Annotated in this window: 54 protein-coding genes, 3 tRNA genes and 1 riboswitch; of the genes, 33 read left to right on the top strand and 24 right to left on the bottom strand. The window is 70.8% G+C overall.

Translation table 11 applies throughout. The features are described 5' to 3' along the window. Nucleotides 1–509: 509 nt before the first annotated feature. Nucleotides 510–1,079, bottom strand: coding sequence for a C40 family peptidase (locus AB0J58_RS08735; protein WP_364212185.1), 570 nt, complete (start codon nt 1,077–1,079; stop codon nt 510–512). A gap of 14 nt (nt 1,080–1,093) precedes the next feature. Continuing rightward, nucleotides 1,094–1,324: riboswitch (cyclic di-AMP (ydaO/yuaA leader) on the bottom strand. Between the two features lie 141 nt (nt 1,325–1,465). Here AB0J58_RS08735 and AB0J58_RS08740 point away from each other — a divergent pair. After that, a complete protein-coding gene (locus tag AB0J58_RS08740; protein WP_364212188.1) occupies nt 1,466–2,512 on the top strand; it encodes a 3-isopropylmalate dehydrogenase in 1,047 nt (348 codons plus the stop codon). A 171-nt stretch (nt 2,513–2,683) separates the two neighbouring features. Continuing rightward, nucleotides 2,684–3,778 (top strand): branched-chain amino acid aminotransferase, encoded by a 1,095-nt coding sequence (locus tag AB0J58_RS08745; RefSeq protein ID WP_343969920.1) that lies wholly within the window; start codon nt 2,684–2,686, stop codon nt 3,776–3,778. 216 nt (nt 3,779–3,994) lie between these two features. On the opposite strand, the gene AB0J58_RS08750 is transcribed toward AB0J58_RS08745, so the two are convergent. Together AB0J58_RS08750 and AB0J58_RS08755 are read right to left on the bottom strand one after the other, a co-directional pair. Continuing rightward, nucleotides 3,995–4,588, bottom strand: coding sequence for a Uma2 family endonuclease (locus AB0J58_RS08750; protein WP_364212190.1), 594 nt, complete (start codon nt 4,586–4,588; stop codon nt 3,995–3,997). Nucleotides 4,589–4,690: 102 nt separating this feature from the next. Then, on the bottom strand, nt 4,691–5,344 hold the full coding sequence (locus AB0J58_RS08755; RefSeq protein WP_364212193.1) for an O-methyltransferase: 654 nt from the start codon (nt 5,342–5,344) through the stop codon (nt 4,691–4,693). A 276-nt stretch (nt 5,345–5,620) separates the two neighbouring features. Here AB0J58_RS08755 and cimA point away from each other — a divergent pair, with 276 nt between their 5' ends. After that, nucleotides 5,621–7,195: a citramalate synthase gene (gene cimA / locus AB0J58_RS08760; protein WP_364212196.1), complete on the top strand. Its 1,575-nt coding sequence runs from the start codon at nt 5,621–5,623 to the stop codon at nt 7,193–7,195. Nucleotides 7,196–7,329: 134 nt separating this feature from the next. On the opposite strand, the gene AB0J58_RS08765 is transcribed toward cimA, so the two are convergent. After that, the gene (locus AB0J58_RS08765; RefSeq protein ID WP_364212199.1) at nt 7,330–8,922 is read right to left on the bottom strand and encodes a heparinase II/III family protein; all 1,593 of its coding nucleotides are present in this window, start codon (nt 8,920–8,922) and stop codon (nt 7,330–7,332) included. A 302-nt stretch (nt 8,923–9,224) separates the two neighbouring features. On the opposite strand from AB0J58_RS08765, the gene AB0J58_RS08770 reads away from it, so the two are divergent. Next, entirely contained in the window at nt 9,225–9,821 is a 597-nt protein-coding gene (locus tag AB0J58_RS08770; RefSeq protein WP_364212202.1) for an HD domain-containing protein, read from the top strand. Between the two features lie 64 nt (nt 9,822–9,885). Here AB0J58_RS08770 and AB0J58_RS08775 read toward each other — a convergent pair whose 3' ends face one another. Genes AB0J58_RS08775 through AB0J58_RS08805 form a run of 7 tightly spaced genes read right to left on the bottom strand, consistent with a single transcriptional unit; the run spans nt 9,886 to nt 13,530 of the window. After that, nucleotides 9,886–10,287 carry an antibiotic biosynthesis monooxygenase gene (locus tag AB0J58_RS08775; protein WP_355569973.1) on the bottom strand — a complete coding sequence of 134 codons (402 nt, stop codon included), beginning with the start codon at nt 10,285–10,287 and terminating at the stop codon, nt 9,886–9,888. Nucleotides 10,288–10,337: 50 nt separating this feature from the next. Beyond that, complete coding sequence (locus AB0J58_RS08780) at nt 10,338–10,925, bottom strand: alkaline shock response membrane anchor protein AmaP (RefSeq protein ID WP_364212205.1); 588 nt, start codon at nt 10,923–10,925, stop codon at nt 10,338–10,340. Nucleotides 10,926–10,930: 5 nt separating this feature from the next. Further along, entirely contained in the window at nt 10,931–11,623 is a 693-nt protein-coding gene (locus tag AB0J58_RS08785) for a DUF6286 domain-containing protein (RefSeq protein WP_364212208.1), read from the bottom strand. Continuing rightward, nucleotides 11,620–12,264: an Asp23/Gls24 family envelope stress response protein gene (locus tag AB0J58_RS08790; protein ID WP_364212211.1), complete on the bottom strand. Its 645-nt coding sequence runs from the start codon at nt 12,262–12,264 to the stop codon at nt 11,620–11,622. Before AB0J58_RS08790 ends, AB0J58_RS08785 begins: the two co-directional genes overlap by 4 nt. Beyond that, complete coding sequence (locus AB0J58_RS08795) at nt 12,261–12,449, bottom strand: hypothetical protein (RefSeq protein ID WP_364212214.1); 189 nt, start codon at nt 12,447–12,449, stop codon at nt 12,261–12,263. Before AB0J58_RS08795 ends, AB0J58_RS08790 begins: the two co-directional genes overlap by 4 nt. Continuing rightward, a complete protein-coding gene (locus tag AB0J58_RS08800; protein ID WP_364212217.1) occupies nt 12,446–13,024 on the bottom strand; it encodes a hypothetical protein in 579 nt (192 codons plus the stop codon). The genes AB0J58_RS08795 and AB0J58_RS08800 overlap by 4 nt, the downstream gene beginning before the upstream one ends. 53 nt (nt 13,025–13,077) lie before the next feature. Continuing rightward, nucleotides 13,078–13,530 carry an Asp23/Gls24 family envelope stress response protein gene (locus AB0J58_RS08805; RefSeq protein WP_364212485.1) on the bottom strand — a complete coding sequence of 151 codons (453 nt, stop codon included), beginning with the start codon at nt 13,528–13,530 and terminating at the stop codon, nt 13,078–13,080. Between the two features lie 312 nt (nt 13,531–13,842). Between AB0J58_RS08805 and AB0J58_RS08810 the strand changes: the two genes are divergently transcribed. Together AB0J58_RS08810 and gltX are read left to right on the top strand one after the other, a co-directional pair. Then, complete coding sequence (locus tag AB0J58_RS08810; protein WP_343978017.1) at nt 13,843–14,619, top strand: fumarylacetoacetate hydrolase family protein; 777 nt, start codon at nt 13,843–13,845, stop codon at nt 14,617–14,619. A 28-nt stretch (nt 14,620–14,647) separates the two neighbouring features. Further along, nucleotides 14,648–15,979, top strand: coding sequence for a glutamate--tRNA ligase (gene gltX / locus AB0J58_RS08815; protein ID WP_364212487.1), 1,332 nt, complete (start codon nt 14,648–14,650; stop codon nt 15,977–15,979). 174 nt (nt 15,980–16,153) lie between these two features. Here gltX and AB0J58_RS08820 read toward each other — a convergent pair whose 3' ends face one another. Beyond that, nucleotides 16,154–17,815: a carboxylesterase family protein gene (locus AB0J58_RS08820; protein ID WP_364212220.1), complete on the bottom strand. Its 1,662-nt coding sequence runs from the start codon at nt 17,813–17,815 to the stop codon at nt 16,154–16,156. A gap of 116 nt (nt 17,816–17,931) precedes the next feature. Further along, nucleotides 17,932–19,911, bottom strand: coding sequence for a M3 family metallopeptidase (locus AB0J58_RS08825; protein WP_364212223.1), 1,980 nt, complete (start codon nt 19,909–19,911; stop codon nt 17,932–17,934). Nucleotides 19,912–20,085: 174 nt separating this feature from the next. On the opposite strand from AB0J58_RS08825, the gene AB0J58_RS08830 reads away from it, so the two are divergent. From AB0J58_RS08830 to AB0J58_RS08840, 3 genes are all read left to right on the top strand, one after another. After that, nucleotides 20,086–20,157 (top strand) — tRNA-Gln (locus AB0J58_RS08830). A 62-nt stretch (nt 20,158–20,219) separates the two neighbouring features. Next, a tRNA-Glu gene (locus AB0J58_RS08835) sits at nt 20,220–20,295 on the top strand. A gap of 13 nt (nt 20,296–20,308) precedes the next feature. After that, nucleotides 20,309–20,381, top strand: a tRNA-Glu gene (locus tag AB0J58_RS08840). Nucleotides 20,382–20,591: 210 nt separating this feature from the next. On the opposite strand, the gene AB0J58_RS08845 is transcribed toward AB0J58_RS08840, so the two are convergent. Both AB0J58_RS08845 and AB0J58_RS08850 read right to left on the bottom strand, forming a co-directional pair. Next, nucleotides 20,592–22,331, bottom strand: coding sequence for a hypothetical protein (locus AB0J58_RS08845; RefSeq protein ID WP_364212226.1), 1,740 nt, complete (start codon nt 22,329–22,331; stop codon nt 20,592–20,594). Nucleotides 22,332–22,410: 79 nt separating this feature from the next. Then, complete coding sequence (locus AB0J58_RS08850; protein ID WP_030913609.1) at nt 22,411–23,127, bottom strand: IclR family transcriptional regulator; 717 nt, start codon at nt 23,125–23,127, stop codon at nt 22,411–22,413. Between the two features lie 70 nt (nt 23,128–23,197). Between AB0J58_RS08850 and leuC the strand changes: the two genes are divergently transcribed. From leuC to AB0J58_RS08870, 4 genes are all read left to right on the top strand, one after another. Continuing rightward, complete coding sequence (gene leuC, locus AB0J58_RS08855) at nt 23,198–24,574, top strand: 3-isopropylmalate dehydratase large subunit (protein ID WP_343982259.1); 1,377 nt, start codon at nt 23,198–23,200, stop codon at nt 24,572–24,574. A 12-nt stretch (nt 24,575–24,586) separates the two neighbouring features. Beyond that, nucleotides 24,587–25,174 (top strand): 3-isopropylmalate dehydratase small subunit, encoded by a 588-nt coding sequence (gene leuD, locus AB0J58_RS08860; protein WP_364212229.1) that lies wholly within the window; start codon nt 24,587–24,589, stop codon nt 25,172–25,174. Beyond that, entirely contained in the window at nt 25,153–25,407 is a 255-nt protein-coding gene (locus tag AB0J58_RS08865; RefSeq protein WP_343982264.1) for a hypothetical protein, read from the top strand. Before leuD ends, AB0J58_RS08865 begins: the two co-directional genes overlap by 22 nt. Before the next feature lie 163 nt (nt 25,408–25,570). Continuing rightward, on the top strand, nt 25,571–25,870 hold the full coding sequence (locus AB0J58_RS08870) for an HU family DNA-binding protein (RefSeq protein WP_030913604.1): 300 nt from the start codon (nt 25,571–25,573) through the stop codon (nt 25,868–25,870). A gap of 192 nt (nt 25,871–26,062) precedes the next feature. Here the strand turns inward: AB0J58_RS08870 and AB0J58_RS08875 are convergent, their stop codons facing one another. Both AB0J58_RS08875 and cofC read right to left on the bottom strand, forming a co-directional pair. Continuing rightward, nucleotides 26,063–26,269, bottom strand: coding sequence for a hypothetical protein (locus AB0J58_RS08875; protein WP_343982269.1), 207 nt, complete (start codon nt 26,267–26,269; stop codon nt 26,063–26,065). Nucleotides 26,270–26,313: 44 nt separating this feature from the next. Further along, a complete protein-coding gene (cofC, locus tag AB0J58_RS08880; protein WP_364212232.1) occupies nt 26,314–27,009 on the bottom strand; it encodes a 2-phospho-L-lactate guanylyltransferase in 696 nt (231 codons plus the stop codon). Nucleotides 27,010–27,076: 67 nt separating this feature from the next. Between cofC and AB0J58_RS08885 the strand changes: the two genes are divergently transcribed. From AB0J58_RS08885 to AB0J58_RS08900, 4 genes are all read left to right on the top strand, one after another. After that, a complete protein-coding gene (locus AB0J58_RS08885) occupies nt 27,077–27,790 on the top strand; it encodes a lysophospholipid acyltransferase family protein (protein WP_364212235.1) in 714 nt (237 codons plus the stop codon). Between the two features lie 292 nt (nt 27,791–28,082). Continuing rightward, nucleotides 28,083–29,093 carry an NAD(P)H-dependent glycerol-3-phosphate dehydrogenase gene (locus tag AB0J58_RS08890; protein ID WP_364212238.1) on the top strand — a complete coding sequence of 337 codons (1,011 nt, stop codon included), beginning with the start codon at nt 28,083–28,085 and terminating at the stop codon, nt 29,091–29,093. A gap of 16 nt (nt 29,094–29,109) precedes the next feature. Continuing rightward, nucleotides 29,110–30,336 carry an aminotransferase class I/II-fold pyridoxal phosphate-dependent enzyme gene (locus tag AB0J58_RS08895; protein ID WP_364212241.1) on the top strand — a complete coding sequence of 409 codons (1,227 nt, stop codon included), beginning with the start codon at nt 29,110–29,112 and terminating at the stop codon, nt 30,334–30,336. A 50-nt stretch (nt 30,337–30,386) separates the two neighbouring features. Then, nucleotides 30,387–31,496 carry a D-alanine--D-alanine ligase family protein gene (locus tag AB0J58_RS08900; RefSeq protein ID WP_364148463.1) on the top strand — a complete coding sequence of 370 codons (1,110 nt, stop codon included), beginning with the start codon at nt 30,387–30,389 and terminating at the stop codon, nt 31,494–31,496. Here the strand turns inward: AB0J58_RS08900 and AB0J58_RS08905 are convergent. Further along, nucleotides 31,479–31,925 (bottom strand): DUF3515 family protein, encoded by a 447-nt coding sequence (locus tag AB0J58_RS08905; protein ID WP_364212244.1) that lies wholly within the window; start codon nt 31,923–31,925, stop codon nt 31,479–31,481. The genes AB0J58_RS08900 and AB0J58_RS08905 overlap by 18 nt on opposite strands. Before the next feature lie 28 nt (nt 31,926–31,953). After that, entirely contained in the window at nt 31,954–32,187 is a 234-nt protein-coding gene (locus tag AB0J58_RS08910; RefSeq protein WP_030913587.1) for an Lrp/AsnC ligand binding domain-containing protein, read from the bottom strand. Nucleotides 32,188–32,238: 51 nt separating this feature from the next. On the opposite strand from AB0J58_RS08910, the gene AB0J58_RS08915 reads away from it, so the two are divergent. The 3 genes from AB0J58_RS08915 (at nt 32,239) to thiD (ending at nt 35,321) form a co-directional block, all read left to right on the top strand. Next, nucleotides 32,239–33,195 (top strand): thiamine-phosphate kinase, encoded by a 957-nt coding sequence (locus tag AB0J58_RS08915; protein WP_364212247.1) that lies wholly within the window; start codon nt 32,239–32,241, stop codon nt 33,193–33,195. Between the two features lie 225 nt (nt 33,196–33,420). Next, nucleotides 33,421–34,320, top strand: a complete 900-nt coding sequence (locus AB0J58_RS08920) for a hypothetical protein (protein ID WP_364212250.1) — start codon at nt 33,421–33,423, stop codon at nt 34,318–34,320. A 200-nt stretch (nt 34,321–34,520) separates the two neighbouring features. Further along, a complete protein-coding gene (thiD, locus tag AB0J58_RS08925) occupies nt 34,521–35,321 on the top strand; it encodes a bifunctional hydroxymethylpyrimidine kinase/phosphomethylpyrimidine kinase (protein WP_364212253.1) in 801 nt (266 codons plus the stop codon). A 131-nt stretch (nt 35,322–35,452) separates the two neighbouring features. On the opposite strand, the gene rpmB is transcribed toward thiD, so the two are convergent. Next, complete coding sequence (rpmB, locus tag AB0J58_RS08930) at nt 35,453–35,638, bottom strand: 50S ribosomal protein L28 (protein WP_012894387.1); 186 nt, start codon at nt 35,636–35,638, stop codon at nt 35,453–35,455. A 365-nt stretch (nt 35,639–36,003) separates the two neighbouring features. On the opposite strand from rpmB, the gene AB0J58_RS08935 reads away from it, so the two are divergent. The 10 genes from AB0J58_RS08935 to AB0J58_RS08980 all read left to right on the top strand — a co-directional run bounded on the left by AB0J58_RS08935 (nt 36,004) and on the right by AB0J58_RS08980 (nt 44,666). Then, complete coding sequence (locus tag AB0J58_RS08935; RefSeq protein WP_364212256.1) at nt 36,004–37,581, top strand: DAK2 domain-containing protein; 1,578 nt, start codon at nt 36,004–36,006, stop codon at nt 37,579–37,581. A 102-nt stretch (nt 37,582–37,683) separates the two neighbouring features. After that, entirely contained in the window at nt 37,684–39,855 is a 2,172-nt protein-coding gene (gene recG, locus AB0J58_RS08940) for an ATP-dependent DNA helicase RecG (RefSeq protein WP_364212259.1), read from the top strand. Between the two features lie 448 nt (nt 39,856–40,303). Then, a complete protein-coding gene (gene rsmD, locus AB0J58_RS08945; protein ID WP_343982328.1) occupies nt 40,304–40,882 on the top strand; it encodes a 16S rRNA (guanine(966)-N(2))-methyltransferase RsmD in 579 nt (192 codons plus the stop codon). Nucleotides 40,883–40,898: 16 nt separating this feature from the next. Next, nucleotides 40,899–41,375 carry a pantetheine-phosphate adenylyltransferase gene (coaD, locus tag AB0J58_RS08950; RefSeq protein ID WP_030913570.1) on the top strand — a complete coding sequence of 159 codons (477 nt, stop codon included), beginning with the start codon at nt 40,899–40,901 and terminating at the stop codon, nt 41,373–41,375. A gap of 66 nt (nt 41,376–41,441) precedes the next feature. Beyond that, nucleotides 41,442–41,996, top strand: a complete 555-nt coding sequence (locus tag AB0J58_RS08955) for a YceD family protein (RefSeq protein ID WP_343982332.1) — start codon at nt 41,442–41,444, stop codon at nt 41,994–41,996. Nucleotide 41,997: 1 nt separating this feature from the next. Beyond that, on the top strand, nt 41,998–42,177 hold the full coding sequence (gene rpmF / locus AB0J58_RS08960) for a 50S ribosomal protein L32 (RefSeq protein ID WP_012894381.1): 180 nt from the start codon (nt 41,998–42,000) through the stop codon (nt 42,175–42,177). A gap of 267 nt (nt 42,178–42,444) precedes the next feature. Then, nucleotides 42,445–43,119 (top strand): ribonuclease III, encoded by a 675-nt coding sequence (gene rnc, locus AB0J58_RS08965; RefSeq protein WP_051752506.1) that lies wholly within the window; start codon nt 42,445–42,447, stop codon nt 43,117–43,119. 22 nt (nt 43,120–43,141) lie between these two features. After that, a complete protein-coding gene (mutM, locus tag AB0J58_RS08970) occupies nt 43,142–44,008 on the top strand; it encodes a bifunctional DNA-formamidopyrimidine glycosylase/DNA-(apurinic or apyrimidinic site) lyase (RefSeq protein ID WP_364212262.1) in 867 nt (288 codons plus the stop codon). Then, nucleotides 44,005–44,280 (top strand): acylphosphatase, encoded by a 276-nt coding sequence (locus AB0J58_RS08975; RefSeq protein ID WP_343982339.1) that lies wholly within the window; start codon nt 44,005–44,007, stop codon nt 44,278–44,280. The genes mutM and AB0J58_RS08975 overlap by 4 nt, the downstream gene beginning before the upstream one ends. Nucleotides 44,281–44,471: 191 nt before the next feature. Beyond that, nucleotides 44,472–44,666 carry a hypothetical protein gene (locus tag AB0J58_RS08980; RefSeq protein WP_084195478.1) on the top strand — a complete coding sequence of 65 codons (195 nt, stop codon included), beginning with the start codon at nt 44,472–44,474 and terminating at the stop codon, nt 44,664–44,666. A gap of 88 nt (nt 44,667–44,754) precedes the next feature. Here the strand turns inward: AB0J58_RS08980 and AB0J58_RS08985 are convergent, their stop codons facing one another. Further along, a complete protein-coding gene (locus tag AB0J58_RS08985) occupies nt 44,755–45,549 on the bottom strand; it encodes a dienelactone hydrolase family protein (RefSeq protein ID WP_343982344.1) in 795 nt (264 codons plus the stop codon). A 163-nt stretch (nt 45,550–45,712) separates the two neighbouring features. On the opposite strand from AB0J58_RS08985, the gene smc reads away from it, so the two are divergent. Then, a complete protein-coding gene (gene smc / locus AB0J58_RS08990; protein WP_364212265.1) occupies nt 45,713–49,399 on the top strand; it encodes a chromosome segregation protein SMC in 3,687 nt (1,228 codons plus the stop codon). A gap of 280 nt (nt 49,400–49,679) precedes the next feature. Continuing rightward, a complete protein-coding gene (ftsY, locus tag AB0J58_RS08995) occupies nt 49,680–50,861 on the top strand; it encodes a signal recognition particle-docking protein FtsY (RefSeq protein ID WP_343978762.1) in 1,182 nt (393 codons plus the stop codon). Nucleotides 50,862–50,944: 83 nt separating this feature from the next. Here ftsY and AB0J58_RS09000 read toward each other — a convergent pair whose 3' ends face one another. The 3 genes from AB0J58_RS09000 to AB0J58_RS09010 are packed head-to-tail and all read right to left on the bottom strand — an operon-like array spanning nt 50,945 to nt 53,861. Then, nucleotides 50,945–51,739, bottom strand: coding sequence for an ABC transporter ATP-binding protein (locus AB0J58_RS09000; RefSeq protein WP_343978759.1), 795 nt, complete (start codon nt 51,737–51,739; stop codon nt 50,945–50,947). Next, on the bottom strand, nt 51,736–52,824 hold the full coding sequence (locus AB0J58_RS09005; RefSeq protein WP_364212268.1) for an iron chelate uptake ABC transporter family permease subunit: 1,089 nt from the start codon (nt 52,822–52,824) through the stop codon (nt 51,736–51,738). Before AB0J58_RS09005 ends, AB0J58_RS09000 begins: the two co-directional genes overlap by 4 nt. Beyond that, nucleotides 52,821–53,861 (bottom strand): iron ABC transporter permease, encoded by a 1,041-nt coding sequence (locus AB0J58_RS09010; protein ID WP_364212271.1) that lies wholly within the window; start codon nt 53,859–53,861, stop codon nt 52,821–52,823. The genes AB0J58_RS09005 and AB0J58_RS09010 overlap by 4 nt, the downstream gene beginning before the upstream one ends. 113 nt (nt 53,862–53,974) lie before the next feature. Between AB0J58_RS09010 and AB0J58_RS09015 the strand changes: the two genes are divergently transcribed. Continuing rightward, nucleotides 53,975–54,991 carry an iron-siderophore ABC transporter substrate-binding protein gene (locus tag AB0J58_RS09015; protein ID WP_364212274.1) on the top strand — a complete coding sequence of 339 codons (1,017 nt, stop codon included), beginning with the start codon at nt 53,975–53,977 and terminating at the stop codon, nt 54,989–54,991. Nucleotides 54,992–55,213: the final 222 nt, after the last annotated feature.

The following is a 55,213-nucleotide window of genomic DNA, read 5'->3' on the forward strand; positions in this document are numbered from 1 at the left end:
GGCGGCTTCGCGCCGCCGCCCGCGCCGTCGCCGCCCCCCTGCCCGACTACTTCCCCCCCGGGGGGGCCGCCCCCCCCGCACCGCGGGGCGACGGCCACCTTTCGTCTCGATATGTGAGAAGTGTGTACGCCGGGCGAGACGGCGTTCCGGCCGCCAGGTAGCCTGAGATGAAATGCGCCAGGTCCCAACCTGCCGCGACGGGGTCTGACAGGGGTGGGCCGGCGACTCTCCGGCGCCACGCCCAGATCACCGGTCCGTGATCCGGACCCGTGACATCAGGCCTGGTCGGAGCCCTGATCGGAGTCTCGACCATTGCCCTGCTCGCATCCGACCGAGACGAGATTCGCCATGTACGACATGTATCCCTGGAACCACGCCGAAGAGGTCAAGGACGAGGCCGCCGAGGCGCTCCAGACCGCCCTGGACCGCCGGGACAACGGTGGTTCTCCAATTCGCTGAACCGGTTCCCGGCGCCGACGGGGTTCCCTCGGCCGATCAGCCGGCGTGTCTCATCCGTCGGTCGCGAGTTTGATCTGCTCGGTCAACCTGACCCCCTGCGGATCGGGGCGCACCGCGCCGACGAAGGAGGACCGGCGCCAGGCGCTGAGCTTCTCCTCCTTGACCACGTCGCCGCTCCGCGGGGCGTGGACCATGTAGCCGGGCCTGGTGATCATGCCGACATGGCCGAGACCGCTGAAGAAGGCCAGGTCACCGGGCTTGAGGTCCTTCCAGGCGATCTTCTTGGAGAAGGCGGCGTACTGGTCGTTGGTGACGCGGGGCAGCTTGATCCCGGCGGCGCCGTAGGCGCGGAGCATCAGGCCCGAGCAGTCGAAGCCGCCGTTGCCGGTGCCACCCCAGACGTAGGGCGTGCCGCGCTTGGACATGGCCCACTTCACGGCCGTCTGCCAGGCGGGCTTGGGGGTCGCGCTCTTCAGTGCCGCCTTCAACCTGACGGTGCCGAGCGCGGGGGTCTCGGGGGAGGGGAGAGGGGAGGCGGCCAGTGCCGCCGTCGGCGCCATGGCCGAGGCCGCGAACACCGCGGCGCCTGAGACGAGGATGGACAGGACGCGAGAGTACATCTTGCCGGACAGGATGATTCCTTCCATAAGGCCGGCCGGGTGAGCTGTCGGGCTCGGGCGTGGAGGCCGCCCTACGGCGCGAAAACGCACCGATTCGCCCCAAGGAATCCCGTGATGGCGGCCGGGAACGCGCTCCGGGGCGGAGCGAGGTTCCCGGGGGCCCGGTGGATCCCGAAAAAAGTGGTTCCCCGGCTCCGTACGGGCCGGTAGGGGGATGGTCCGTACGGATTAGGCGTCAATGTGAATGGGGAGGACGATAACGAAACCTCACGAAACGGTCAATAGGGAGCAAAAAAGGACAAAGTGATCACGCGGGCGGATGCGTGGACACGTCCGAAGAGTGAGATCGGTGTTCGATCACCGAGACGGACAGGTAAGGTGCCTGCATGGATTCGCGTAACATTCGCCTGGCGGTCATCCCCGGGGACGGGATCGGAGTCGAGGTCGTCACCGAGGGCCTGAAGGTCCTCGAAGCGGTCGGCACCAAGGTGGAGACCACCACGTACGACCTCGGGGCCAAGCGCTACCACGAGACCGGTGAGACCCTGCCCGACCCGCTGCTCGACGAGCTACGCGGATACGACGCGATCCTGCTCGGCGCGGTCGGCGACCCCAGCGTGCCCCCGGGCATCCTGGAGCGCGACCTGCTGCTCAAGCTCCGCTTCCAGCTCGACCACTATGTGAACCTCCGCCCGGTCAAGCTCTTCCCCGGCGTCGAGACGCCGCTGGGCAAGGCCCGCCCCGAGGACATCGACATGATCGTCATCCGGGAGGGCACCGAGGGCCCCTACGCCGGTGCCGGAGGCGCCATGCGCCGTGGCACGCCGCACGAGATCGCCACCCAGGAGTCGCTGAACACCGCCTACGGTGTCGAGCGCGTGGTGCGCTACGCCTTCGAGAAGGCGGTGGCCCGCCCCCGCAAGAAGCTGACGCTGGTCCACAAGACCAACGTGCTCACCTACGCCGGTGACCTCTGGGCCCGCACGTTCGACCGGATCAGCGTGGAGTACCCCGAGGTCCAGACCGACTACTGCCACGTCGACGCGGCCTCGATGTTCTTCGTCAGCCAGCCGGAGCGCTTCGACGTGATCGTCACCGACAACCTCTTCGGTGACATCCTCACCGACATCGGCGCGGCGATCGCCGGCGGCATCGGCCTGGCGGCCAGCGGCAACGTCAACCCCGACCGCACCGCGCCGAGCATGTTCGAGCCGGTGCACGGCAGCGCCCCGGACATCGCGGGCCAGGGCAAGGCCGACCCGACCGCCACGATCCTGTCGGTCGCCATGCTCCTGGACCACCTGGGCCTGGCCGACGAGGCGGCCCGGGTGGAGCAGGCCGTCGCCGACGACCTGCTCGAGCGGCTGGCCGGCTGGGCCGGCCGGACCACCCAGGAGATCGGTGACGACATCACCGCGCGAGTAGCCGGCTGAGGAAGCCGCCCCCTCGACCCCGACGCGCCTGGCGGCTCCTCCGAGCCGCCGGGCGCGTTTTTGTTTCCCCGCACTGCCGGTTTTCGGCATGGATGCAGTAGTTTCCCGTTACCCGGTCCAACGCAGAATGGACCCAAGGGTAAGCCAGACCTCAAGATAAGGATCCGCGTCATGACCACCGCTCAGAAGCTCAGCTTCGACGTGCAGCTCTCCGACCACGCGCGCACCGCGGCCGAGCGCGAGCAGGTAATGGCGGCTCCGGGGTTCGGCCAGGTCTTCACCGACCACATGATCTCGATCGACTACACCGAGGGCGAGGGCTGGCACGACGCCCGGCTCATGCCGTACGGCCCGCTCAGCCTCGACCCCGCGACCGCGGTCTTCCACTACGCGCAGGAGCTCTTCGAGGGCATGAAGGCGTACCGCCAGCAGAACGGTGCGATCGTGACGTTCCGCCCCGAGGCCAACGCCGCCCGCTTCAACACCTCCGCACTGCGGATGGCCATGCCCGAGCTGCCCGAGGAGACGTTCGTCGAGTCGCTGGAACTGCTCGTCCAGACCGACCGCGAGTGGGTGCCGACCACGCCCGGACACAGCCTCTACCTGCGCCCCTTCATGATCGCCACACAGCCGGCGCTCGGGGTCAACTACCCTTCCAGGACCTACAAGTACATGGTGATCGCCTCTCCGGCGGCGGCCTACTTCGGCGGCGGGCAGGCGGTCAGCGTCTGGCTCTCCACCGAGTACACCCGCGCGGCCCCCGGCGGCACCGGCTTCGCCAAGTGCGGCGGCAACTACGCCGCGGCCTTCGTGGCCCAGCGCCAGGCCGTCGAGCAGGGCTGTGACCAGGTGGTCTGGCTGGACGCGAGCGAGCACCGCTACGTCGAGGAGATGGGCGGGATGAACCTGTTCTTCGTCTACGGCGACCGCCTGCTGACCCCGGCGCTCACCGGCACGCTGCTGCCGGGCATCACCCGCGACTCGATCCTCGCCCTGGCCGCCGACCTCGGCCTGCGGGCGGAGGAGGGGCGGCTGTCGATCGAGGAGTGGCAGCGGGGCTGCGAGTCGGGCGAGCTCACCGAGGTCTTCGCCTGCGGCACCGCCGCGGTGGTCACCCCGGTCGGCTCGGTCAAGGGCGCCGACCGTGCCTGGACGATCGGCGACGGCACCCAGGGGCCGGTCACCGGGAGGATCCGCGAGGAGCTGGTGGGCATCCAGTACGGTTCCCGCCCGGACCCGCACAACTGGGTCCACAAGATCTGCTAGTCCCGCGTTCTGCGTGTGGCCTCGGTTGGCTTGGGGTGCTGGATCTCGCATGGGATCTGAACCGTGACGTGACGATGTCCTACATGTGCAAAGTGGGGGCAGCGTGGCGGCAGGTGCGTGGAGAACTGGCCAATGCGTATATACCGGTCACCGCAGCGATCCCCAATCGGAGGGGGCCCGGTCTCCAATCCGGCCGGACCTCCTCCGTGAACAGGGCTATCCTTCGGGCAGCTCGTCGGTGTCGATCGTGAGGTTCCACGGCTCGGGAAGTTTCAGGGAGCCGCCGAACTTGACGATGTTCTCCTGTTGGTACCCCTTGGGGCTGGGGCTGCTGAGGAGCCGGATCTGCTCGTCGAAAGCATCGATGACGAGATAGAGCGGGACACCTGCCAACGCGCAGTTTTGCGGCTTGACGACGTGATCGTCGTTGACGCTGCTTGGGGAGACCACTTCCACCACGAGCAGCGTGACGTCACCGTAGACCTCGTTCTTATCCCACATTCTGGGATTACGTGGCACGACAGTGAGGTCGGGGCGGTAGCGTTCGGCTTGAGGGTCGAGATGGATCTTGATGTCGTTCCAGATCTTCCAACCATGCTCGGTCACTGTGCCGAGAAGCTGGGTGAGAATCCAGAAGACGATGTCGTTGTGGCTGTTGGTAGGCAACTCTCTCACCACGATCCGGCCGTTGATGAGCTCGACGCGCCGGTCAGGCCATTGCTCGCACATCTCTGGGAGTCGCCTGACGAGTTCGTCGCGGAGATCTTCTTGCGGTGGTCTCTCGGTTGGTCGATCCAGAACCTTGGCCATGTGGTCATCCTTCCCTCCGTACAGGTGGGCGCAACGTGTTTGCCGCATCGCTTAAAGTAATCGGAAAGATTCCCGCCCGCCCCGGATTCGGAAAAGTTCTCGTCAGTGCTTTCGAATCATGGTGAGGCCGTCGGCGATGGGGAGCATGATCGAGGTGACCCGCACGTCGGCGCTGACCATGTCGTTGAACTCGCGGATGTGCCTGACCGTCTCGTCGTCCCTGCCGGGATCGGCGACGTGGCCGCTCCACAGCGTGTTGTCGACGAGGATCACCCCGCCGGGGGCCAGCCGCGACATCAGGATCTCGTAGTAGAGGGGATAGTTGACCTTGTCGGCGTCGATGAACGCCAGATCCACCGCGGGGTGCTCGGGGAGCTCGTGCAGCCGCTCGGCCGCCGGGCCGATCCTCAGCTCGATGCGGTCCGAGACCTGTGTCTTCTCCCAGTATCTCCGGGCGACCGCTGTCCACTCCTCGCTCACGTCGAAGCAGGTGAGCCCGCCGCCGGGGGCGAGCCCGCGGGCGAGGCAGATGGAGGAGTAGCCGGTGAAGGTGCCCACCTCCACCGCGTTCCTGGCGCCGCTGATCTGGGCGATCATGGTGAGGAACCGCCCCTGGTCGGGGGAGATCTGCATTCCCGCGCTGTCGCCGGTCAGCTCGCGGGTCTCGACGGCGAGCGCGTCGAGGACGTCGTCGGGCAGGGTGGTGTGCGCGAGCAGGTACTGTCCCACGGCGGGGTCGAGATAGGTCGCCTTCATGGGCCTCATTCTGGTCGGTGGGAGATGGTCGCGGGGGTGAAGCCGAGCCGTGTCGGCAGGCCGCGCGTCTCGAATCCTAAGATCGATGTGTCAGATGCTGTCGGCGTGTGGCAGACTCCAGAGCATCATGTTCTACGGTCTGCTCATTATCGGCAGGCGCGCTGGCTGAAAAGGGACACCGCCAGCGCGCAGACCTCTCACGTCCGTGAGGGGTTTTTTTGTTTCTCGGAGCCGAGTGAGCGCGCGGCGAATCATCGAACCGCGAAGGAGAACGACATGGCCGACGACCGCTTCCACGTGTACGACACGACCCTCCGTGACGGGGCCCAGCAGGAGGGGCTCAACCTCACGGTGGCCGACAAGCTGGCCATCGCGCGTCACCTGGACGGCCTGGGCGTCGGTTTCATCGAGGGTGGCTGGCCGGGGGCCAATCCCAAGGACACAGAGTTCTTCAGGCGAGCTCAAACAGAGCTCGACCTGAAGCACGCGCAGCTCGCCGCGTTCGGCGCGACCCGCCGGGCAGGTGTGAAGGCAGCCGACGACCCGTTGGTGGCCGCGCTGCGCGAATCCGGCGCGCCGGTCGTGACCCTTGTCGCCAAGAGTCACGACCGGCACGTGGAGCTGGCCCTCCGCACGACCCTGGAGGAGAACCTCGCGATGATCCGCGACACGGTCTCCCACCTGCACGCGGAGGGACAGCGGGTCTTCCTCGACGCCGAGCACTTCTTCGACGGCTACAAGTCCAACCCGGCGTACGCGCTGGAGGTGCTGCGCACCGCCGCCGAGGCGGGGGCCTCGGTCGTCGCGCTCTGCGACACCAACGGGGGCATGCTCCCCGACGAGCTGGCCGAGGTCGTGCAGGCCGCCGTCGGCACGTCCGCCAGGATCGGCATCCACTGCCACGACGACACCGGCTGCGCGGTCGCCAACTCCCTGGCCGCGGTGCGGGCGGGCGCGACGCACGTGCAGGGCTGCGCCAACGGATACGGGGAGCGCTCGGGCAACGCCAACCTGTTCACGGTCGTGGCCAACCTGCAGCTCAAGCGGGGGTTCGAGCTGGTGCCGAGGGAGTCGCTGGCCGACATGACCAGGATCGCCCACGCGATCACCGAGGTCACCAACGTCACCCCCAACTCCCACGCCCCCTACGTCGGGGTCTCCGCCTTCGCGCACAAGGCCGGGCTGCACGCCAGCGCGATCAAGGTCGATCCCAACCTCTACCAGCACATCGACCCCGCCGAGGTCGGCAACGACATGCGGATGCTCGTCTCCGACATGGCCGGACGCGCCTCGGTCGAGCTCAAGGGCCGCGAGCTGGGCTACGAGCTGGCTGCCGACACCTCGCGGGAGCTGGTGACGCGGGTCAAGGAGATGGAGTCGAAGGGCTACACCTTCGAGGCCGCCGACGCCTCCTTCGAACTGCTGCTCCGCGACACCGTCGCGGGCGAGCGCAGGCGCCACTTCCAGGTCGAGTCCTGGCGGGTGATCGTCGAGCGGACCCGCGGCGGCGAGGTGGTCAGCGAGGCCACCGTGAAGCTGCACGCCAAGGGCGAGCGGATCGTCGCCACCGGCGAGGGCAACGGCCCGGTCAACGCCCTCGACCGGGCCGTACGGCAGGGACTCGAGCGGCTCTACCCCGAGCTGGCGGGGGTCGAGCTGATCGACTTCAAGGTGCGCATCCTGGAGGGCACGCACGGCACCGACGCCGTCACGCGCGTGCTGATCACCTCCAGCGACGCGGCCGGGGAGTGGTCCACCGTCGGTGTCGACGAGAACATCATCGAGGCGTCCTGGCAGGCGCTGGAGCAGGCCGTCACCTACGGTCTGCTGCGCGCCGGCCACACCGGCTGAGGCGGCACCGGAAAGAGAGCCGGAGGGCGGGTCCAGGGGTGTTCACCCGGACCCGCCCTCCTGACCCGGCGGACCCGGGCGGCACAGGGCGGCCCAGGGCCCTGGCCGGGTCGGTCCCGCCGGGGGCGAGGTCGTCAGGAGAGGTCGGCGCCGCCGACGCGGAAACTCACCGGGCCCTCGGAGGTCTCCACGCTGACCTTGCCGCCGGAGCAGGAGAGCGACGGCTTGCCGGTGCCGGGCACCAGCACGGTCAGCACGGAGTCGCCCGAGGCGGGTGCGACGACCGCGGGCGCGGGGTGCCGCCGCAGGTAGGCGGAGGAGACCCAGCCCTGGTAGGGGTTCTTCTGGCCGCGGACCACCTTGAGCCCGCCGACCGGCTTGCAGGAGGGCATCGAGACCTGCACGAGCGTCGCCTTCCAGCCGGCCTTGTCCTTCACCACGACCTGGCCGCCGCTGTTCGAGACGGTGGACAGGTCACGGGAGAAGTGCCAGATGTTGCGGACCGAGGAGCCCTTGGGGACCGTGTCCAGCACGGCCATCAGGTCCCGTTCGTGGTTGACGAGCACCGAGCGGGTCCTGGGCACGCCGTAGGCCCGGTCGGTCAGCCGGTAGCTCTGCCGCTCGGACCCGATCGAGGATCTGCTCAGGGTGGTGGCGGTCTTGCCGCGGAACCTGGCCCCGGACACGACCGAGGTGTTGTGCGCCTCGGCCGACATCGTCCAGTGCCGGTAGCCGCTGTTCTCGTACGAGTCGAAACCGACGTCGACCAGGACGTCGCGGCCCTGCGCGTAGTAGGTCACGCCCAGGTGGTCCTCGTGGCCGTGGTACTTCATGCCGGGCCCGAAGCGGATGGAGTAGAACGCCGACTCGGGCCTGTCCCAGGCGGTGCGCCCGTAGACGTAGCCGTTGCCGAACACCCGCACCGTCTTCTTCGGGTGGGAGTAGCCGACGGGCCGCACGTCCGCGCCGCCGTCACCGATCGGGACCATGAACCCGTCGGGCTGGGTGGAGTGGGAGATGAAGTCCTCCAGCGACTCCCAGCGGCGTGAGATGTCGGCGGGCACCTTCCGCCCGCACGACTTGATGTTGTCCATCGCGACCTTCAGCCGCTCGTAGACGTAGATCGCGTAGCGGGGGGCCTGCTCGCGCAGCGCGCCCTGGGAGTCGACGTCGAGCTTCACGGTCTCGGTGAGCCGTCTGATCGCGAGGCTGGACCACTGGTCCCGGCCGTAGCGGCAGCCGATGCCGAGCAGCGCGATGTCCTGGTCGATGCCGTGGTTGTGACCCTTCTCGTACAGCTTCGGGTCCGACAGCATCTTGGCGTGCTCGGCCAGGCTGCGGGAGAGCCACGACTCGTTGACGTGCTTGCTGAGGCAGACCAGCGCGGGGGCGCGCAGCGCGATCGGGTGCTCCTGCCAGGCGTACGGGCTGGCCCCCGCGCCGCCGCGCGGGTTGTCGGCGACCCAGTCCTTGGCGATCTCGACGGCCCGTGTCAGGTACGCCTCGTTGCCGTTCGTCTCGTAGTCGGCGACGAGGCGGCCCATCCAGCGCAGCGAGTGGAAGACCATGCTCCAGGAGCGGTTCCGGTAGGGGTCGGCGCGCCAGTCGACGTTCTTGCCGATCTTCACCGGGGCCAGGTCGAGGAAGGCGACCTCGCCGTTCATGATGTCCGCCGCCGTCGGCGTGGCCGGCAGCCAGTCCCCCTGACACTCGGCGGTGCGTTTCACCTCCCGTGCCTCCGCGGTGCCGACTGTGGCGCCGCAGGTCGTCAGGAGGACAAGGGAGAGAGCGAGTGCTTGTGTGCGGCGGCGCACGCCAGTTCCTTCCGGGCCAAACGAAGAGGGCGGATCATGCTGTCCGAATCCCACCAAACCGGTCAAGTCGGGATGGGTGCTTCCGGGACATCGTTAGCAACTAGATGCGGGTTTCCCAGGTTTCCCAGGTTTCCCGGCACGCGTGGCCTGATCCTGCCGGCAGATGTCCCGGCCGCCTCTCGCGGGCGCCGCCGCGTTTCGGCAGGCTGGGCGGCATGAGACTCGCCGACATCGTGATCCCTGACACCCCGGCCGCCCGCGGCTCGCTGGAGGTGGCGACCGCCTACTGCTCGCCCGCCCTGCTCAACCACTCCGTGCGCGCCTACCTGTGGGCGGCGGCCTACGGTGCGATGAACGACATCGCCTTCGACGCCGAGCTGCTGTACGTCGCGTCGATGATGCACGACATCGGCCTGGTCAAGGAGTTCGACAGCCACACCGTGCCGTTCGAGGAGGCGGGAGGCCATGTCGCCTGGGTCTTCGCCGCCGGGGCCGGATGGCCCGTCGAACGTCGCGTGCGCGCGTTGGAGATCGTGGTACGCCACATGTGGGACAGCGTGGACCCCGGGGCGGATCCCGAGGGGCACCTGCTCGAACTGTCCACCGGGCTGGACATCTCCGGGCGGCGGTCGGAGGACTTCCCCGCCGGGCTCCGGGCCGAGGTGCTTGAGCGTTACCCCAGGCTGGGGATCGGCCCGGAGTTCGCCGGATGCTTCGCGGACCAGGCCGCGCGCAAGCCGGACAGCCCGGCCGGGCGGTTCGTCCGCTCGGGGATCGCCGAGCGGATCGCCGCCAACCCCCTGGACCGCTGAGCGCACCGGCCCCGCTCCCGGAAACGAGGGGAGCGGGGCCGGTCGGGCGCCCTTCGGCGAGCGATCAGGCTCCGGGCGCGGGCCCGGTGCTCTGCACGACTTCGAACGACCACAGCTCGGCCCCGGAGGCCGCCGGGCCCTGCCCGTGGCCGTGCCCCTGAGCTGGGCCGGCCGCCTCCTGCCCGTGCCCGTGCCCGTGACCCTGGCCCTGGCCGGCCTCGGCGGCGGCCTGGGCGTGGCCCCGCTGGAAGGCCTGGCTCTCGGTCCAGCGCTTGAAGTCCTCATCGGAACGCCAGCGGGTGTAGACCAGGTAGCGGTCGGTGCCGTCCACCGGGCGGAGCAGTTCGAACCACTCGAACCCGTCCGCGGACTCGACCACTCCCGCCCGTCCGGAGAAGCGGCGCTCCAGTTCCTCGCGCATCTCCGCGGACACCGTCAGCACGTTTATCTTCACGACCGAAGGCACATCGTCTCCTCGAAGCGTTGGTTTCCCCGATCACCCTATGCGGCGCTCCGTCAGGTGACGGCCCTGCGGGGGTGCGGCGCGTCCCCCAGGGTCACCCGGGCGACGGCGGGTATGCGCTCGGTCTCCAGGGCCTGGCGCATGTGCGGGATGACCACCCCGCTCAGCTGCTCGCGGACCGCGCTCATCGGCGCGTCCTCGACGACCGCCACCCGCATTCGTACGGCGGGGTGTTCGCTCGTGCCGGTCATCGCGGCGGTGGCGCCGATGATCGAGGGATGCGAGCCCGCCTCGGCGGCCGCCGCGTCGGTCACGCTGTGCGCGTCCACCTCGGTGATCCCGGCGGGACCGCCGTCCAGGCGGATGCCGCTCAGCCTCCGGCTGCGCCCCTGGACCAGCAGCCAGCGCAGGCCGAACAGCGCGAGCACTATCGCCGCCGCGGCGACCACCCACCACAGCCACGGGTCGTAGCGGGCGAACGCCGCGCGCGTCTGGGCGTCCACGAGCGGTCCGCGGGCGGAGGCCACGGCCGGAGGGAACGCCCCCGCGCCGCGCGCCATCACCAGGGCGCTCAGGGCCATCAGCGCCAGTCCCACGAGCAGCAGCCCCAGCCGGTTGCCCCGGGCGGTCTTGTCGTGCATGGCGCTCACTTCCCTCGCAGGTGCACGTGGACGGGATGGTGCCAGACGGGGGAGAGCGCGGCGATCCGCGCGGTCACCGCCTCCCGTACGGCGTCGGCCAGGCCGGTGGTGTCCCGGACGGCGCTGTGGGCGTCCACTCGGACGGTCTTTCCCACCAGCCGTACCTTGGCCTGGTCCACCCCCCGCACCCGCTCGGCCGCGTGGGCCAGTGACCGGGCGAAGCCCCGGCGCTGCATGCCGATGACCAGGTCCTTGTCGCCCGTCCGCACCGGGATCAGCGTGGGCCGCCCCGGGATGAGCGCGAACAGCACCAGCAGCAGGCCCAGCAGGCCGACCAGGCCCGCGCCCGCCATCACCTGCCGGTCGCTCCACGGCGTCGACGACGCCCAGGTGAGCATCCGGTCGTAGGGCAGCAGGCGCAGCGGGTGGCCCGCCAGGGCGGAGATGACCTCCAGCGCCACCAGGACGCCGATCGCCGTCATCACCACGGCGGTGATGACGGCGGGGATCACCCGGCGCGGGCGGAAGGCCCTGACCGCCGCCCGGTCGGCGGAGGCGTTCCTCACCACCTCGTCGGGTGCCCGCGGCGCGGACGGCGCCACGGACGCCGTACCGGGCGCGGCCGGAATCTCCTCGGTCGGCCCTGTATCGGAGACATGCCCGGAGACATGCTCTGAGAAGGGCTCGTGGGAGGTCATCGCTCTTCCTCCCGCGGCGGGACGTCGGTCCCGTGGGCCGCCGCGTCCGGTGTCCGGAAGTCGGGCCGGCTCCCGCCTTCGGCCCCCGGGGTCTCGGGCGAGGTCTCGGGCGGGGTCTCGGGCGAGGTCTCAGGTGAGGTCTCACGCGAGACCTCGTACGAGGTCTCGGGCGGGCTCTCCGGAGCGCGGATCACGTTGGTGACGTCGATGTCGATGTGGCCGACGTCCATGCCGGTCAGCGTCGTGACCCGTTCGGCGACGTGACGCCGGACCTCGTCGGCCACCTCACGGATCGGGGCCGGGTACTCCATGGTCACGTCCAGCCGGAGCGTCGCGAGCGTGCCGTCGACGGCGGCGCGGGTGCCTCCGCGAAGGGACAGCGGTCCCCGCTCGCCGACCTTCCGCACCCGTGCCACCTCCCTGGCCGCACTGGCCGCGATACGCGACACCACCCGGTCGGATATGTTGGTTCTGCCACGCAGTTCGGCCGGTACGGCCCGCTGTGACGGCTGGGCGGGTACGGCGGGTGGCGCGGACCGCCCGGTCCCGGCGGGGGCGGAGCCCGCCCGCTCGGCGGGCAGGCCGCCTGAGTCCGCGGCCGTTTCCGAGGAGGGGGCGCGGTGTTCGACGGGGGTGTTCATCGCCGTCTCGCCGAGATCCTGGACAGGTTGACCTCGCCGACCTCGGCGAAGTGGCCGAGCAGGAATCCGACGGCACCGAGCACCAGCACCAGCAGGAACGCCCAGAAGCCGCCGAAGGCTCCGGCGAAGCCCAGCAGAACGCCGACGATCGTGCCGAGTACGGACCACACTGGGAAATTGTTCATGTCAAACCTCCGATATGGACATTCACCGGCAGGTCATCCGCCAGCGGGGCGACCGCCGCACGTACCTCGTCGGCGATCTCCGGCAGCGGGCGCCCCAGCCTGACGACCACCGAGATCTCGATCCCGTCCTCGTGCAGCGCGACGCCGGACACCCTCTCGCCGGGCAGGTAGGTCGCCACCGTCCCGAACGGGCCGCCCGAGAGGTCGACGACATCGGGGCAGCGCCGTACGGCGTCGGCTATCCCGTGCGCGAGACCCGCCCCCCGGCGGGCCGGTTCCCGCTCGGCGGCCGTGGCCGGTTCCTCGCGGGGCGGGCCCGTCTCGCCCGGTGCGGCGGCCGTCGTGCGGGCCGGGGCCCGTGGTCTCTGGGCGGGTACGGCCCCGGCCGGGGTCTGGGTGGCGGGCGGGTGGACCGGGTGCTCCGGCCTGTGCGCGGGCATGGCGGTCGCCGGGGTCGGATGCTCCGGTCCGTGCGCGGGCGCGGCGGTCGCCGGGGCCGAGGCGGGCGGCCGACGGGCCGGATCGCCGGGGTCGTTCGCGGGCGCGGCCATCCGGTGGCCGGACCCCGCCGCCACCGGACGCGTCGTCTCCTCGCGGGCCGGGTCCCCGGGCCCGCGCGCCGGATCTCTCACTGGACGCGCGGCCCCGGCTCGGACGACTCCTCCGCGGAGTCCTTGTCCTGGCCGGGCATGTGGACGTCGGAGACCTTGATGTTGACCTCGGTGACCTCGAGCCCGCACATGCGCTCGATCGCCGTGATCACGTTGCGGCGTACGGCGGCGGCCAGGTCGGGAATGGCCATGCCGTACTCGACGACCACTTCGAGGTCGGCGGCGGCCTGACGCTCGCCCACCTCGACGGAGACCCCCTGGGTGATGTTCTGGTCGGCGCCGACCATGCCGCGTACCGCGCCTATGGCTCGCGCGGTGCTCGCGCCCATGTTGTGCACGCCGGGAATCTCCCTGGCCGCCAGGCCCGCGATCTTCGCTACGACGCCGCTCTCGATGGTGGTGGTTCCCTTGGGAGTGACCAGGCCACCCTGGGACCCGGGGCTGTCGGTGCGTGCCCGGGGCACAGGCATCTCTTCGCCCTTGAGCCTGTTCGCCGTGCTGGCTTCAGTCACGTCCGTTCCTTCCCCCGAGGGAAGACCTTCTTCTGGCCCCCCCGATACTGACAGAAACGGTCATACCCCTCACAATGCCACTAACCATGACATACTTATTTTTAACTCAATCATGGTCGTATCGGGAAAATAGCCTTTATAGGTATTTTTGGCTGTATATAGCCCAAAGGGCTCGGCGGTGTGCTGGAGGGACCGGTTGGGCGGGGGCGCGAACCTCCCGGAGACACGGGCGCGGTCAGCCGAGACCCCGAGCCCTACTAGCCTTGTCGTGTGCGTATAGCGAGGTTCTCCACAGGAGACGGTGTCGGGTTCGGGGTGGTCGAGGGTGGCCCAGGGGAGGAGTTCGTCTCCGCGATCTCCGGTCATCCGTTCGGGCCGATCCAGTTCACCGGTGAGCGTCACTCGCTCTCCCAGGTCAAGCTGGTCGCGCCCATGCTGCCCAGCAAGGTCGTCGCGATCGGCAAGAACTACGCCGACCACGCCCACGAGATGGGCGGCGAGGTCCCCGACGAGCCACTGGTCTTCCTCAAGCCGTCGACCTCGGTGATCGGCTCGGGTGAGGCCATCGCCTACCCGACGACCCTGTCCCGGCGGGTCGACTACGAGGGAGAGCTGGCGGTGGTGATCGGCAGGCTCTGCCGGGAGGTGCCCCGGGAACGGGCCCACGAGGTCATCTTCGGCTACACCTGCGCCAACGACGTCACGGCGCGGGATCTGCAGAAGAAGGACGTCCAGTTCACCCGGGCCAAGGGCTTCGACACGTTCTGCCCGCTCGGCCCGTGGATCCAGACCGAGCTCGACCCGAGCGACGTCGGCATCGTCACGTCCGTGAACGGCGAGGTCAAGCAGAGCTCGCGTACCTCCAAGCTCATGTACGACATCCCCGCGCTGATCGCCCACGTGAGCGCGGTCATGACCCTGATCCCCGGCGACGTCATCCTCACCGGGACGCCGGAAGGGGTCGGCCCGCTCAGCGTCGGCGACGAGGTCAGCGTCTTCATCGAAGGAATCGGCACTCTCAGCAACCGGGTGGTCTCCCGTGATTAGGGTTCGTTTCGCCCCCTCGCCGACCGGCATGTTCCATGTCGGCGGCGCCCGCTCCGCGCTGTTCAACTGGGCCCTGGCCGAGAGGGCCGGCGGCAGGTTCGTGCTCCGCATCGAGGACACCGACGCCGCCCGCAACCGGCCGGAATGGACCGAGGGCATCATCTCGGCGCTGGCCTGGATCGGGATCAACGACGGCGCCCCGGCCTTCGAGGGACCCTACTTCCAGTCCTCGTACGAGAAGCAGCACCGCGAGGCCGCGGCCAGGCTGCTGGCCGAGGGCCGGGCCTACTACTGCACGTGCACCCGCGACGAGGTCAAGGCCCGCACCGGGTCCGAGCACCAGGGCTACGACGGCTTCTGCCGCGACCGGGGCCTGTCCGAGGGCGCGGTCCGCTTCCGCACGCCCGACGAGGGCGTCACCGTGATCTCCGACCTGGTCCGCGGCACCGTCGAGTTCCCCAACAACGCGATGGAGGACTTCGTCATCGCGCGCGGCGACGGCTCCCCGCTCTTCGTGCTGGCCAACGTCGTCGACGACGTCGAGATGCGGATCAGCCACGTGGTCCGCGCCGAGGAGCACCTGTCCAACACCCCCAAGCAGCAGCTGCTCTGGGAGGCGCTCGGCGTCGCACCGCCCACCTGGGCGCATGTGCCGGTCATCGTCAACGAGAAGCGCCAGAAGCTGTCCAAGCGCCGCGACAAGGTCGCCCTGGAGTCCTACCGCGAGGAGGGCTACCTGGCCGAGGCGATGGTCAACTACCTGATGCTGCTCGGCTGGGGCCCCGGCGACGACCGGGAGATCATGCCCTGGTCGGAGATGGTGCCGCTGTTCAGGCTGGAGGACGTCAACCCCTCCCCGGCCTTCTTCGACGAGAAGAAGCTCCGCGCGTTCAACGGCGAGTACATCAGGGCGCTGCCCCTGGCGGAGTTCATCACCCGCTGCGAGCCGTGGCTGGACCCGAGCTGGGACCGCGAGACCTTCGCCAAGGTCGCCGAACTCGCCCAGACCCGCATCGCGGTCCTGTCCGAGATCACCGCGAACGTGGACTTCCTCTTCCTGGACGAGCCCGTCTTCGACCAGGCGTCGTGGGACAAGGCCATGAAGAACTCCGCCGTGGAGATCCTCACCGGCTACCTCGACCGGCTCGAGAAGGTCGAGATGGACCCCGAGTCGCTCAAGACGGCGCTGGAGGAGGTCGGCGCCTCCTACGGTCTCAAGCTCGGCAAGGCCCAGGCGCCGGTCCGGGTGGCCGTCACCGGCAGGACCGTCGGCCTGCCGCTGTTCGAGTCGATCGAGGTCCTCGGCCGGACGCGGTCGATGGACCGCGTCCGCGCCGCCCTCGCCAGACTCCAGGCCTGAGGAACGCGGACCGGACGAGGCCCGGGTGCGCGGCGGAGCCGCCGGCGCGCCGGAGGTCATCGGAGGTCATCGGAGGTCATCGTGGAGCCGGGGGGCCTGCCCCGGCCTGGGAGGGTCGCCCACCCGGGCCGGGACAGGACCGTCGATGCGGGAAGGATCAGGCCGGCAGGACCCCTAGGAGGGACGTGCCGGCTCCGTCCCCCGTCCGGCGAGCCTGTCCCAGAAGGACAGACGGTGAGCCGCGGCCCGGTCGAAGGGGGCGATACCGCCTCGCCCCGGGGCCAGCCCCTGCACGTACGGCGTGCCGCCGGTGGGGCGCACGCGCCGCCAGGCGGGCAGGCCCGGCCGGTTCGGGTCGCCGGCGGCGGCGAACCTAGACCAGTAGTCGATCATCGTGTCGCCGAGCCGCCGCTGCTCGGGGGTGAGCGGGGCGGACTCCCAGCCGACGTCGAACAGGAACGACAGCTCGGACCCGTGCGAGGCGAGCGGCCTGACCCCGTTGGGCAGCGGGAAGAGCCGGGGCGCCGTCCGGTCGGTGAACTCGTAGGAGAAGGTCGGCACATACCGGGCGAGCAGCAGGTCCGTGTCGCGCGCCGGCCAGGCCCAGTCCAGGTCGCTCATGACGGCCGCCACCGCCTGGAGGGGTGAGCCGCCGTGGGCGTCCGGCGGATACTCGGCCAGCACGTCCGGTCCCGCGGCGCCGAACTTCCCGTTGACCGCGGCCTCGTACTCCCCGGCCGTCATCGGCGGGAACAGCAGCGACGTGAACAGCGTGCCCTCGTCCCTGGTGATGCCGGTCAGCATGGGCACGCGGTGGAAGCGGCCCTCCTCGAACACCTTCGAGGGATCCTCGGGCAGCACCGCGTTACCGTACCCCGGCAACGGGAGCGGCTGCTGGGCCAGCAGGTCGGCCACCGGCCTGCCCCGCAGGCAGACGAGCGCGGTCTGGGGGTCCGCGCACCCCAGCGCGGCGGCCAGAGCCTGTCCGTGGCCGTCGTGGGCGGCCCGGGGCACCCAGAGCGGGATGTCCAGGACCGGCCGCAGCGGCGTGCCCTCGAAGTTCCCGGTCCCGCACGGGGTGCTCTGGGTGATCGCCCGGTGGAACAGACCCGCCGCGGCGGGGGAGGCGAGCTGCGCGCACACCGAGTGCGACCCCGCCGACTCGCCGAACAGGGTGACGTTGCGCGGGTCGCCGCCGAACGCCGCCGCGTTGCGCCGCACCCAGCGCAGCGCCGCCTGCTGGTCCTCGATCCCGAACGCTCCCGCGTTCTCCAGCCCGGGATACCCGAAGAACCCGAAGACGCCCAGTCGGTAGTTGACCGTCACCACCACGACATCGCCCCGCACGGCCAGCCTGCGGGCGTCGTAGTCGCTGCCGGCCCCCTTGGTGAAGCTCCCGCCGTGCAGCCACACCATGACCGGCCTGGGCCGCTTCCCGCCCGCGGGGGCGGTCACATCGAGGTAGAGGCAGTCCTCCGCCTCGCTTCCCGGTAGGCCCCAGATGTCGGCGGTCTGCGCGCACCGGTCGCCCGGCGCGGTGGCGTCGCGCACTCCCTGCCACGGGGTGACGGCCTGCGGCGACCGCCAGCGCAGCTCACCGACAGGTGGCGCGGCGTACGGGATGCCCTGGAAGGACAGGTGATCCTTACCGGCCCTGCCCCGCACCCATCCTGAGTCGGTACGTACCGTCGTCGGGTTCGCGCCGCCTGCGGTGGCCGGCGCCGTGCCCCCCGGCGGCGCGGTGCCGGCGGGTGCCGTCGCGGCCCCGGCTCCCGCGGCCCCCGGTACCAGCAGCAGGGCGCAGGCCAGGCCGGATACGAGCGCGGCGCCCGTCATGTTCCATTTCCTTGGTCGTTTCACGATGTCCAGTGTGCGTACCGCCCGTGCGAAGCGCATTGAGGGCACGTACCCGTGGGGGGTGCGGTTTCCCGCACCCCCAGCGGGAGGAAGGGCTAAACCAGCAGGCCGCGGCGCTTCAGCAGGGGCTCGATACGCGGGTCGCGGCCGCGGAAGTCGCGGAAGGCGTCCATCACGTCCCGCGAGCCGCCGACCGACAGCAGGGTGGAGCGGAAGTGGTCGCCGTTGCCGCGGGTCAGGCCGCCGTTCTCGGTGAACCAGTCGACGCTCTCGGCGTCCAGCACCTCGCTCCAGATGTAGGAGTAGTAGCCGGCGCTGTAGCCGCCCACCCCGCTGACGAAGATGTGCGCGAAGTAGTTGGTCCGATAGCGGGTGCGGACCAGGTCGTAGGCGATCCCGGCGCGTTCCAGGGCCGCGTTCTCGAACGCCTCGGCGTCCTCGACGGTCTCGCCCGCGGCCAGCTTGTGCCAGGCCCAGTCCAGCAGCGCCGCCGCGAGATACTCGACGGTGGCGAAGCCCTGGTTGAACTTCTCCGCGGCCCTCATCTTCTCCAGGAGCTCCACGGGCACCGGCTCACCGGTCTCGTGGTGCCTGGCGAAGTTGGCGAGGACCGAGGGCCAGGTGGCCCACATCTCGTTGACCTGCGAGGGGTACTCCACGAAGTCGCGCGGCACGTCGGTGCCGGAGACCCGGGGGAAGCGCACGTCGGAGAAGAGACCGTGCAGGGCGTGGCCGAACTCGTGGAAGGCGGTGTTGACCTCCTCGAACGTCAGGAGCGTCGGCCCCTCGGAGGGCTTGGTGATGTTGAGGTTGTTCATCACCACGGGCAGCTCGCCGAACAGGTGCGACTGGGTGACCAGGTTGTTCATCCAGGCGCCGCCGCGCTTGGTCGGCCGGGCGTACGGGTCGAACACGAACAGGCCGAGCGGCGAGCCGTCCGCGTCGGACACCTCGAAGACCCGGACGTCCGGGTGGTACCCGGCCAGGTCGTCCCGGTCGGCGAAGGTGATCCCGTACAGCTCGCCGGCGGCGTGGAAGACACCGTCCCGCAGCACCCGGTCCAGCTCGAAGTAGGGGCGAAGGTCGGCGGCGTCGAAGTCGTAGCGGGCCTTGCGCACCCGCTCGGCGTAGAAGGACCAGTCCCACGGCTCCAGGGGGAAGCCGGCCTGCTCGCTCAGCGCCTCGGCCTCCCGGCGGGCGTTGGCCACCGCGGGGCCCACCAGCTTGCCGAGCATCTCCTCGACGGCGTCGGTGGTCTTGGCGGTCTGGTCGGCGACGGAGTAGGCGGCGTGGTCGGGAAAGCCGAGCAGGGCCGCCCGCTCGGCGCGGAGCGCCGCCATCCTGGCCGCCAGCTCGAAGTTCTCCGGCGCCCGGCCGACGGACAGTTCGTACAGCCTCCTGCGGGTCTCCCGGTCGGTCAGCTCGGCCAGCGCGGGCTGGTTGGTGTAGTTGAACAGCGGCAGGACGTACCTGCCGTCCTTCTCGATCGCCTTGATCGTGCTCTCGGCGAGCCCGTCCAGCAGCTTGACGTCCTCGACGACCAGCGCGGAGGCCGTGGAGGCCGTGAGCAGGTTCTGGGAGAAGGTCGTGGCGAGCCTGGTCAGTTCCTCGTTGAGCGCCCTGAGGCGATCCTGGTCGTCCTCGGACAGGTCCGCGCCGGCCCTGACGAAGTCGACGCGGTACTTCTGCAGCAGCCACGCCTCCTCGGGGTCGTCGGTGGCCACCTGTCTGATCCGGGCGTACAGGGCGCGGTCCAGGCGGATGGAGTCGGCGTGCTGGGTCAGCCGGGGGGAGACCCGGGTCTCGATCTCCCGGATGCCGTCGGTCGTGTCGGAGGCGGAGACGCTGCTGAAGACGGTCACGGTCCGCTTGAGAATCCGGCCCGAGCGCTCCAGGGCCTCGATCGTGTTGCCGAACGTCGCGGGCTCCGGGTTGTCGGCGATCTCCCGCACCTCGCGCAGCTGGTCGGCCATGCCACGTTCGAAGGCGGGAAGGTAGTGCTCCTCCCTGATCAGGGCGAACGGCGGCAGCCCGTACGGCAGCGTGCTGGGTTCGAAGAACGGGTTCTCGGCCAAGGCTGGGACTCCTCTCGGGTGGACGGATCTCTCAGCAGGGTTACACAACCGACCTTCGTTGCGGCAGCCCGGTGATACCGCGATTCGGCCGCCGGCAATCGTTTTGGTCTTGACCCCCAACCTGGGCTATTCTTTCGGAGGCGCCAGCGAGTCCCGCAAGGGAGTCCAGCGCGGTGGGGTATGGTGTAATTGGCAACACGGCTGATTCTGGTTCAGTTGTTCTAGGTTCGAGTCCTGGTACCCCAGCTGCATCTTCTCAGGAAGATGCCGCAGATTCGGCTCCCTCCGAATCTGATGACAGTGTGTAGGGTCCCGTCGTCTAGTGGCCCAGGACGCCGCCCTCTCAAGGCGGTAGCGCCGGTTCGAATCCGGTCGGGACTACCACTGTCTCTCGCAAGGCTCCGTCGTCTAGTGGCCTAGGACGCCGCCCTCTCAAGGCGGTAGCGCCGGTTCGAATCCGGTCGGGGCTACAGGTGCGAAACCCCCGGGAGCAACGGTTCCCGGGGGTTCTTGTCGTTTCAGGGGCACGTGAAGCCCGCCTGACATGTGAATCTCTCAGATCGCCTTCCCGCCCCGGGGGTCGGGTACGCCGGACGCATGCCTGGTCGAGACCGTACGCTCCCGCCACGGTGGAACCGGAAAGGGACGGGGCGCCGCCCCGTCCCTTTCCGGTTCCGTTCCTAGTTCTGCCCCGAGCGGGCCTTGAACAGGGCGCGCTTGGCGGCCTTGCCCACCTGCTTGTCCGGATGCGCCTTGCCGATCGCCTCCAGCAGCTCCTCCAGGTGCGGGTGCGGCACCTTCCAGATCACTTCGAGCAGGCTGACCAGGTTCGGCACGTTGCCGATGTCGTCCAGGCTGCTGACGAACTCGGGACGGCCCAGGCCGGCGGAGATGGTCAGCATGTCGAGGATCAGCCAGTGGGTGTCGGCCTGGGTGGGCGTGGGGGCGTCCTCGACGCCCAGCTGGGCCAGGTGGGTGGCCGCGTACGGGCGCAGGGACGGCTCGTCGAGGGCCTCCCGCCAGGCGGGGACGGCCACCTCGCCGAGCGAGCCGACCATGCTGGCCGCCTGGACCCGGATCAGCGCGTTCGCGTCGTCCTCGGCCGCGGCCTCCAGCAGGTCCCTGGCGGCCTGCTCGGGGGCGCGCAGCTCCATCCAGGCCTCGAACTCGGCGTCCGCCTCCTCCTCGGGCAGCTCGGAGCCGAAGGAGAGCAGGTCCAGGGCCGTCATCGCGTCGATGGCGGGCCGGGCGTCCAGCTCGATGTCGGCCTCGTCCACGAGGTGGACCACGCCCTCCATGCCGAGCGGGGTCAGGCGCACCTGGTCGTGCTCGACCTCGACCATGCCGTACCCGGCCAGCCAGTCGAGCACCGGGTTGAGCGGGTCGCCGTACTGCGCGGTGGCGGCGGCCCAGGCCTCCGCGCCCAGGTCGTCGTACTCGGCGGCGGCCTCGGCCAGCTCGGTGCGGAGCTCGGCCAGCGGCTTGGAGCCGGTCGCCAGCAGCACCCGGACCAGCAGCGCCCTGGTCAGCCCGGACAGGGCGATCGTGGCCTCCTCGTCCGCCAGCTCCGGGTCGCCGTAGTCGATGGAGTGCAGACCGGCCATCCACGCGTCCAGGGCGTCGTCGTCCTCCTCGAAGGGCCACTCCGCGGTGTCGGCGTCGATGCTGACCGTGTCCTCCCCCTCGGGTTGGAGGAAGTCGAGGTCGATCGCGAGGTTCCAGATGTTCCAGAGCGCGGGGACGGAGTCGGCCAGCGACTTGTCGCCCTTCTCGGGAACCGGGATGCCGAGGACGGCCAGGGCCTCGGTGATCTCGGTGTCGTCGAGCAGGCTCGTCTCGCCCACCCGGCGCTCCGAGCCGACCCAGATCGCGAGGTCGCGGGCCTTGGAGATCAGGGGTGTCCTGCGGGTGGCCTCGGCCAGCTCGGAGTCCGGGCGGAGCCTGATCGTCGGCAGCTCGGAGAGCTCGTCGGCGAACGGTTCGAAGTCGCCGAGCCCCTCGGACTCCTCCTCGTCGTACTCGTCGTCCTCGTCCTCCTCGACGACGAGATCCTCCATGGCGTCGACGAAGTCGTCCTCGAGACGGTCGAGCTCGGCGAGCAGGTCCCCCAGCGGCGCGGAGCCCTTGGCCAGGCGGTCGGACTCCGACAGGAAGGTCAGATAGGCGCGGACCGCGGGCACCATGCCGTCGGCGGCGGCGTCCGGGTCCTCGACGACCTGGGGCATCCGATCGAGGAGAACCGTGCGCAGGTCGGACTGCCTCCACCTGCCGACGTCGTCGGAGGCGATCAGCCGGTGCCACAGCGCGACAGAGCCGACCAGGTTGGAATCGCTGCCGGGCGCGTTCTCACGCGCCCACAGGATGAAGTTCTGGAGCAGGGGACGCAGTTCAGCCGCGGCTGCCTCGATGCGATCTGTCACCTGCCCAGCCTAGGGGGCCGCAGGGGTGCTCGCCTCCTCATATCGCCCACAGATCGCTCGGTGTCAGCCGCCGCGGAGGTCAGTTGGCGCGGCGCATCGACTCGGTGATCCGCTCGGCGGCGGTGACCACGGGGGCGGCGTGCAGCCTGCCGGGGGTGCGGGTCAGGCGCTCGATCGGGCCGGAGACCGACACCGCGGCGACCACCTTGCCGCCCGCGCCCCTGATCGGCGCCGAGACGCTGGCCACGCCCTGCTCGCGCTCGCCGACGCTGTGCGCCCAGCCCCTGCGCCGCACGCTCGCGAGCGTGGCCGCGGTGAACTTGGCCCCGCGCAGGCCCCGGTGCAGGCGGTCGGGCTCCTCCCAGGCGAGCAGGATCTGCGCCGCGGACCCCGCGAGCATCGGCAGGGCCGAGCCGACCGGTACGGTGTCGCGCAGCCCGCTGGCACGCTCGGCGGCGGCCACGCAGACCCGCTCGTCACCCTGCCGCCGGTAGAGTTGCGCGCTCTCCCCGGTCAGGTCCCTCAGCTGGGTGAGAACCGGTGAGGCGACGGCCAGCAGCCTGTCCTCGCCGGCGGCGGTGGACAGCTCGGACAGGCGGGGGCCCAGGACGAAACGACCCTGGGTGTCGCGGGAGACGATGCGGTGGTGCTCCAGGGCGACGGCCAGCCGGTGGGCGGTGGGACGGGCCAGGCCGGTGGCGTGGACGAGCTGTGCGAGGGACGCCGGGCCGGCTTCAAGGGCGTTGAGCACGAGGACGGCCTTGTCCAGTACGCCGACTCCGCTAGAGTTGTCCATACACCGATACTGCCGTCTCGACATATGAGAAAGCAAGTGGGTGCGGGATAGCCGATCGCAAGGAGGCGACATGGGCCGCACGCTCGCGGAGAAGGTCTGGGAGCAGCACGTCGTGCGACGTGCGGAGGGAGAACCCGACCTGCTCTACATCGACCTTCACCTCATTCACGAGGTCACGAGCCCGCAGGCGTTCGACGGCCTGCGCATGGCGGGTCGCCCCGTCAGGCGGCCCGACCTCACCATCGCCACCGAGGACCACAACGTCCCGACCGTACGCGGTCCGATCAACGACCTGGTGTCGCGGACGCAGGTGGAGACGCTGCGCAAGAACTGCGCGGAGTTCGGCGTCCGGCTGCACCCGATGGGCGACGCGGGGCAGGGCGTGGTCCACATCATCGGCCCGCAGTTCGGCCTGACCCAGCCCGGCATGACGATCGTGTGTGGTGATTCTCACACCTCCACCCACGGTGCCTTCGGCGGCATCGCGTTCGGCATCGGCACCTCCGAGGTGGAGCACGTGCTGGCCACCCAGACACTGCCCGCCTACCGGCCGAAGACCATGGCCATCGAGGTCTCCGGCGAGCTGCCCCCCGGCGTCACCGCCAAGGACCTGATCCTGGCGATCATCTCCAAGATCGGCACCGGCGGCGGTCAGGGCCACATCGTCGAGTACCGGGGCGAGGCCATCCGCAAGCTCTCCATGGAGGGCCGGATGACGGTCTGCAACATGTCCATCGAGGCGGGCGCCCGCGCGGGCATGATCGCCCCGGACGAGACCACCTTCGAATATCTCAAGGGCCGTCCGCACGCGCCGTCCGGCGCCGACTGGGACGCCGCGGTCGAGTACTGGAGGTCGCTGGTCAGCGACGAGGACGCGGTCTTCGACACCGTCGTGGAGATCGACGCCGCGACGCTGACCCCGTTCGTCACCTGGGGCACCAACCCGGGCCAGGGCGCCCCGCTGGGCACGTCCGTGCCCCGTCCCGAGGACACCGAGGACCCGGCCGCCGCCGCGCGTGCCCTGGAGTACATGGGCCTGACCGCGGGCACCCCGCTCCGCGAGGTCAAGGTCGACACGGTCTTCGTGGGCTCCTGCACCAACGGCAGGCTGGAGGACCTGCGCGCCGCGGCCGAGGTGCTGCGCGGGCGCCAGGTCGTGACGCGCACGCTGATCGTGCCCGGTTCGATGCTGGTCAAGCTCCAGGCCGAACAGGAGGGGCTGCACGAGGTCTTCAAGGCCGCGGGCGCCGAATGGCGCGAGGCGGGCTGTTCCATGTGCCTGGGGATGAACCCCGACACCCTCGCCCCCGGCGAGCGCAGCGCCTCGACCTCCAACCGCAACTTCGAGGGGCGGCAGGGCAAGGGTGGCCGTACCCACCTCGTGTCCCCGCAGGTCGCCGCCGCGACCGCCGTCACCGGCAAACTCACCGCGCCCGCCGACCTGTAAGGAGCCCTCGCGATGGAAGCGTTCACCACCCACACCGGCCGGGCCGTGCCGCTGCGCCGCAGCAACGTGGACACCGACCAGATCATCCCCGCCGTCTGGCTCAAGCAGGTCAGCAGGACCGGGTTCGAGAACGGCCTGTTCTCCGTCTGGCGCGAGGACCCCGGCTTCGTCCTGAACAACCCCGTTCACGAGGGCGCCACGATCCTGCTGGCCGGCCCCGACTTCGGCACCGGATCCTCCCGGGAGCACGCGGTCTGGGCCCTGCAGCAGTACGGCTTCCGCGTCGTGATCGCGGCTCGTTTCGGAGACATCTTCCGTAATAATTCCACCAAGATGGGCCTGCTCCCGGTCGTCCTGCCGGGCGAGATCGTCGAGGCGCTGCAGGCCGCGGTCGAGGCGGACCCGACCCTTGAGATAACCGTTGACCTGGCAGGACGCCAGGTCCGCTGGGGCGCGGAGGCCGCCGCCTTCGAGATCGACGACTACACGCGCTGGCGGCTGATGGAGGGCCTGGACGACATCGGGCTGACCCTGCGCAACGCCGACGCCATCGGGACATACGAGAATGGTCGGCAGCCATGGCTGCCGACGACCGTCTGACGAGTTCAGAAGACGAGCTGGCGTGGCGGCTGCGCGAGGCGCACCGCCGCGTCCGGTCCCTGCCTGTCTCCGTCGAGGAGAGAAAACGTCTCACCAGGCGCCTGCTGGCCATCTGCGATATGGCCAAGCGCGACCTCGATCACGCCACAGGGCGTCTTGATTTGTTCCTTCTCAGTATTGATGTCGTGGTTTCAGATACGCCGAGCACTGGAAACATTGCGGAAGGTGATTGAGTCATACGGCTCCGTCCCCTAATTTCAAGCGAGCAGGGGGTTTCTCATCGTGATCGTTGATGAGAGATCTGTGATGAGACCCCTCGCCGTGACAAATCGGGTGAGACGGGTTTTCTGCCCCGTGACCCACTCCCGGACATCGGTAAGCAGGGGGAGCAACCTTATGAACAAAAAGGAACTCGTCGACGCCATCGCGGATCGGGTGGGCGACAAGAAGACGGCCACCGAAGCCGTGAACGCGGTGCTCGACACGATCCAGACCACCGTCGCGAGTGGTGACAAGGTCTCGATCACGGGGTTCGGTGCCTTTGAGATGGTGCACAAGCCGGCCCGCACCGCCCGCAACCCCTCGACGGGTGCCGAGATCCACGTCGCCGAGAGTTGGGGGCCGAAATTCCGGCCCGGTTCCGACTTCAAGGAACTCGTCAACAACGGCGGCAAGAAGGCATCGAAGAAGAAATAGGTCTCGGCGTAGGCGCCCGGACTCCCGAAGCGGGAGCCCGGGCGTCCGGCTTTCCGACCGGCGCCGCCGGATCGGGATGCCCGGGGCCGGAGCCGTCTAAAAGTGTTCGGCCACGTGCGACGGACTCGTCGGCGGGGCGCAGCGGAGATGATTGCGGCTCGGACCGCCGGGGAAGCCGGTTCCCCGGCCGCCTCACCGGCCGGGTACGGGGAAGGTCGAGAGGGTGATGTAGGAGACGTCGTCGCCGTTCATGACGATGTTGACCCGCTGACCCGCCCTGAGCAGCCGGAGCGGCCCCGCGTCGAAGGCCGCCGCGCCGAACGGGATCTCGGTCCCGTCGTCCAGGAAGACCGACCCCGACCGGGTCGCCTCCTCGAAGCTCCGCACCGTCGCCTGCACACGCCCAGGGTAGCCCCCGGACGGGAATCCCGCCCCAACCGGGGCTATCGGTCCCTGTCGCGTTCCCCCGGCCGCGAAGGGCCGCCGGACACCGAGATCCTTTCCGCCATGGCCAGCGTGCGGGGGCCGACGCCCAGGACCAGCGCCTGGCGGAGGTCGTCCGGGGTGTCCACGTCATGGCGGACCGACTCCACGCCCGCCACACAGAGCTCCTTGGCGCCGCGCCGCAGGTGCCGGTCCCGCGACTCGCCGCCGAACCCCGGCGTGAACGGCGTGCCTGGCCGTACGCCGTAGAAGGTCGTGCCGATCTCGGAGGCGTCCGGCAGGAACATCTGGTCGAACTCCGCGGCGGCGGTCAGCACGCGGGCCAGCTCCGCGGGGCGGAGGGCGGGGAGGTCGGCCTGGAGGGCGCCGACGGCGTCGCCGGGTGCCAGCCGGGCCGCCTCCAGGGCACCGTGCCGCAGGGCGGCGTTCAGCCCCGCCTCCGGGTCGCCGACCACGTGCGCGCCGACCCCGCCGAGCGCCTCGGCGGCCACGGGGTCACCCGTCACCACGACCACCCGCGTGACGAGCGCGCACCTCAGCGCCGCCTCGACGGTGTCGCAGGCGATCGCCACGGCCAGCGCGGCCCGGTGCGGGCCCGCCGCCGCAGACAGGCGGGTCTTGGCGGCGACCAGCGTCTTGACCGGGACGACAAGGGTCCAGGCGGAACTTTCCTGAGCAGGCATAGCGTTAAGCATCCCGTCTCGACATCTCGGGGAGCCAACCGGGAGACTTGGTGCGCAAACCGCTCATACGGAGGAGCCCATGAGACGCCCCGGCTGGCCCTCGCGATTCTGGGTCGCCTTCGCCGTCGCGATCGTCAAGCCGATCTCGTGGCTCCTGGTCAAGAAGGACTGGCGTCGTAGCGACCGGTTGCCCAGGACGGGCGGAATCATCGTGGCGACCAACCACCTGTCGTGGCTGGATCCGATCCTCATCTCGCACTTCCTCTACAACAACGGTCGCTGGCCGGTGATCCTGGCCAAGTCGGGTCTCTTCTCGGTGCCGCTGCTCGGCCCCCTGCTGAGGGCGCTCCAGGTCATTCCCGTCTACCGGGGGAGCTCCGACGCGGGACGCTCGCTGGAGGAGTCGCGGCGCCGGTTCGCCGCGGGGGCGTGCGTGATGTTCTATCCGGAGGGTACCTGCACCCGCGACCCGGACTTCTGGCCGATGGAGGGCAAGACCGGCGCGGCCAGGCTGGCGCTGGAGACCGGCGCGCCGGTGATCCCCGTCGCGCACTGGGGCGCCCAGGAGATCCTGCCGTACGGTGCCAAAAGGCCCAGCCTGCTGCCGCGCAAGACCTTCCGCGTGCTGACCGGGCCACCGGTCGACCTGTCGAAGTACCGGGGACAGCCGCTCCAGGCCGACCTGCTGCGCGCCGCGACGACCGAGATCATGTCGGCGATCACGGCCCAGCTGGCCGAACTCCGCGGGGAGAAGGCGCCCAAGGCGCCGTTCAAGCGACCTTCCGACAACTGACTTCGGCGTACGGTGTTGACATCCTCCCCTCCCCGAAGGGAGGGGGTTCCCACGGTCGCCCGTGAGAGTTCCTGAATCACCGCCGGTCGCCCGCCAGGAGAAATCCCTTGAGGTCCTACACCAGCTCCACAGGCGTTTCACCTCTCCGCCAGCCCGGCGGTGAGGACCCAGCCGGTCACACTCGTAGTGGCCCGGCTGTCGCCACCGCCGGACACGGTACCGAACCGTACGGCGTCGCGCCGTGTCCTCTCCCCCGCCCGGAGGCGGAGGTTTCCACGCCCAAGGAGAACCGATGACCAAGGCGGCTGTATTCGGCACGGGATCGTGGGGGACGACCTTCAGCATGATCCTCGCGGGGGCGGGCACCCGGACGGTCCTGTGGGGCCGCAGCGCGGAGGTCGTCGAGGCGATCGACCGGCGGCACGAGAACCCCGTCTACCTGCCGGGCGCGGCGCTGCCCGAGACGCTGCGCGCCACGACCGACCCGGCCGAGGCTCTCGACGGCGCCGACTTCGTGGTGCTCGCGGTGCCCTCCCAGACCCTGAGGGAGAACCTGACCCGCTGGAAGCCGCACCTGCCGCCGGAGGCGGTGCTGGTCAGCCTGATGAAGGGCATCGAACTGGGCACCACCAAGCGGATGAGCGAGGTGATCTGCGAGGTCGCCGGGGTGCCCCAGGAGCGGGTCGCGGTGGTGTCGGGGCCCAACCTGGCCGGAGAGATCGTCCGGGGCCAGCCCGCCGCCACCGTGGTCGCCTGCACCGACGAGCGGGCGATGGAGCGCCTTCAGGAGGCCTGCTACCTGCCGCCCTGGTTCCGCCCCTACACCAACCCCGACGTCGTGGGGGTCGAGCTCGGCGGGGCCGTCAAGAACGTGATCGCCCTCGCGGTCGGCATCTCGGCGGGGATGGGGCTGGGCGACAACGTCGGGGCGATGCTGATGACGCGCGGGCTGGCCGAGATCTCCAGGCTGGGCACGGTGCTCGGCGCGGACCCGCACACCTTCGCGGGGCTGGCGGGCATGGGCGATCTGGTGGCGACCTGTACCTCCCCATTGTCGCGGAACCGTACTTTCGGGGAGAATCTGGGGCGGGGTATGACCTTGGCCGAGGTCATCGCCGCCACGAAACAGACCGCCGAGGGGGTCAAATCCTGCGAGTCGGTGCTCGAACTGGCCAGAAAGCACGACGTGGAGATGCCGATCACCGAAGTGGTGGTGGCCGTCGTCCATGACGCAATGCCTCCCAGCGAGGCCGCGGTGCTCCTGATGTCGCGGACTCCCAAGCCGGAACGGTACGGCCTGTGAAGACACGGTGTGGCCCATGAACAGACGGATGCGCAGGCGCAGGGGGGAGAACACCCGGTCGGTGCACCTGCCGGCTCCCGAGCCGCCCCCGCAGAGACCCCTCGGTCTTCCCGTGTGGCGCAGTTCCGCCTGGGGCTTCGGCGACTCCGCCGAGTACGCCGAGGTGTTGGACGAGAAGGGTTCCGGCCATGTCCACGGCCGGATCGACAACCCCACCACCGCCGCGTTCGCCTCGGCGGTGGCCTCCCTGGAGGGGGCCGCGGCGCCCGAGGACGTGGCCGGGCAGGCGTTCGCCTCGGGGATGGCCGCCGTCAACGCCGTCCTGATGACGTTCCTGCGCGCGGGCGCGCACCTGGTGGCGCCCACCCCGCTGTACGGCGGGACCCACTCGCTGATCACCAATGTGCTGTCCAGGTTCGGGGTCAGCGCGGACTTCGTCGGCTACGGCGACCTGACCGGGGTGCAGGCGGCGATCAGGCCCAACACGAAGATCATCTATGCGGAGACGCTCTCCAACCCGACCATGGCGGTCTCCGACATCCGCGGCCTCTACCGGATCGCCCGCGCCGCGGGGGCGCTGCTGGTGGTCGACTCCACCTTCGCCACCCCGATCGTGTGCCGTCCCCTGGAACACGGCGCCGATCTGGTGATCCACTCCGCGACCACGTACCTCGGCGGTCATGACGACTGCGCCGGGGGCGTCGCGGTGGGCCGTCCCGACCTGATCGCCCAGCTGCGCGAGGTCAGGATCGACACCGGGGGCACGCTCTCCCCCGACGACGCCTTCCTGCTCCGCCGGGGGCTCGCGACCCTGCCGCTGCGGGTCCGCCGGATGTGCTCCACCGCGATGGTCTTCGCCGCGGCCGTGGCCAAGCACCCCGCCGTGCGCCGGGTCGACTACCCGGGGTTGCCGGGACACCCCGGACACCAGCTCGCCAGGCACCTGTTCGACTCGGGACCCGAGGGCACCAGGTACGGCGCCTGCGTGACGATCACTCCGCGCGGTGGCTACGACGCCGGCGTGGCCCTGGCCGACGCCCTCAGGCTCGCCTCGATCGCCCCCTCAGCCGGAGGAATCCATACCAAGGCCGCGCACGTGGCCTCGACCACCCACCGGCGGCTCGGCGGGGTGGCGGGGATCGACGAGGCGGCCGTCCGGTTCTCCATCGGGCTCGAGGACGCGGAAGATCTCATCATGGACGTGACCAAGGCACTCGACTCACTACCCGCATCGAGTAGATAGGCGCGTCTAACAGCCGGATTGCCCCCTAACAGGGGGTAGATTCGAGCATCATGAGTGAGCAGCACGAACCTCTACCGAGGGTCGCCGTCGTCTTCGGCGGTCGCAATTCCGAGCACGCCGTCTCCATTCTCGGAGCGGGAAGCGTGTTGGAGGCCATCGACAGGTCCAAGTACGAGGTGGTCCCGATCGGGATCGCCCAGGACGGCCGGTGGGTGCTCGCCTCCGGGGAGCAGCGATACGGGATCGAGAGCGGCGAGTTGCCCGCCGTCGACGCGGCGAGCGCGACGCTGGCGCTGACATCCGGTGATGGCTCGCTGGTGGCGTACGACCCCGGCAGCATTCCCGTCGAGCTCGGCCACGTCGACGTCGTCTTTCCGGTGATGCACGGCCCCTTCGCGGAGGACGGCACCATCCAGGGGCTGCTGGAGATGGCCGGGGTCCGCTATGTCGGCTCCGGGGTGCTGGCCAGCTCCGTCGGCATGGACAAGGCGTACATGAAGATGGTCCTCGCCGCCTCGGGCCTGCCCGTCGGGCCGTATGTCGCGATCCGCGACCGCGACTGGCGGACCGACCGCGGCCGGGTGCTCAAGGAGGTCCAGGAACTCGGCTGGCCGGTCTTCGTCAAGCCCGCCCGCGCCGGGTCCAGCCAGGGCATCTCCAAGGCCGCCGACCTGGAGGAGCTTGAGCGGGCCATCGAGTTCGCCCGCGAGCACGATCCCAAGGTGCTGGTCGAGGCCGCGATCACCGGCCGCGAGATCGAGTGCGCCGTGCTGGAGTCGCCGGGCGACGAGGCGCCCCGGGCCAGCATGCCCGGTGAGGTGCTGGTTCACGGAGACCACGAGTTCTTCGACTTCGAGGCCAAGTACCTCGGGGACGACATGTCCCTGTCGGTGCCCGCGGACATCCCCGAGGAGACGGCCGAGCAGCTGCGGGCGATGGCCGTGCGCGCCTTCGAGGCGCTGGGCTGCGAGGGCCTGTCGCGGGTCGACTTCTTCTACACCACCGACGGGCGACTGATCGTCAACGAGATCAACACCATGCCCGGCTTCACCGCGATGTCGGTCGCACCGCAGCTCTGGGCCGCCACCGGGGTGCCCTACGCGGAGCTGGTCGACCGGCTGATCCAGCTCGCGCTGCGCCGCTCACCCGGTCTGCGGTAGCGCTTCCTTGATCGGTGCCGCGAGATCGACCAGCACGCTCTGCGGGGTGTGCTCCCGCGCGACCGTCACCTCGACGTAGGCCGCCCTGCCGACCGACGTGAACAGCGTCGGTCGGGCCGGGTCGGCGTACCACGCCACTTCGTTGATCTCGGGCACCTGGTCGGTGGGCGACATCGTCACCGGCCGCGGCACCCCGCAGCGCAGCGCGATGCGCCCCTCACCCCACACGGCGACGTAGGGGGAGGCGGGGGTGGACTCGACCCGGTCCGCGCCGTCGAGTCTCCGCGGGAGCCGCTCGGCGAGCGCCTGGCACGCGGCGGCGGCGGGCCCCTCGGGGGCGGGCGGCTCGACCCGGACGGCGCCGCCGCATCCCGCCAGGATCAGCAGGGCGCAGGCACACCCCGCCAGGCGGATGGACCGCAGTGGCATGTCACGTTCCCGACGGTCAGATACGGACTCAGATATGGACGATGGGACACGTCAGTGTACGCGTGATCCCCTCCACACCCTGAATCTGCGCCACCACGAGCTTTCCCAGCTCATCGACGTTGCGGGCCTCCGCCCGCACTATCACGTCGTAGGGTCCGGTGACGTCCTCGGCCTGGGTGACACCAGGAATGCCGGAGATCTCCGAAGCCACGTTCGCGGCCTTGCCGACCTCGGTCTGAATAAGGATGTAGGCCTGCACCACAACGACCTCCGGGGCGATTGGATCAGTGCCGAAGGGCCACCGTACCCTGTGATGAACGGGAGGTGTGTCATCACAGTCGGAGATCTCGGCGAATTCGGAGTTGTTGCACGTATTGCCGGACGCTTGCCGCAGGGAGGGACCGTATTGCTCGGTCCCGGGGACGACGCCGCGGTGGTGAGCGCTCCCGACGGGCGGGTCGTCGTGACGACTGACCTGTTACTCGAGGGTAGGCACTTCCGCCGTGATTGGTCCAGTGGCTACGACATCGGGCGCAAGGCCGCGGCGCAGAATCTCTCGGACGTCGTGGCGATGGGAGCGGACCCCACCGGCCTCGTGGTCGGCCTCGGGCTGCCCGCCGACGCCGCCACCGGCTGGCTGGACGACCTCACGGACGGCTTTCGCGACGAGTGTCACCTGGTCGGCGCGAGCGTGGTGGGCGGCGACATCACCCGCTGCGACCTCGTCGTGATCGCCGTCACCGCCCTCGGCGACCTCGGCGGCCGGGCGCCGGTCACCAGGTCCGGGGCCAGGCCCGGTGACGTGGTCGCGGTCGCGGGCCGCCTCGGGTACGCCGCCGCGGGCCTCGCGCTGCTCCGTGCGGGCCTGGCCGGGCCGGTGGAGCTGATCGACGCCCACCGCCGCCCGTGCCCTCCCTACCCGCGCGGCCCCGAGGCCGCCGCACTGGGGGCCACCGCCATGCTCGACGTGAGCGACGGCCTGCTCCAGGATCTCGGCCACGTGGCGGCCGCGGCCGGAACCGCGCTCGTGCTCGACCCGGAGGCGTTCGACGTCCCGCCGGTGATGCGGGAGGCCGCCCGGCTGCTCGGCACGGACCCGCTGGAGTGGGTGCTCTCCGGCGGCGACGACCACGCCCTCGCCGCGACCTTCCCGGACCGGGTACGGCTCCCGGAGGGCTGGAGTGTGGTGGGCCATGTCATCGAGGGTGAGGGAGTGCAGGTCAAAGGCATCTTGCTGGACCGTGGCGGCTGGGATCACTTCCGGGAGTGACCTTTGCCACTCGTTGTTACATCTGCGAAAATTGCCACAAACGGTTATTGAACTGGTATGAAGTTGGGCGGTCGAGATTCCCTCCGAGAAAGGGGCGATATGGGCCGCCATGGTGGAAACGGGGAAGCGGCTTCCCCGGACCGGGGGAAACGCGGGCCGGAGCCCGATCCGGCACCCGGTCACCGGGACGAGCCGATCGGGCGCCGGCTCCGTCCCGAGGAGTCGATGGTCACCGAGCCCCAGACGGGTTTCCTGGGTTCGGGATGGACGTCGGAGTCCGAGCCGTCCGTCACATGGCCGGAGGACGAGGAGAGGCCCGGCGGACGGACCAGGACGACCTTGCTGATCGTCGCCGCGGTGGCGGTGGTGCTCGGCGGGACCGTCTTCGGGATCCGGGCGCTGACCGGCTCCGAGAGCTCCGCCGCCGACTGCCCGCCCGCCGGTTGCGCCACGGCGGTGTCGAACCAGCCGGAACCACTGCCCGACCCCGTCGGTGAGACCGAGCCCACCGAGGACCCCGTACCGGCCGACGAGCCCGAGGAGGCGGGCGACGAGACGACGGAGGCCACGCCCGTCCCGACTCCCGCCTCCACCCGCGGGGAAGGCGGGGGCACCTCCACCCCCAGGCCCACCGCGACGAGGAAGGCCACCCGCGCGCCCCTCGCCTCCGACGAGCCGTCGCCCACCGGCGAACCGGAGCCCACGCCCACCTCCGAGCCCCTCATCGTCGGCAACCACCGAACGCCCGCTCCCGAGCAGTCCCCGAGCACCACGGCGCCCGTCCCGGTGCCCACCGACACCTTCGAGGCGCCCGCGCCCGCCGCGGGAGGCGCCATGATCATGGTGGGCGCCGCCCTCGTGAAGAGCAGGGCACAGTCGTACACGGTCAGGCTCGTGGTCGCCGCGGACGAGAGCGTCGAGAAGCTGAGGGTGAGCGTGCCGGTCAACGGGACGGTCTCCTCGGTGCACGGAGCCGACTGGGAGCAACTCGACGACAGCCTGGTGATCGACTCGCCGGAGGGGCTGGAGGCGGGCGAGGAACTCGTCGTCGTCTTCACCGCGAGCGGTGACGCGGGGATTCCGGAGACCTGTCGGAGCGACCGGGGAGAGTGCGCCGTCGTCTGACCCGGCGTCCCGGACCAAGCCGGTGCCGTCGGATCCGGCCCGGAACTCCGGCCGGTGGTCCAGCCGCCGGCCCGGCCGGGCCTCGGCCGCCCGAGCCGGTGCCGCCGCGGCTCTTCCACGCGGCCAAGGCGTGGCGGGAAGTGGACGGGGGGTGCTCAGCCGGTTTCAGCTGGTTCGCGCGAGGCTGGTTGGATGGGGGCATGACCGTTCTGGCTCCCCCTCGCGTGCTGACCGTCGCCGGCTCCGACTCCGGAGGTGGCGCGGGCATCCAGGCCGACCTGAAGACCATGCTGGCCCTCGGTGTCCACGGCATGAGCGTGATCGCCGCGGTGACCGCACAGAACTCGTTGGGCGTGCAGGGCTACTGGGAGCTTCCCCCGGAGGCGGTCCGCGCCCAGCTCGACTCGGTGCTCGGTGACATCGGTGCCCAGGCGGTCAAGACCGGCATGCTCGCCTCGCCCATACTGGTGGAGACGGTCGCCGAGGTACTGGCAGGGCTGGACGTGCCCGTCGTGGTCGATCCGGTGGGAGTCTCCAAGCACGGTGACACGCTCCTCGCCCCGGAGGCGGTGGAGACGGTCAGGTCGAGCCTGCTGCGCACGGCCACGGTGGTCACCCCCAACCTGTGGGAGGTGCACCAGCTCACCGGTGTGAAGGTCACCGACGAAGCCGACCTGCGCCGGGCCGCCGACGCGGTCCTGGCGCTCGGGCCCGAGTGGGCGCTCATCAAGGGCGGCCACCTTCCGGGGGCTCCTGTCGATCTGCTGACCGACGGCACGCGGGAGTTCCGCTTCACCGCGGAGCGCCACGACAACCGGCACACCCACGGCACGGGCTGCACCCTGGCCTCCGCGATAGCCTCCCACCTGGCCCTCGGCGAGGACGTCCCCGCCGCGGTGGAGAAGGCGAAGGCGTACGTCACCGGCGCGATCGAGCACGGCTTCCCCCTGGGGGCCGGCATCGGCCCGGTGGACCACGCCTGGCGGCTGCGCTCCCGCTGAACGCGGAGAACCCGCCTCGAACGCGGTGGAGCCGTACCGAACGCGGCAGGCCCGTTCCTGGCGGCGAGACCCGTTGGGAACGGCGAAGCCCGCCACCCCGTCGAGGGGCGGCGGGCTTCGCGGAAGTCCGACTAGCGGGTGACCTTGCCGGCCTTGATGCAGGAGGTGCAAACGTTCAGCCGCTTCGGCGTGCCGTTCACCACTGCGCGCACGGGCTGGATGTTCGGGTTCCAGCGGCGGCGGGTGCGGCGGTGCGAGTGGGAGACGTTGTTGCCGAAGGTCGGCTTCTTAGCGCAAACGTCGCAGACGGAAGCCACGGTTCGCTCCTTAGATCAGTCGAGAGGCTCGATCCGCCGCACTGGCGGGCGGTCATCGGGCATGCCGGGACGGCCGGCTGGCCACACGAGGATACCCGATGTTCGGCCCTACAGGCGAACGTGAGCCGCCGTGAACGGTCGAACGGGGATAATCTCCGGAGGCAACCGTAGCGCATCCCGGGACGCGCCATGGCGGGTCGCGTCCGGCGGGCGGCGATCGGCCGGTGCGGACCGGGCCGGACAGGCCGTGCGGACGGGTTGCGCGGACGGGGAGCCACCGGTGACGGCGTACCGGTCGCGGCACCGGGACCTGCCAGGGGAGACCGGTGGGATCGACGAGGGCGAGCAGGAGCAGGAGGGCAGGAATGCTGCAGGTTCTCGACCCGCCCTCGGTGCGGAGGTGGTCGCGGCTGGCCGCGGAGACGCTGGGGAAGGCGCGCGAGGAGATCGACGCGCTCAACGTCTTCCCGGTGCCCGACGGCGACACCGGTACCAACCTGCACCTGACCATGCTCTCCGCGGCCGAGGCGCTCGACGGGCTGCCCGCGGACGCGGGGACGGCGGCCACCTGGCAGGCGCTCGCGCAGGGAGCGCTGCTCGGTGCGCGGGGCAACTCCGGGGTGATCGTCAGCCAGGTGCTACGCGGCCTCGCCGAGGTGTTCAGGGAGGCCGAGGGGCGCGGCACGGACCTCTGCCGTGGCCTGGTCAGAGCCGCCGAGCTGGCCCGTGCCGCGGTGGCCAGGCCGGTCGAGGGCACGATCCTGAGCGTCCTGACCGCGGTCGCCACGGCGGTGCGCGACGGCCGGGGAGATCTCGCCTCGATCGCGAGGAGGGCGGCCGAGGAGGCGCGCTCCGCGCTCCGCCGCACCTCCGGGCAGCTTGACGTGCTGGCCCGCAACGGGGTGGTCGACGCGGGCGGCGCGGGTCTGACGATCATTCTGGAGAGCCTCGCCGCGATCGTCACCGACTCCTACACCGGGCGGGTGGACATCCCCGCCCCGGCCCACCGGATCGGCGCGGAGGTCGCGGGGGAGGGCGCGGACGGGCCCGGCTACGAGGTCATGTACCTCCTGGAGGCCGGAGCGGCACAGGTCGCGGCGCTCCGCGCGGAACTCGACGCGCTGGGCGAGTCGCTGGTGATCGTGGGTGGGGACGACCTGTGGAACGTGCACGTCCACGTGGACGACGCGGGCGCGGCGATCGAGGCGGCGGTCCGGCTGGGGCGGCCCCACCGGATCAGGGTGACGTATCTGGTCGGCGCGGACAGGACCCACCCGGCCGCGCGGGGCAGGGGAGTGGTGGCCGTGGCGGCGGGACCCGCGCTGGCCGCGCTGTTCGAGGAGTCGGGGGCCGTGGTCGTCCGCCGCGAGCCGGGCTCCAGCCCGCCGCTGGCGGCGGTGCTCGCCGCCATCCGCGAGGCCGGCTCGGAGGTCGTGGTCCTGCCCAACGACAGCGGGACGCGCGAGGTCGCCGCGGCCGCCGCGGAGGTGGCCAGGGAGGAGGGCCTGGTGGTCGGCGTCCTGCCGACCAGGGCCTCGGTGCAGGGCCTGTCGGCGCTGGCCGTGCACGATCCGCTGCGCCGCTTCGACGACGACGTGGTGGCCATGACCGAGGCGGCCGCGCACACCCGTCACGGGCACGTCTGGGTGGCCGACCGCGAGGTCATGACGAGCGCGGGCCTGGCCGAGCCGGGTGACGTCCTGGGGGTGGTCGACGGGGACGCCGCGCTGATCGGCAGGGACCTCGGGGCCACCGCCCTGGAGGTCGTGGGCCGCATGGTGTCCTCCAGCAGCGAGCTGGTGACCGTTCTGGAGGGCGTCGACGCCCCCGAGGGGCTCGCGCGCGCGGTGCTGGACCACCTGGCCGAGACCAGGCCGGACATCGAGGTGGTGCTGTACGAGGGCGGCCAGGGCGGCTACCCGCTGCTCATCGGCGTCGAGTGAACCGGGCGGGTGAGCGGGCGCCGTGGGGTTCGCCGACAGGCGCGCGTGAACCGTTCCGTGGGCCGGGCGATTTCTGTCCCCCGCACACGGTAGAAAGCTGGGGTGACGAGCTTCGACGAGCCGCTGGCGAAGGCGCTGGACCCCAAAACCGCCAAGTTGCTGGAGAGCGTTCTCGACCTGCGCACCGTCGGCGACCTGCTGCGGCACTACCCGCGGCGCTACGCCGAGCGGGGTGAGCTGACCGACCTCGACGACCTGCGGGTCGACGAGCACGTCACGGTGGTGGGCGAGGTGACCAGGGCGATGCGCAGGCCGATGCGGAACAAGGGCGGCACCTGGCTGGAGGTCGAGGTCGTCGACGCCCGCCGCAGCAAGATCTACCTGTCGTTCTTCGGGAAGGCGTCCCACATCGCGGAGACGCGGCTGCGGCCGGGCAGGCGCGGCATGTTCGCCGGGAAGGTCGGCGCCTTCGGCCAGGGCGAGAAGCGCAAGTGGCAGCTCTCCCACCCCGAGTTCGAGATGATCGAGGAGCACGAGACGGGGGCCGAGGAGTTCGCCGCCGCGCTCGTGCCGATCTATCCGGCGGGCAAGGACGTGACGCCCTGGGCCATCCGCAGGGCGCTGGGCGTCGTCCTCGACACGATGGGCGAACTCGACGACCCGCTTCCCGAGGAACTGCGCGCCCGGCACAGGCTCCCCGGTCTGTCGGACGCGCTGCTGGCCGTCCACCGGCCGCGCGACCACGCCGACGTGGCCAGGGCGCGCAAGCGGCTCAGGTTCGACGAGGCGTTCCTGCTCCAGGCGGTGCTGCTGCAGCGCCGGATGGCCGCGGCCTCCTGGCCCGCCACCCCCAGGCCCGCGATCTCCGACGGGCTGCTCGCCGACTTCGACAAGCGGCTGCCGTTCGAGCTGACCGAGGGGCAGCGCGAGGTGGGCGAGGAGGTCGCGGCCGACCTGGCCATGGCCCACCCCATGCACCGGCTGCTCCAGGGCGAGGTCGGGGCGGGCAAGACCGTCGTCGCGCTGCGCGCGATGCTCCAGGTGGTCGACGCCGGGGGACAGGCCGTGCTGCTGGCGCCCACCGAGGTGCTCGCCCAGCAGCACCACAGGTCGATCTCGGCCATGCTCGGCGACCTGGCCACCGGGGGCATGTTCGGCGGCACCGCGGTCGCCCTGCTGACCGGCTCGCTGGGCGCCGCGGCCCGCCGCTCGGCCATGCTCGACGCGGCCTCGGGCGCGGCGGGCATCGTCGTCGGCACCCACGCGGTCCTGCAGGAGCGGGTCCAGTTCGCCGATCTCGGCCTGGTCGTGGTCGACGAGCAGCACAGGTTCGGCGTCGAGCAGCGCGACGCGCTTCGTGAGAAGGCCGGGGCCGGCCGCCCGCACGTGCTGGTCATGACCGCCACCCCCATCCCCCGCACGGTCGCCATGACGGTCTTCGGCGATCTCACGGTCTCCACGCTCTCCCAGCTGCCCTCCGGGCGTGCCCCGATCACCACGCACGTGGTTCCCGCCGCGGAGAAGCCGCACTTCCTCGACCGCGCCTGGACCCGGCTGCGCGAGGAGATCGGGCTGGGCCGCCAGGCCTACGTCGTGTGCCCGCGCATCGGCGACCTGGAGGGCGACGAGGGCGACATGTCGAAGACCGACGACGAGCGCAGGCCGCCGCTGGCGGTGCTCGACGTGGCGGAGACGCTCTCGCGGGGGCCGCTGCTGGGGCTCCGCACGGAGGTGCTCCACGGCAAGCTCCCTCCCGAGGAGAAGGACGCGGTGATGAAGGCGTTCACCAGGGGAGAGATCGACGTGCTGGTGGCGACCACGGTCATCGAGGTCGGCGTCGACGTCCCCAACTCCTCGGTCATGGTCATCATGGACGCCGACAGGTTCGGCGTCTCGCAGCTCCACCAGCTCCGCGGCCGGGTCGGCCGCGGCGGGCTGCCCGGTCTCTGCCTGCTGGTGACCGACTCCCCCGGCGGCACGCCCGCCAGGGCGCGGCTCGACGCCGTGGCGGCTACCCTGGACGGCTTTGAGCTGTCCCGTGTCGACCTGGAACAGCGCAGGGAGGGTGATGTGCTCGGGGTGGCCCAGTCGGGACGCAGGTCGTCGCTGAAGATGCTCAGGCTCCTCCGTGACGAGGACGTCATCCACGCCGCGCGCCTGGACGCCGAGGCGATGCTGGAGGCCGACCCCGAGCTGGCGGGGCACCCCGTGCTCCGCGCGGAGATCGACAGGCTCCTGGCGGACGAGCGCGCCGAGTACCTGGAGAAGACCTGAGGGCCGGCGGAGGCGACGCCCGGCGGGGCTTCGCGGCTGGGGCCGGCGGACGCGCCGTGCCCAACTGCGGGGACGGCCTCCCCCCGAATGCCGTCCCCGCCTGGGCCCACTCCCGGGTCAGGTGCCGAGAGCACCGGCGTGCGGAAGGGCTCACGATCACGCCGGTCGGCCTCCCCCTGGGTCACTTGGAGGCCGCAGGAATCATCATGCAAGGGACCGGCACCTGACGGAACGACCCTTACGCTTTCGTCGCCACTCCTTGCCCACTCTTGACCTAGATCACCTACCAGGACCCTTTTGACCTGCGGTTATGTGATGCGTCGCGACACGCCGTGCTGCGTGTGGCGCACCCGGGCCGCTCCGGGGGGCAGGTGCCGGGGACGGGCGGCGGCACCGTGCGGTGCCATCGCGCGGTGGCGCCGCGCGGTGGCACTGAGAGGATGGCCGGGTGAGCCGAGTCATCGCGGGAAGCGCAGGAGGACGGCGGCTGGCAGTGCCGCCGGGGCGGGGGACCCGCCCCACGAGCGACAGGGCCAGGGAGGGGATCTTCTCCACGGTGGGGTCGCTGATCGGCCCGCTGGAGGGGTGCCGGGTGCTCGACCTCTACGCGGGCTCGGGCGCGCTCGGGCTTGAGGCGCTCTCCCGGGGGGCCGCCCGGGTGCTTCTCGTGGAGTCGGACGCCAGGGCGATCCGGACGATCAGGCAGAACGTCACCTCGCTGGGGCTGCCCGGGGCCGAGGTCGCCGCCGACAGGGTCGAGCGGCTGCTGGCCAGGGGTGTCGGAGAGAGCGGGGAGCCGTACGACCTCGTCCTCGCCGACCCGCCGTACGCGCTGGGCGACGAGGAGGTGGGGACGGTGCTCGAACTGCTGCGCGACCGAGGCTGGCTGGCCGAGGACGCGCTCGTCGCGGTGGAGAGGGAGAGCCGGGGAGGGGACCTCCGCTGGCCGGCGGGGTACGAAGAGGAGAGGGTCCGTCGTTACGGTGAAGCGGCCGTTTGGTACGGTCGCGCCGCCGGGAATCCTTAAGAGCAGGGAGTCCACCTTGCGTCGCGTTGTCTGTCCGGGATCCTTCGATCCCGTCACGAACGGTCATCTGGACATCATCGGCCGGGCTTCCCGGCAGTACGACGAGGTCGTCGTGGCCGTACTGATCAACATCGAGAAGAAGAGCCTCTTCACGGTGGACGAACGTATCCAGACTCTCCAGACGGTCACCAAGGAGTACGGGAACGTCCGCGTGGACAAGTTCCACGGCCTCCTGGTCGACTACTGCAGGCAGCAGGAGATCCCCGCCATCGTGAAGGGCCTGCGCGCGATCAGCGACTTCGACTACGAGCTCCAGATGGCGCAGCTCAACTACCGGATGTCGGGGGTGGAGACCCTGTTCATGGCCACCGGGCCCGAGGTCTCCTTCCTGTCCTCCAGCCGCATCAAGGAGATCGTCAAGTATGGTGGGAGCGTGGCCGGGCTAGTTCCCGATCTTGTCCAGGAGCTCCTGGTCGAACGGCTCAGGGGCTAGGTCCTGCTATTCTCTTGTTTCGGCCTTGCACGATGGCGATGATGCGCCATGCCTAACGAGAGCGAAATGACTCATCCCAACCTTGACCCCCGAGCCCCATGGGTGATCTCTACCCATGACCTGGGGCGACGACCAGGGTCGATGCGGCGGATGGACCTCGTTCTCCCGGCACCGGCGGACATCGGCGTCGACATGATCGGCGTTCCCAAGGACGCCGAAGTCGAGCTGGACATCCGGCTTGAGGCGGTCATGGAGGGTGTGCTCGTCACGGGCACTGCGCAAGCCCCGCTGCGGGGGGAGTGCGCACGCTGCCTGGAGCCGGTCATCTCGCGAGCCGAGGTGGGCTTCCAGGAGCTGTTCTTCTACTCGGCAGAGGATGCTGCCGAGGGTGACTCGCTTCTCGACGGTGAACTTCTCGACCTCGAACCCGCGTTTCGCGACGCGGTGGTGCTCACACTGCCGTTGAGCCCGGTCTGCAGTGAGGACTGTGCCGGGCTCTGCGTGGAGTGCGGGGTCAGGCTGGCGGACGCCGGGCCTGACCACGGCCACGAGGTGATCGACGCCCGCTGGGCGAAGCTGCAGGGTCTGATTCCGGAACATAACAACGATCAGGAGAGCTGACGTGGCTGTCCCCAAGCGCAAGATGTCGCGGAGCAACACTCGCTCCCGCAGGTCGCAGTGGAAGGCCGCCGCGGTTTCGCTCGTGAGCTGCCCCCAGTGCCGCTCGCCGAAGCGTCCGCACGTGGCGTGCCCGACCTGCGGCACCTACAACCGCCGTCAGGTGATCGAGCCCTCCGCCTGATCGCAGTCTGACAGACGGATGCCGGCCGGGTCCTTTCCGGCCCGGTCGGCGTCACCGTCCGCCCACCCTGCGATGGCGGTCCGCCCGCGGTTGTGGTGGACGCCGGGGTTCGCGGTAGAACGCGTGCCCTCCCGGCGCCCACCACATCTTCGGGCATCTCTCGTTTCTTCGCCATCGCGCATTCGATGAGAGAGCGTGCGAGGAGAAGCCGTGGGTACGAGTGTCAAACCGGTCGCCGTCGAGTTCGTCAAGGACGAGCTTGAGCGCCTGCTGTCGGTGCGTCTGGACGTCGCCATCCTGGAGCGTGCGCTGACGCACCGCTCCTACGCGTACGAGAACGGTGGCCTGCCGACCAACGAGCGCCTGGAGTTCCTGGGCGACTCGGTGCTGGGCCTGGTCGTCACCGACACCCTCTACCGCAACCACCCCGACCTGCCCGAGGGGCAACTGGCCAAGCTCAGGGCCGCGGTGGTGAACATGCGCGCCCTCGCCGACGTGGCCCGCTCGCTGGGTCTCGGCCGTTTCCTGCGGCTCGGCCGGGGTGAGGAGGGCACCGGGGGGCGCGACAAGTCCTCGATCCTCGCGGACACCCTTGAGGCGCTGATCGGCGCGATCTACGTGAACAGGGGGCTGGACGAGGCGTTCCGCGTCGTCCATCTGCTCTTCGACCCCCTCATCACCCGCTCCGCCTCGCTCGGCGCCGGGCTCGACTGGAAGACCTCCCTGCAGGAGCTCACCGCCTCGGAGTCGCTCGGCGTGCCCGAATACCATGTTGAGGAGAGCGGCCCCGACCACGCCAAGTCCTTCACCGCGGTCGTTCGCGTCGGCGGAGAGGGATACGGTTCGGGATCCGGCCGCTCGAAGAAGGAAGCCGAGCAGCAGGCGGCGGAGGCGGCCTGGAACAGAATCCGCCAGGACCGCGACAGGCGCGAAGCCGGCTGACCCGTCGCCCAAGGAGGGGTGCATGCCCGAACTGCCCGAGGTCGAGGTGGTACGCCGTGGCCTGGAGCGGTGGGTTTCCGGCAGGGTCGTCGCCCATGCCGAGGTGCTCCACCCGAGGGCGATCAGACGGCACCTTCCCGGAGCGGAGGAGTTCTCCACCCGGCTGAAGGGCCGCACCGTCGGTGCGGCGGAGCGCAGGGGTAAGTATCTCTGGCTGCCGCTGGACGGCCCCGACGCCATCCTGGCGCACCTCGGGATGAGCGGCCAGCTGCTGGTCGTGGAGCCGGACACGGCACCGGAGAAGCATCTGCGGGTCCGGATCGGCTTCACCGACGGCGGCCCGGAGCTGCGCTTCGTCGACCAGCGGACCTTCGGCCACGTGCTGGTGACCGCCATGACCCGGGCCGGCGGCCGGGCGGTGCCCGAGCCGATCGCGCACATCGCGGCCGACCCGTTCGAGGAGCATTTCGACGACGAGGCGTTCGCCCGCCGGTTGCGCGCCCGGCAGACCGAGGTCAAGCGCGCGCTGCTGGACCAGTCGCTGATCAGCGGTGTCGGCAACATCTACGCCGACGAGGCTCTCTGGCGGGCCAGGTTGCACGGCGCCCGGCCCACCGGGACGCTGACCAAGCCGAAGATCTCCGAGTTGCTGGGCGCCGCCAGGGCGGTGATGTCCGCCGCGCTGGCCGAGGGCGGCACATCCTTCGACAGTCTTTACGTGAATGTCAATGGTGAGAGCGGTTACTTCGACCGTTCCCTCGCGGTCTACGGCAGGCGTGACGAACCCTGCCCGAGGTGCGGTGCCCCGATCGTTCGCGAGTCGTTCATGAACCGTTCCTCCTACAGCTGCCCTCGCTGCCAGCCCAGGCCGAGGAGGGCCGCGGCGTGACGGACGTGCGGCTGACCGCCTGGGTCAGGGGTCGCGTGCAGGGTGTGGGTTTCCGCTGGTGGACGCGGTCCAGGGCGTTGGAGCTCGGCCTGGTCGGCTGGGCGCGCAACACGGCCGACGGCCGGGTCGAGGTGGTCGCGCAGGGGGCCGAGAAGTCCTGCGCGATGCTGCTCGAGCTGCTCAGGGGTGGCGAGACGCCCGGCAGGGTGGACGGGGTCGTCGAACGTTGGAGCGAGGTCAAAGGCGGTCTCGAGGGTTTTGTCGAGCGCTGACCACTTTCCTAAACCGCCCAAAATACGGTATAGTTGACTGTCGAGAGTGCCTACTGGTGCATCCATTCGGAGCGTTCAGCTTGACCGTCTCCCTCACCGGTGCGACTCTTGACAAAGAACCACGCGCACCCCTCCCGCGGCAAAGAAGTGCGCGAACCAGTCTGGTCACTCAGCGTGGAGGACCCTTTACTATGGCGAAGGCTCTACTAGGCCACGTCGGCGGTCCCGACCCTCGTATGGTCTCGGAAATGCGTCGTCTCCAGCAGCGCATCCGTGATCTCGAGGGAGAGCTCACCCGGCTCCAGGCCCAGAACGACGAACTCGCGGCAAGCGCCCGCGACGAGGAGTTCAACCGTCTGCAGGATCGCGAGCCGGCTCTCACCTAACGGGGTCGGGGCGGAAACACTGTCCGGGGACGCCTCACCGGGGCGTCCCTTGTCATATATGTTACTTACGTCCTATATGTCCTATGTGTCATATATGCCGTGCGAGGAAGGCCAGCTGCTCGGGTAACACCCTGCGGCGGTAGGCCGTGTCCTGGCATCCTTCGCTGATCCCTCCCTCGGCAGTGGCACCCAGTGCCTTCAGGGCCTTCAGCATGGTCTGGGTCTGCCGTGCCCACGCGTCGCGCTCCCCGCATCCCAGCCAGACCGGGATGTTCACGAGTTCGCGCAGCGGCGCCTGCGCCGCGCTCACCGCCGGCGACGCCGCGACGACCGCCCCCACCTGTGCGGGGCCCAGCTCCGCGGCCAGCCTCAGCGCCCCCGCGCCGCCCGCCGACCAGCCCATCAGCCCGATCTTCGCGGTGTCCATCCCGTTCATGCTCAGGTAGGGCAGCAGGGTTCCCGGGATGTCGGCGGAGGGCCAGTCGTCGATGGCGGCCAGCGCGAAGCGCCCGCCCCCGGCGGCCAGGTAGCGGTCGATCGCGTAGACGTCGAACGGTGTGCGCGCGTCACCCGCGGCCCCGTGAAGCATGATCACCACAGGCAGCCCGTCCGTCGCCCCCGGAGGCATCCCGACGATGACCCGGCGCCGGTCGACCCGGCTGCGCTGGAGCGTTCCAGGAGACGTCACCGGGGGCACGGGGACCGCGCCGCAGACGATCTGGGCGTACGCCCCCCTGATGCCGTCCGGGCCGGCCGCCAGCGCGGCGCCGCCGAGGCCCAGCGCGGTCAGCCCGCCGCCCACCAGGAAGGCACGCCGCCCGAGATGACCCCTGCCGCCCGATGGGCGTGACGGAGCTCCGTCAGCACCGCGTTCCGCGTTCATGCAGGGCACCATAGGCGGTGTGCGGGCGGGTGCGGGTGAAGAACGGTAGTCTTCCCGCGTTGGCGAAGCCGTGGGCTGACGGGGGAAGACGCGTTCATCGGCGCCCGGGGGCACGGCGCGACACGCGGACCGGCGCGACCACACCGTGAATGGGGGGTTCTCTTTGTATCTCAAGACCCTTACCCTGCGCGGTTTCAAGTCCTTCGCCTCGGCCACCACGCTCCGCTTCGAGCCGGGCATCACCGCGGTCGTCGGCCCCAACGGATCCGGCAAGTCCAACGTGGTCGACGCCCTGGCCTGGGTCATGGGGGAGCACAGCGCCAAGTCGTTGCGCGGCGGCAAGATGGAGGACGTCATCTTCGCCGGCACCTCCTCGCGGGCACCGCTGGGCCGCGCCGAGGTCACGCTGACCATCGACAACACCGACGGCATGCTCCCGATCGACTACACCGAGGTGACGATCAGCCGTCTGATGTTCAGGGCCGGCCAGAGCGAGTACGCCATCAACGGCGACACCTGCCGCCTGCTCGACATCCAGGAGCTGCTGTCCGACTCCGGCATCGGCCGCGAGATGCACGTCATCGTCGGCCAGGGCCAGCTCGACCAGGTGCTGCACGCCGGACCCGAGGAGCGCCGGGCGTTCATCGAGGAGGCCGCGGGCGTCCTGAAGCACCGCAAGCGCAAGGAGAAGGCGCTGCGGAAGCTCGACGCGATGCAGGCCAACATGACCCGGGTACAGGACCTCACCACCGAGCTGCGCCGCCAGCTCAAACCGCTGGGCCGCCAGGCCGAGATCGCCCGTAAGGCCGCCGTCATCCAGGCGGACCTCCGCGACGCCAGGCTCCGGCTGCTCGCCGACGACGTGCTCACCCTGCGGACCACCCTGGAACGGGAGATGGCCGACGAGGCGGCGGTCCTCGCCCGCCGCACCGCGGTGGAGACCGAGCTGGAGCAGGGCCAGGCCGCCGAGGCCGAGCTGGAGGCCGCCGAGGCCGAGGCCCAGCCGCGCCTGACCGCCGCGCAGGAGACGTTCTTCCGGCTCTCCTCCCTCCGCGAGCGCCTCAGGGGCCTGGCGGGCCTCGCCGCCGAGCGGCACCGGCACGCCGTCGACACCGCGGTGGAGCGGCGGGGGCGCGACCCGGAGGACTTCGAGCGTGAGGCCGAGGAGGTCCGCGAGCAGGAGCGGGTCCTGGTCGAGCTGCTGGAGGGGGAGCGGGAGTCGCTCGCGGCAACCGTGGCCAGGCGTACCGAGACCGAGGCCGCGCTCGCCGCGGAGGAGCGGCGGCTGGCCGCGGAGGCCAGGGCCGCCGCCGACCGACGCGAGGGCCTGGCCAGGATCAGGGGGCAGGTCGGGGCGGCACGCAGCCGGGCGGGGGCCGCCGAGGAGGAGATCGGCCGGTTGCGGCGCTCGCTGGAGGAGGCCGAACAGCGCGCCGAGGAGGCCCGCGCCGAGCACGACAGCCAGGAGACGGCCGAGCCGGCCGCCGATCCGGCCCTCGCTGAGGAGCTGGAGATCGCCCTGGAGACGGTCGAGCAGGCCAGGGAGTCCGTCGAGTCGGCCAGGGCCGGGGTCGAGGAGGCCAAGGCGGCCGTCACGGGCCCGAACGCCGCGCTCGGCGCCGCCAGGGCCGCCCTCGCCGCGGCACGCGAGGCCGACCAGCAGGCGCAGCGCCAGGTGGCCGCGCTGGAAGCCAGGTTCGAGGCGCTGGAGATGGGCCTGGCCGGCGGTGCCGACGGCGGCGCCGCGCTGCTCGCCGCCGACCTGGCCGGGGTGCTCGGGCCGGTGGCGACCATGCTGTCGGTGCGGCCCGGTGCCGAGGTGGCCGTCGCCGCCGTGCTCGGGGCCGCCGCCGAGGCCGTGGCCGTCGAGTCGCTGCAGAGCGCGGCCGACGCCATCGATTTCCTCCGGGGCCGCGACGGCGGCCAGGCCGGCCTCGTCATCGCCGCCGGTGAAGCGGCGGTCCCGCCGGGCCAGGTGCCGCAGGCGGGCGCGGAGTGGGCGATCGACCTGGTCACGGTCTCCACCGAGCTGCGGGCCGCCGCCACCCACCTGCTGGCGGACGTGCTGGTCGTGGACGACCTCGCGACCGCGAGGAAGACGGTCGAACAGTATCCCGGGCTGCGGGCCGTCACCCGCTCCGGCGACCTGCTGGGTGCCCACGCCGCCGCCGGCGGCGGTTCGGCGGGCGCCACCTCCGCCATTCAGATGCGGGCCGCGCTCGACGAGGCGACCGCAGACCTGGCCGAGGCCAGGGTCGCCGCCGAACTCGCGGCGACGGAGCTGGAGGAGACCGCGGAGGCCGAGGGGGAGGCGCAGTTCGCGGTCGAGAACGCCCAGGCGCGGATCGCCGAGGCACAGACGGGAGTGCAGAACGCGCAGGCCGGGGTCAACGCGGCGCAGGCCGTCCTGGACCAGGTCCGGGCGAGGCAGCGCGACGCGGATCAGAAGGTCGCCGCGGTGGCCAGGAGGCTCGCCCAGCTGGACGCCGCCGCCAGGGCGGCCCGGGACGAATGCGAGCGCCTGGCGGCGGGCGTACGGGCCGCCGAGGAGGCGCGGGACCGTGACGCGGCTGGCCTCGCCGAGCTGGAGGAGCGGCTCGCCGCGGCTGTGGACGCCGAGGAGCGACAGATCGAGCCCAGCACCGACCTGCGCGACGAGCTCGCCGAGATCTGCGCGGCGGCCAGGCAGGACGAGATGGAGGCCCGCCTCACGGTACGGACGGCGGAGGAGCGGGTCAGGGGCATCGACGGCAGGGCGGAGGAGCTGACGCGCGCCGCGGAGCGTGAGCGCGAGGAGAGGTCCAGGGCGGCCGAGCGCAGGGAGCGGCGGCGCGAGCAGGCTAGGGTGGCCCAGGCGGTCGTCAGGGGCGCGGAGCTGGCGCTGCGCACGCTGGAGGCCTCCCTGGCCGCCGCCGCGGGAGAGCGCGACGAGGCGGAGCGGGCCCGCGGGCAGGTCGACGCCTCGCTCAAGGCGATCCGGGTCCGGGTCCGTGAGCTCACCGGTGAGCTGGACAAGCTGGTCAACCGGGCACACGGCAGCGAGGTGGCCCGCACCGAGCAGCGGCTCCGCCTGGAGCAGCTCCAGGAGCGGGCGGTGGAGGAGTACGGCGTCGAGGCGGACACCCTCATCGCCGAGTACGGCCCCGGCGAGCCGATTCCGACGGCGGACGGCGAGCCCGTTCCCTACGACCGCGAGGAGCAGCTCAAACGGGCCAGGGCGGCCGACCGGCAGATGGCCCAGCTCGGCAAGGTCAACCCGCTCGCGCTCGAGGAGTTCGCGGCCCTCGAGGAGCGGCACTCGTTTCTCACCTCGCAGCTGGAAGACCTCAAGAAGACCCGCCGTGACCTGCTGCTCGTGGTCAAGGAGGTCGACGAGCGGGTCGAGCAGGTCTTCGGCGCCGCCTTCGCGGACGTGGCCCGCGAGTTCGAGACGATCTTCACGCGGGTGTTCCCCGGCGGTGAGGGCAGGCTGCTGCTCACCGACCCGGAGGACATGCTGACCACCGGTGTCGAGGTCGAGGCCCGGCCTCCGGGCAAGAAGGTCAAGCGGCTGTCGCTGCTGTCCGGTGGCGAGCGGTCGCTGACCGCGGTGGCGTTCCTCGTGTCCATCTTCAAGGCGCGGCCCTCGCCGTTCTACGTGATGGACGAGGTCGAGGCCGCGCTGGACGACACCAACACCCAGCGCCTGCTCACCCTTTTCGAGGAACTCCGGCAGACCTCGCAGATCATCATCATCACCCACCAGAAGCGCACCATGGAGATCGCCGACGCGCTGTACGGCGTGTCGATGCGCGGGGACGGCGTCACCCAGGTCATCAGCCAGCGCCTGAGGGAGAACGAGTCCGCCTGAACCTCCCGGGGTCCCGGAGAGGCCGGATGGTGCTCCGGAGGGCGTCCTCCGCGACGGGGCGGTGGGAGGTCGTGCGCCTGCCCGGGTCCCCGGGGACGGTTCCGGAGGGCCGGTGCGGGGCCGGGCGGTCGTGAGCCCGCTCCGGTGCTCGGAACCGGGTTTTCGAGGACGAACCAGGACGGTTCGCGCGGTGAGATGGTGACCGACGGTGAGGAACCGCGAACCCGTCCGGACCCCTTGAGGTCGGAGCATCCCGGGGCGTCTGGAAAACTGTGGTCTTGTGGAAGCCTATCTCGGCATAATCGCGATCATCGTCGTCGTCGCCCTGCTGGCGGCAGGCGGCATGCTCCTGCTGTTCAGGAGGGGGGGCACCAGCGCGCCGCCGCGGGTCGAGGCGCCCGAGGCGCCGCCGGCCCCCGAGGAGACGCGGGCCCCCGGCAAGGGCGCGGTCATGGACGACGAGGCGACGACCACCGTGCCGCCGCCGGCCAGGCCGGTCGAGCCCGAGGTCGTCGTCATCCCGGAGATCGAGATCCCGCCGCCGTCCGCCGGCCGGATGGTGCGGCTCCGCGCCCGGCTGGCCCGGTCGCAGAGCACCCTGGGCAAGGGGCTCCTGGAGCTGCTCTCCCGTGACCGTCTCGACGACGACGCCTGGGACGAGATCGAGGAGACCCTGATCACCGCGGACGTCGGCGTGGCGCCGACCCGGGCGATGGTCGACGAGCTGCGCACCCGGGTGAAGGTGCTGGGCAGCCGGACGCCCGAGGAGGCGCGCGCCCTGCTCAGGGAGCAGCTGCTCACCCAGATCGGTGCCGGCATGGACCGTACGCTGCACGTCAAGCCGCACGGTGAGCGTCCCGCGGTGGTCCTCGTGGTCGGGGTCAACGGCACCGGCAAGACCACCACCACGGGCAAGCTGGCGCGCGTCCTCATCGGCGACGGCGGCAAGGTCGTGCTGGGCGCCGCCGACACCTTCCGTGCCGCCGCCGCCGACCAGCTGCAGACCTGGGGAGAGCGGGTCGGGGCCGCGGTGGTACGCGGCCCGGAGGGCGGCGACCCCGCCTCGGTGGCCTTCGACGCCGTCGCCGAGGGCATCAGCGAGAAGGCCGACGTGGTGATCGTCGACACCGCCGGGCGGCTGCACACCAAGACCGGCCTGATGGACGAGCTCGGCAAGGTCAAGCGCGTCATCGAGAAGAAGGCCACCGTCGACGAGGTCCTGCTCGTCCTCGACGCCACCACGGGCCAGAACGGCATGCGCCAGGCCCAGGTGTTCGCCGAGGTGGTCAACATCACCGGCATCGCCCTGACCAAGCTCGACGGCACCGCCAAGGGCGGCATCATCATCTCCGTCCAGCGCGAGCTGGGCGTGCCGGTCAAGCTGGTCGGCCTCGGTGAGGGTCCCGACGACCTCGCCCCGTTCGATCCCGAGGTCTTCGTGGACACGCTCCTCGGGGGGTGAGCCCCGCCGGGCCGGTCGGTCTCGGGGGAGGCCGACCGGCGTGGCCGGTTCGATCCCGAGGTCTCGGAGACCGAGCCTCGCTCTCAGTGCGGGGCGTGGGACCGGGTGCCGATGGGGACGACCAGCGGGGTGCCGGCCACCGGGTCCTCGATGACCTTGGCGTCCAGCTCGAAGACCTCCGCCAGCAGGGCCTCGGTGAGTACCTCGGACGGGGACCCGGCGGCGACGACCCTGCCGTCTCGCATGGCCACCAGGCGGTCGGCGTAGCGGGCGGCGAGATTCAGATCGTGCAGGACCATCACCACGGTGCGGCCCAGCTCGCGGTGGAGCCTGCGCACCAGCTCCAGTACCTCGATCTGGTGGGCGAGGTCGAGGAAGGTCGTCGGCTCGTCGAGCAGCAGCAGGTCGGTGCCCTGGGCGAGGGCCATGGAGATCCAGGCCCGCTGCCGCTGCCCGCCCGACAATTCGTCCAGCGGGCGGTCGCCCAGGTCGAGCAGGCCGGTCATGGCCAGGGCCGCGCCGACCGCGGACTCGTCGTCGGACGACCACTGCCGGTACCAGGTCTGGTGCGGGTGCCGTCCCCTGGAGACCAGGTCGGCGACGGTCAGCCCCTCGGGTGCCGAGGGGGACTGGGGCAGCACGCCCAGGACCCTGGCGACCTCCCTGCCGGGCATCCTGTCGATGCGCTTGCCGTCCAGCAGCACCTCGCCGCCCGACGGCTTGAGCAGCCGCCCCATGGCGCGCAGCAGCGTGGACTTGCCGCACCCGTTCGGCCCGATGACGGCGGTCACCGTCCCGGCCTCGATCCCGAGGTCGAGGCCGTCGACGACGACGCGGTCCCCGTACCCCAGTTTGAGGTCAACGGCCTGGAGTCTCACGTACGGGCCTTCCTGCGCACACGGATGAGGAGATAGATCAGGTAGGGGGCGCCGATGACCCCGGTGACCACGCCCACCGGCAGCTCGACGGGGCTGAACGCGGTCCTGGCGACCAGGTCCGCGCCGACGGTGAGGACCGCGCCGGCCAGGGCCGAGACGACCAGCGGGGGTTGTGCCACCCCGGCCAGGCGCAGCGCGATCTGCGGTGCGGCCAGGGCGACGAACGCGATCGGCCCGGCGGAGGCGGTCGCCGTCGCCGCGAGGAGTACGGCCGCGAGGATCATCAGCCCCCTGGTGAGGTTCATCCGCACCCCCAGGCCGGTCACGGTGTCGTCGCCGAAGCGCAGTGCGCCGAGTGAGGCGGTGCCGAGCAGCGCCGGTGGGACGAGCAGGGCCAGCGCGATCGCGACCGGCGTCACGTGCTCCCAGCCCCGGCCGTTCAGCGAGCCGCTGATCCAGACCATGGCCCGGCTGCTGTCGTTGACGTCACCGACGGTCAGCAGCCAGAACTTGAGGTTGGTGCAGATCGCCGAGACGCCGATGCCGACCAGGACCAGCCGGTAGCCGTCCATGCCTTTGCGCCAGGCCAGCAGGTAGACGGTCAGCGCGCCGACCAGACCGCCGAGCAGGGCCGCCGCGGGGACGCCCGCCTCGGCGAGGACGCCGCTCACGCCGCCCCAGGTGTTTCCCGCCGCCACGATGACCGCGACCACGGTCACGCTGGCCCCGGTGGTGACGCCCAGGATGTCCGGGCTGGCCAGCGGGTTGCGGGCGATGGCCTGGACGATCGCCCCGGACAGGGCGAGCGCCGCGCCGACCCCGGCGCCGGTCAGCGCGCGGGGAAGCCGGAGTTGCATGACGACGAAATGGTCGGGCCCGTCGCCGGTGATGGCGCGGAGGACCTCGGAGACGCTCATCGGGATGTCGCCGAGGCGCATGCTGAGCGCCATGAGCAGCACCGTCGCACCCAGCAGGACCAGTGCGGCGGCCACGGAGCGCGGCCGGAACAGCCAGGAGGCGGGACCGACGCGCAGCGCCCGCCTGCTGAGGCGAGGGGGCGCGGTGGAGGTCACCGTCGAGGTCACAGCCGCACCGGCCTTCTGCGCCGTACCAGGGCTATGAAGAACGGCGCGCCCGCGAGGGCGAGGACCACGCCCACCTCCAGTTCGCCGGGATGGGCCACCACGCGGCCGACGACGTCGGCGAGGAGCAGGGCCGAGGCGCCCGCCAGGCCGGAGTACGGCAGCAGCCAGCGGTGATCGGGGCCGGAGAGCGGCCGGGTGAGGTGCGGGACGATCAGGCCGACGAAGGCCAGCGCGCCGCAGACCGCCACGGAGGCGCCGCTGAGCAGGGTGATGGCGGCGATGCCGGCGGCGCGGGTGACGGCGACGTTCTGGCCGAGCGCGCGGGCGACGTCCTCGCCCAGGGAGAGCGCGTTGAGGCCGGGCGCGTTGGCCAGGGCCACGATCAGGCCGACGGCGACGAAGGGGAGCACCTGCCAGGCCACGTCCGCGCCCCTGGCCGCTATCGACCCCAGCTGCCAGAAGCGGAAGGTGTCCATGGCCTGCTCGTCCAGCAGCACCAGCGCCGAGGTGAGCCCGTAGAGGAAGGCGCTGACGGCGGTGCCGGCGAGGGCCAGGGTCACCGGCGTGGGGCCACCCCGGCCGCCGGCCATGCCGAGGGCGAACACCCCGGCGCTGGCGACGAGGGCTCCGGCGAGGCCGAACCAGATGTAGCCGTACGGGCTGCCGACCCCCAGGACCACGATGCTGAGGACCATGGCGAAGGCCGCGCCCTGGGTGACGCCGAGCAGTCCCGGGTCGGCCAGCGGGTTGCGGGTGTGGCCCTGCATGAGGGCGCCCGCGACACCGAGGGCGATCCCGGCCATGACGCCGATGGCGGTTCTGGGGATGCGCAGCGACCGGACGATGATGTCGTTCTCGGTACCCGTGGGGCCGGTGAGCGCGTGCCAGACGTCGGTCGGCGGGATCGGTTTGGCCCCGAACGCGAGGCTCAGCGTGACCGCCGACGCCAGGAGCGCGAGCAGTCCGCCCAGCACGAGGAGGCGGCGGTGGTGGATTCTCCGGATGGTGCCGGGCGGGGCGGCCCGTGGGACGGACATGGCATTGATCACCTGACCTCCCCTTTTTTGCGTGATCGTGGCTGAGTATGCCAGTTTAGGTATAGCTAAGCTAAATAAGGGTTACCTAAACTTTGTGAGGAGATCCAGGAATCATGAGAGCATTGCGCGCCCTGGCCGTCGGGGTGGCGGGAGCCGTGCTGTCCGCGGGTCTCGCCGCCTGCGGGTCGAGCACCCCGGAGACCACCGGTGCCACCGGCGCCACTGACGCGTCCGCGGCTCCTGCGGCGAGCGACGCGGCGGCCTTCCCCAGGACCGTGAAGCACGTCATGGGAGAGGCGACGATCCCCGCCCAGCCCAAGCGGGTCGTGGCCCTCGACCAGAGCTTCGTCGACGCGGTGCTGACCCTGGAGACCGAGGTCGTCGGTTTCACCAGTTACCGGGGGATCGAAGGGGAGCTCCCCGACTACCTGACCCCGGTCCTCGGCCACGCCAAGGAGGCCACCTCGGTCGGGACCCTGGAACAGCCCAGCCTGGAGCGGATCCTCGCGCTCAAGCCCGACCTGATCGTCTCGGCCAAGGTCCGCCACGAGGCGCTGTACGACAAGCTGTCACAGATCGCGCCGACGGTGTTCAGCGAGACCACCGGGGCCATCTGGAAGGAGAACCTCCGGCTCGTGGGCCAGGCCCTGGGCAAGGAGGACCTCGCCGAGCAGAAGATCAAGGAATACCAGGACCGCGCCGGCAGGATCGGCGAGTCCATCAAGGCCAAGGAGGGCGAGCTGCCCACCGTCTCCATCGCCCGCTTCGCGGGTGAGCCGACGGTCCGGCTGTATGTGGAGAACTCCTACTCGGGCCTGGTGCTCAAGGACGTCGGCTTCCCGCGTCCCGAGGACCAGCCGACCGTGACCGACGCGATCATGGTTCCGATCAGCCAGGAGAACATCTCCCAGCTCGACGCCGACCACATCTTCGTCGCGGCCTACGAGGACCCGGCGGTCGGGCCGGTCAAGGAGAAGTTCGAGGCCAACCCGCTCTGGGGCAAGCTCAAGGGCGCCAAGCACGACGTCGGCGACACCATCTGGATGAGCGCCGTCGGCATCCAGGGCGCGCACGCCATCCTCGACGACCTCGCCAAGATCTTCGAGGTCGACCCGGCCCGGGCCGGCTGACCGGCCGGGAGGGGCGGGCCGCCTGTCCCGCCTTCCGATGCCAGGACCGGCACGGGGTCGACGAGCCGTGCCGGTCCCTGCCCGTCGCGGCCGGTCCGCGACAGGGACGCCCCCGGGCGTGGCCCTCTCGAATACTGATCGATTTCGGGTACCCGCACATCACATACTCGGATGCGAACACGGTACGAGCCGTGTCCGCCAGGGGAAGCGGGCGGTGAACCG

It is taken from the genome of Streptosporangium sp. NPDC049644, assembly GCF_040675205.1.
GTDB lineage: Bacteria > Actinomycetota > Actinomycetes > Streptosporangiales > Streptosporangiaceae > Streptosporangium > Streptosporangium fukuiense.

Excerpts from the sequence above, each read along its gene's own strand:
- AB0J58_RS08735 (WP_364212185.1), bottom strand. The coding sequence starts at position 1,079 with ATGTACTCTCGCGTCCTGTCCATCCTCGTCTCAGGCGCCGCGGTGTTC.
- AB0J58_RS08740 (WP_364212188.1), top strand. The coding sequence starts at position 1,466 with ATGGATTCGCGTAACATTCGCCTGGCGGTCATCCCCGGGGACGGGATC.
- AB0J58_RS08745 (WP_343969920.1), top strand. The coding sequence starts at position 2,684 with ATGACCACCGCTCAGAAGCTCAGCTTCGACGTGCAGCTCTCCGACCAC.
- AB0J58_RS08750 (WP_364212190.1), bottom strand. The coding sequence starts at position 4,588 with ATGGCCAAGGTTCTGGATCGACCAACCGAGAGACCACCGCAAGAAGAT.
- AB0J58_RS08755 (WP_364212193.1), bottom strand. The coding sequence starts at position 5,344 with ATGAAGGCGACCTATCTCGACCCCGCCGTGGGACAGTACCTGCTCGCG.
- cimA (WP_364212196.1), top strand. The coding sequence starts at position 5,621 with ATGGCCGACGACCGCTTCCACGTGTACGACACGACCCTCCGTGACGGG.
- AB0J58_RS08770 (WP_364212202.1), top strand. The coding sequence starts at position 9,225 with ATGAGACTCGCCGACATCGTGATCCCTGACACCCCGGCCGCCCGCGGC.
- AB0J58_RS08780 (WP_364212205.1), bottom strand. The coding sequence starts at position 10,925 with ATGCACGACAAGACCGCCCGGGGCAACCGGCTGGGGCTGCTGCTCGTG.
- AB0J58_RS08785 (WP_364212208.1), bottom strand. The coding sequence starts at position 11,623 with ATGACCTCCCACGAGCCCTTCTCAGAGCATGTCTCCGGGCATGTCTCC.
- AB0J58_RS08790 (WP_364212211.1), bottom strand. The coding sequence starts at position 12,264 with ATGAACACCCCCGTCGAACACCGCGCCCCCTCCTCGGAAACGGCCGCG.
- AB0J58_RS08795 (WP_364212214.1), bottom strand. The coding sequence starts at position 12,449 with ATGAACAATTTCCCAGTGTGGTCCGTACTCGGCACGATCGTCGGCGTT.
- AB0J58_RS08805 (WP_364212485.1), bottom strand. The coding sequence starts at position 13,530 with ATGCCTGTGCCCCGGGCACGCACCGACAGCCCCGGGTCCCAGGGTGGC.
- gltX (WP_364212487.1), top strand. The coding sequence starts at position 14,648 with ATGTTCCATGTCGGCGGCGCCCGCTCCGCGCTGTTCAACTGGGCCCTG.
- AB0J58_RS08820 (WP_364212220.1), bottom strand. The coding sequence starts at position 17,815 with ATGACGGGCGCCGCGCTCGTATCCGGCCTGGCCTGCGCCCTGCTGCTG.
- AB0J58_RS08850 (WP_030913609.1), bottom strand. The coding sequence starts at position 23,127 with ATGGACAACTCTAGCGGAGTCGGCGTACTGGACAAGGCCGTCCTCGTG.
- leuC (WP_343982259.1), top strand. The coding sequence starts at position 23,198 with ATGGGCCGCACGCTCGCGGAGAAGGTCTGGGAGCAGCACGTCGTGCGA.
- leuD (WP_364212229.1), top strand. The coding sequence starts at position 24,587 with ATGGAAGCGTTCACCACCCACACCGGCCGGGCCGTGCCGCTGCGCCGC.
- AB0J58_RS08865 (WP_343982264.1), top strand. The coding sequence starts at position 25,153 with ATGGCTGCCGACGACCGTCTGACGAGTTCAGAAGACGAGCTGGCGTGG.
- AB0J58_RS08870 (WP_030913604.1), top strand. The coding sequence starts at position 25,571 with ATGAACAAAAAGGAACTCGTCGACGCCATCGCGGATCGGGTGGGCGAC.
- cofC (WP_364212232.1), bottom strand. The coding sequence starts at position 27,009 with ATGCTTAACGCTATGCCTGCTCAGGAAAGTTCCGCCTGGACCCTTGTC.
- AB0J58_RS08885 (WP_364212235.1), top strand. The coding sequence starts at position 27,077 with ATGAGACGCCCCGGCTGGCCCTCGCGATTCTGGGTCGCCTTCGCCGTC.
- AB0J58_RS08890 (WP_364212238.1), top strand. The coding sequence starts at position 28,083 with ATGACCAAGGCGGCTGTATTCGGCACGGGATCGTGGGGGACGACCTTC.
- AB0J58_RS08895 (WP_364212241.1), top strand. The coding sequence starts at position 29,110 with ATGAACAGACGGATGCGCAGGCGCAGGGGGGAGAACACCCGGTCGGTG.
- AB0J58_RS08900 (WP_364148463.1), top strand. The coding sequence starts at position 30,387 with ATGAGTGAGCAGCACGAACCTCTACCGAGGGTCGCCGTCGTCTTCGGC.
- AB0J58_RS08905 (WP_364212244.1), bottom strand. The coding sequence starts at position 31,925 with ATGCCACTGCGGTCCATCCGCCTGGCGGGGTGTGCCTGCGCCCTGCTG.
- AB0J58_RS08915 (WP_364212247.1), top strand. The coding sequence starts at position 32,239 with ATGAACGGGAGGTGTGTCATCACAGTCGGAGATCTCGGCGAATTCGGA.
- AB0J58_RS08920 (WP_364212250.1), top strand. The coding sequence starts at position 33,421 with ATGGTCACCGAGCCCCAGACGGGTTTCCTGGGTTCGGGATGGACGTCG.
- thiD (WP_364212253.1), top strand. The coding sequence starts at position 34,521 with ATGACCGTTCTGGCTCCCCCTCGCGTGCTGACCGTCGCCGGCTCCGAC.
- AB0J58_RS08935 (WP_364212256.1), top strand. The coding sequence starts at position 36,004 with ATGCTGCAGGTTCTCGACCCGCCCTCGGTGCGGAGGTGGTCGCGGCTG.
- AB0J58_RS08955 (WP_343982332.1), top strand. The coding sequence starts at position 41,442 with ATGACTCATCCCAACCTTGACCCCCGAGCCCCATGGGTGATCTCTACC.
- mutM (WP_364212262.1), top strand. The coding sequence starts at position 43,142 with ATGCCCGAACTGCCCGAGGTCGAGGTGGTACGCCGTGGCCTGGAGCGG.
- AB0J58_RS08980 (WP_084195478.1), top strand. The coding sequence starts at position 44,472 with ATGGCGAAGGCTCTACTAGGCCACGTCGGCGGTCCCGACCCTCGTATG.
- AB0J58_RS08985 (WP_343982344.1), bottom strand. The coding sequence starts at position 45,549 with ATGAACGCGGAACGCGGTGCTGACGGAGCTCCGTCACGCCCATCGGGC.
- AB0J58_RS09010 (WP_364212271.1), bottom strand. The coding sequence starts at position 53,861 with ATGTCCGTCCCACGGGCCGCCCCGCCCGGCACCATCCGGAGAATCCAC.
- AB0J58_RS09015 (WP_364212274.1), top strand. The coding sequence starts at position 53,975 with ATGAGAGCATTGCGCGCCCTGGCCGTCGGGGTGGCGGGAGCCGTGCTG.